At 61.6% G+C, this 57671-nt stretch carries 49 protein-coding genes and 1 riboswitch (2 of these 50 running past the window's edge); of the genes, 31 read left to right on the plus strand and 18 right to left on the minus strand.

Annotated elements, in window-relative coordinates; genetic code table 11:
* Together FHT75_RS25605 and FHT75_RS25610 are read left to right on the plus strand one after the other, a co-directional pair.
* Positions 1-89, plus strand: the end of a protein-coding gene (locus tag FHT75_RS25605; protein ID WP_063473448.1) for a GNAT family N-acetyltransferase. The gene continues 862 nt to the left of window position 1, outside the view; 89 of the gene's 951 nt are visible here — the last part of the coding sequence; the start codon falls outside the window, past its left edge; the stop codon is at positions 87-89.
* A gap of 14 nt (positions 90-103) precedes the next feature.
* Positions 104-568 (plus strand): GNAT family N-acetyltransferase, encoded by a 465-nt coding sequence (locus FHT75_RS25610; protein WP_063473449.1) that lies wholly within the window; start codon positions 104-106, stop codon positions 566-568.
* Here the strand turns inward: FHT75_RS25610 and FHT75_RS25615 are convergent.
* From FHT75_RS25615 to FHT75_RS25625, 3 genes are read right to left on the minus strand one after another with little or no spacing between them, the layout of a single operon-like run.
* Positions 549-1481 carry a dihydrodipicolinate synthase family protein gene (locus FHT75_RS25615; protein WP_047615565.1) on the minus strand — a complete coding sequence of 311 codons (933 nt, stop codon included), beginning with the start codon at positions 1479-1481 and terminating at the stop codon, positions 549-551. The genes FHT75_RS25610 and FHT75_RS25615 overlap by 20 nt on opposite strands.
* A 14-nt stretch (positions 1482-1495) precedes the next feature.
* Positions 1496-2368: an amidohydrolase family protein gene (locus FHT75_RS25620; protein ID WP_183845246.1), complete on the minus strand. Its 873-nt coding sequence runs from the start codon at positions 2366-2368 to the stop codon at positions 1496-1498.
* A complete protein-coding gene (locus tag FHT75_RS25625) occupies positions 2368-4077 on the minus strand; it encodes an IlvD/Edd family dehydratase (RefSeq protein ID WP_063473450.1) in 1710 nt (569 codons plus the stop codon). The genes FHT75_RS25620 and FHT75_RS25625 overlap by 1 nt, the downstream gene beginning before the upstream one ends.
* Positions 4078-4320: 243 nt before the next feature.
* Here FHT75_RS25625 and FHT75_RS25630 point away from each other — a divergent pair, with 243 nt between their 5' ends.
* Positions 4321-5346 (plus strand): Gfo/Idh/MocA family protein, encoded by a 1026-nt coding sequence (locus FHT75_RS25630; RefSeq protein WP_063473451.1) that lies wholly within the window; start codon positions 4321-4323, stop codon positions 5344-5346.
* A 28-nt stretch (positions 5347-5374) separates the two neighbouring features.
* Positions 5375-6046, plus strand: a complete 672-nt coding sequence (locus FHT75_RS25635) for a GntR family transcriptional regulator (RefSeq protein ID WP_028755853.1) — start codon at positions 5375-5377, stop codon at positions 6044-6046.
* A gap of 59 nt (positions 6047-6105) precedes the next feature.
* Here FHT75_RS25635 and FHT75_RS25640 read toward each other — a convergent pair whose 3' ends face one another.
* A complete protein-coding gene (locus tag FHT75_RS25640) occupies positions 6106-7731 on the minus strand; it encodes a GH39 family glycosyl hydrolase (protein WP_063473452.1) in 1626 nt (541 codons plus the stop codon).
* Between the two features lie 349 nt (positions 7732-8080).
* On the opposite strand from FHT75_RS25640, the gene FHT75_RS25645 reads away from it, so the two are divergent.
* From FHT75_RS25645 to FHT75_RS25705, 13 genes are all read left to right on the plus strand, one after another.
* Entirely contained in the window at positions 8081-9982 is a 1902-nt protein-coding gene (locus FHT75_RS25645) for an ABC transporter substrate-binding protein (RefSeq protein WP_063473453.1), read from the plus strand.
* Between the two features lie 67 nt (positions 9983-10049).
* The gene (locus FHT75_RS25650; RefSeq protein ID WP_063473454.1) at positions 10050-11054 is read left to right on the plus strand and encodes an ABC transporter permease; all 1005 of its coding nucleotides are present in this window, start codon (positions 10050-10052) and stop codon (positions 11052-11054) included.
* Between the two features lie 6 nt (positions 11055-11060).
* Complete coding sequence (locus tag FHT75_RS25655; RefSeq protein WP_028755849.1) at positions 11061-11918, plus strand: ABC transporter permease; 858 nt, start codon at positions 11061-11063, stop codon at positions 11916-11918.
* A gap of 4 nt (positions 11919-11922) precedes the next feature.
* Complete coding sequence (locus FHT75_RS25660; protein WP_028755848.1) at positions 11923-12957, plus strand: ABC transporter ATP-binding protein; 1035 nt, start codon at positions 11923-11925, stop codon at positions 12955-12957.
* Positions 12954-13844, plus strand: coding sequence for an ABC transporter ATP-binding protein (locus FHT75_RS25665; RefSeq protein ID WP_047615555.1), 891 nt, complete (start codon positions 12954-12956; stop codon positions 13842-13844). The genes FHT75_RS25660 and FHT75_RS25665 overlap by 4 nt, the downstream gene beginning before the upstream one ends.
* Before the next feature lie 106 nt (positions 13845-13950).
* Positions 13951-16167: a primosomal protein N' gene (locus FHT75_RS25670; RefSeq protein WP_028755846.1), complete on the plus strand. Its 2217-nt coding sequence runs from the start codon at positions 13951-13953 to the stop codon at positions 16165-16167.
* Positions 16168-16245: 78 nt separating this feature from the next.
* Complete coding sequence (locus FHT75_RS25675; protein WP_028755845.1) at positions 16246-16635, plus strand: DUF4345 family protein; 390 nt, start codon at positions 16246-16248, stop codon at positions 16633-16635.
* Between the two features lie 255 nt (positions 16636-16890).
* Entirely contained in the window at positions 16891-17457 is a 567-nt protein-coding gene (locus tag FHT75_RS25680; RefSeq protein WP_028755844.1) for a F0F1 ATP synthase subunit delta, read from the plus strand.
* Positions 17457-18986, plus strand: coding sequence for a F0F1 ATP synthase subunit alpha (gene atpA / locus FHT75_RS25685; protein WP_028755843.1), 1530 nt, complete (start codon positions 17457-17459; stop codon positions 18984-18986). The genes FHT75_RS25680 and atpA overlap by 1 nt, the downstream gene beginning before the upstream one ends.
* Before the next feature lie 28 nt (positions 18987-19014).
* Positions 19015-19899, plus strand: coding sequence for a F0F1 ATP synthase subunit gamma (locus FHT75_RS25690; protein ID WP_063473455.1), 885 nt, complete (start codon positions 19015-19017; stop codon positions 19897-19899).
* 23 nt (positions 19900-19922) lie between these two features.
* Entirely contained in the window at positions 19923-21359 is a 1437-nt protein-coding gene (gene atpD / locus FHT75_RS25695; protein ID WP_028755841.1) for a F0F1 ATP synthase subunit beta, read from the plus strand.
* Complete coding sequence (locus tag FHT75_RS25700) at positions 21359-21598, plus strand: hypothetical protein (protein WP_027682592.1); 240 nt, start codon at positions 21359-21361, stop codon at positions 21596-21598. Before atpD ends, FHT75_RS25700 begins: the two co-directional genes overlap by 1 nt.
* On the plus strand, positions 21598-22005 hold the full coding sequence (locus tag FHT75_RS25705) for a F0F1 ATP synthase subunit epsilon (RefSeq protein WP_028755839.1): 408 nt from the start codon (positions 21598-21600) through the stop codon (positions 22003-22005). Before FHT75_RS25700 ends, FHT75_RS25705 begins: the two co-directional genes overlap by 1 nt.
* Before the next feature lie 148 nt (positions 22006-22153).
* Here the strand turns inward: FHT75_RS25705 and FHT75_RS25710 are convergent, their stop codons facing one another.
* From FHT75_RS25710 to FHT75_RS25740, 7 genes are all read right to left on the minus strand, one after another.
* Positions 22154-22891 carry a sugar transferase gene (locus FHT75_RS25710; RefSeq protein ID WP_028755838.1) on the minus strand — a complete coding sequence of 246 codons (738 nt, stop codon included), beginning with the start codon at positions 22889-22891 and terminating at the stop codon, positions 22154-22156.
* A gap of 167 nt (positions 22892-23058) precedes the next feature.
* The gene (locus FHT75_RS25715) at positions 23059-24279 is read right to left on the minus strand and encodes an acyltransferase family protein (RefSeq protein WP_028755837.1); all 1221 of its coding nucleotides are present in this window, start codon (positions 24277-24279) and stop codon (positions 23059-23061) included.
* A 224-nt stretch (positions 24280-24503) separates the two neighbouring features.
* On the minus strand, positions 24504-25514 hold the full coding sequence (locus FHT75_RS25720) for an ABC transporter substrate-binding protein (protein ID WP_047615541.1): 1011 nt from the start codon (positions 25512-25514) through the stop codon (positions 24504-24506).
* Between the two features lie 80 nt (positions 25515-25594).
* The gene (locus tag FHT75_RS25725) at positions 25595-26395 is read right to left on the minus strand and encodes an ABC transporter ATP-binding protein (protein ID WP_063473456.1); all 801 of its coding nucleotides are present in this window, start codon (positions 26393-26395) and stop codon (positions 25595-25597) included.
* Positions 26392-27198 carry an ABC transporter permease gene (locus FHT75_RS25730; protein ID WP_063473457.1) on the minus strand — a complete coding sequence of 269 codons (807 nt, stop codon included), beginning with the start codon at positions 27196-27198 and terminating at the stop codon, positions 26392-26394. Before FHT75_RS25730 ends, FHT75_RS25725 begins: the two co-directional genes overlap by 4 nt.
* Before the next feature lie 90 nt (positions 27199-27288).
* Positions 27289-27921, minus strand: coding sequence for a YkoF family thiamine/hydroxymethylpyrimidine-binding protein (locus FHT75_RS25735; RefSeq protein ID WP_028755833.1), 633 nt, complete (start codon positions 27919-27921; stop codon positions 27289-27291).
* Positions 27912-28025, minus strand: a riboswitch (TPP riboswitch). (Overlaps the previous gene by 10 nt.)
* 188 nt (positions 28026-28213) lie before the next feature.
* Positions 28214-28789, minus strand: a complete 576-nt coding sequence (locus FHT75_RS25740) for an NADPH-dependent FMN reductase (RefSeq protein ID WP_063473458.1) — start codon at positions 28787-28789, stop codon at positions 28214-28216.
* Positions 28790-28872: 83 nt separating this feature from the next.
* On the opposite strand from FHT75_RS25740, the gene soxR reads away from it, so the two are divergent.
* From soxR to FHT75_RS25790, 10 genes are all read left to right on the plus strand, one after another.
* Positions 28873-29337, plus strand: a complete 465-nt coding sequence (gene soxR / locus FHT75_RS25745) for a redox-sensitive transcriptional activator SoxR (protein ID WP_028755831.1) — start codon at positions 28873-28875, stop codon at positions 29335-29337.
* A 79-nt stretch (positions 29338-29416) separates the two neighbouring features.
* Positions 29417-30241 (plus strand): SDR family NAD(P)-dependent oxidoreductase, encoded by an 825-nt coding sequence (locus FHT75_RS25750; RefSeq protein ID WP_174824499.1) that lies wholly within the window; start codon positions 29417-29419, stop codon positions 30239-30241.
* Between the two features lie 102 nt (positions 30242-30343).
* On the plus strand, positions 30344-30685 hold the full coding sequence (locus FHT75_RS25755) for an ArsR/SmtB family transcription factor (RefSeq protein WP_028756030.1): 342 nt from the start codon (positions 30344-30346) through the stop codon (positions 30683-30685).
* A gap of 70 nt (positions 30686-30755) precedes the next feature.
* The gene (locus FHT75_RS25760; RefSeq protein WP_028756029.1) at positions 30756-31649 is read left to right on the plus strand and encodes a LysR family transcriptional regulator; all 894 of its coding nucleotides are present in this window, start codon (positions 30756-30758) and stop codon (positions 31647-31649) included.
* A 134-nt stretch (positions 31650-31783) separates the two neighbouring features.
* Positions 31784-32263 carry a formate dehydrogenase subunit gamma gene (locus tag FHT75_RS25765; protein WP_028756028.1) on the plus strand — a complete coding sequence of 160 codons (480 nt, stop codon included), beginning with the start codon at positions 31784-31786 and terminating at the stop codon, positions 32261-32263.
* A complete protein-coding gene (locus tag FHT75_RS25770) occupies positions 32260-33816 on the plus strand; it encodes a formate dehydrogenase beta subunit (protein WP_028756027.1) in 1557 nt (518 codons plus the stop codon). Before FHT75_RS25765 ends, FHT75_RS25770 begins: the two co-directional genes overlap by 4 nt.
* Before the next feature lie 57 nt (positions 33817-33873).
* On the plus strand, positions 33874-36753 hold the full coding sequence (gene fdhF, locus FHT75_RS25775) for a formate dehydrogenase subunit alpha (RefSeq protein WP_028756026.1): 2880 nt from the start codon (positions 33874-33876) through the stop codon (positions 36751-36753).
* A gap of 37 nt (positions 36754-36790) precedes the next feature.
* The gene (fdhD, locus tag FHT75_RS25780) at positions 36791-37615 is read left to right on the plus strand and encodes a formate dehydrogenase accessory sulfurtransferase FdhD (RefSeq protein ID WP_028756025.1); all 825 of its coding nucleotides are present in this window, start codon (positions 36791-36793) and stop codon (positions 37613-37615) included.
* Positions 37605-37841: a formate dehydrogenase subunit delta gene (locus FHT75_RS25785; RefSeq protein ID WP_028756024.1), complete on the plus strand. Its 237-nt coding sequence runs from the start codon at positions 37605-37607 to the stop codon at positions 37839-37841. Before fdhD ends, FHT75_RS25785 begins: the two co-directional genes overlap by 11 nt.
* A gap of 214 nt (positions 37842-38055) precedes the next feature.
* Positions 38056-39711 (plus strand): OFA family MFS transporter, encoded by a 1656-nt coding sequence (locus FHT75_RS25790; protein WP_028756023.1) that lies wholly within the window; start codon positions 38056-38058, stop codon positions 39709-39711.
* Between the two features lie 116 nt (positions 39712-39827).
* On the opposite strand, the gene FHT75_RS25795 is transcribed toward FHT75_RS25790, so the two are convergent.
* From FHT75_RS25795 to rocF, 4 genes are all read right to left on the minus strand, one after another.
* Complete coding sequence (locus FHT75_RS25795; RefSeq protein ID WP_028756022.1) at positions 39828-41597, minus strand: methyl-accepting chemotaxis protein; 1770 nt, start codon at positions 41595-41597, stop codon at positions 39828-39830.
* 290 nt (positions 41598-41887) lie between these two features.
* Positions 41888-42364 carry a chemotaxis protein CheW gene (locus FHT75_RS25800; RefSeq protein WP_011427049.1) on the minus strand — a complete coding sequence of 159 codons (477 nt, stop codon included), beginning with the start codon at positions 42362-42364 and terminating at the stop codon, positions 41888-41890.
* A 197-nt stretch (positions 42365-42561) separates the two neighbouring features.
* A complete protein-coding gene (gene rocD, locus FHT75_RS25805; protein ID WP_028756021.1) occupies positions 42562-43761 on the minus strand; it encodes an ornithine--oxo-acid transaminase in 1200 nt (399 codons plus the stop codon).
* Between the two features lie 74 nt (positions 43762-43835).
* Entirely contained in the window at positions 43836-44771 is a 936-nt protein-coding gene (gene rocF, locus FHT75_RS25810; RefSeq protein WP_028756020.1) for an arginase, read from the minus strand.
* A 123-nt stretch (positions 44772-44894) separates the two neighbouring features.
* Between rocF and FHT75_RS25815 the strand changes: the two genes are divergently transcribed.
* Positions 44895-45332 carry an Lrp/AsnC family transcriptional regulator gene (locus FHT75_RS25815; protein WP_174824498.1) on the plus strand — a complete coding sequence of 146 codons (438 nt, stop codon included), beginning with the start codon at positions 44895-44897 and terminating at the stop codon, positions 45330-45332.
* Positions 45333-45403: 71 nt separating this feature from the next.
* Here FHT75_RS25815 and FHT75_RS25820 read toward each other — a convergent pair whose 3' ends face one another.
* The 3 genes from FHT75_RS25820 to FHT75_RS25830 form a co-directional block, all read right to left on the minus strand.
* A complete protein-coding gene (locus FHT75_RS25820) occupies positions 45404-51505 on the minus strand; it encodes a translocation/assembly module TamB domain-containing protein (protein ID WP_183845247.1) in 6102 nt (2033 codons plus the stop codon).
* 66 nt (positions 51506-51571) lie between these two features.
* Positions 51572-53500, minus strand: coding sequence for an autotransporter assembly complex protein TamA (locus tag FHT75_RS25825; protein ID WP_176707316.1), 1929 nt, complete (start codon positions 53498-53500; stop codon positions 51572-51574).
* A 169-nt stretch (positions 53501-53669) separates the two neighbouring features.
* Positions 53670-53927, minus strand: coding sequence for a YMGG-like glycine zipper-containing protein (locus FHT75_RS25830; RefSeq protein ID WP_028756469.1), 258 nt, complete (start codon positions 53925-53927; stop codon positions 53670-53672).
* 326 nt (positions 53928-54253) lie between these two features.
* On the opposite strand from FHT75_RS25830, the gene hemA reads away from it, so the two are divergent.
* The 3 genes from hemA to FHT75_RS25845 all read left to right on the plus strand — a co-directional run.
* A complete protein-coding gene (gene hemA, locus FHT75_RS25835; protein WP_132574534.1) occupies positions 54254-55468 on the plus strand; it encodes a 5-aminolevulinate synthase in 1215 nt (404 codons plus the stop codon).
* 363 nt (positions 55469-55831) lie between these two features.
* A complete protein-coding gene (locus FHT75_RS25840) occupies positions 55832-56809 on the plus strand; it encodes a LacI family DNA-binding transcriptional regulator (protein WP_063476270.1) in 978 nt (325 codons plus the stop codon).
* 54 nt (positions 56810-56863) lie between these two features.
* A protein-coding gene (locus FHT75_RS25845; protein ID WP_063476271.1) for an ABC transporter substrate-binding protein crosses the window boundary here: on the plus strand, positions 56864-57671 show its 5' portion. Its footprint extends 431 nt past the window's final position; only the first 808 of its 1239 coding nucleotides appear in the window; the start codon lies at positions 56864-56866; the stop codon falls past the right edge of the window.

Here is a 57671-nt window from a genome sequence, read left to right on the forward strand (position 1 = left end):
ACATGGCGGTCGATGGTGATGCGACCTTCGCTCCGGTCGGCCTGCCGGATGCGGCAGTGCGCCGCGAGATTCCGGTCCCTGCAGCCTAGATTCGCGCACCACCATGACAATCGATATCCGCATGATCCGCGATCGATTGCCGCAGCAGATCGCAGATCTCGAAAGCGAGGCCCGGCAGGAAGGTTATCGCCATATCACCCGCCTTATCGACGAATGGTCGGCCGGCGATGTCAGGTTCGAGGGTAACGGCGAAAGGCTGCTCGGCGCTTATGTCGATGCGGTGCTTGCCGGCGTCGGGGGCATGACCGTCGAAGCGGCCATGTCGAGGGCGTTGCGGATGCGGCGTTTCTATATCAGTCCCGCAATGCGCGGGCGCGGCATCGGCCGGATGCTTGCCCTGGCACTGCTCGACCATGCGCGGTCGTGCTGCTGCATCGTCACCGTTCATGCGGGAAACGATGGCGCGGCGAAATTCTGGGAGTCGCTCGGATTTCAGGCCAACGGGCAGTGCGGACACACACATCGTTTCGATCTGCATGGGTCGAGCTTCACGCCCCGATCTCGTTGAGGCGGATGGCCTGGCGCGCCAGCAGCCGCTCGACATCGGCAATATCGAGCGCCGACAGCCCGGCGCCCGGCTTGCGCAGGGCGGCGGACCTGATCACGCCGCGCTTGGCGAGCACGTATTTGCGCGAGGCAAGGCCGATGCCCTGCTGCTGTTCATAGCGGGCGAGCGGCAGATAGGCATCGAAGATCGCATGGGCGCGATCGGGATTTCCGGCCGCATAGGCCTCGACGACGCCGACCATCATCTCCGGATAACAAAAGCCGGTCATGGCGCCATCGGCGCCGCGGCCCATCTCTTCGGGCAGGAAAAGCCCGCCATTGCCGCAAAGGATGGATATGCGCCGCATGGCGCCCCTGTCGCTGGCAGCGCGAAGCGCTGATATTTTCGAAAGACCCGGCCAATCCTCGTGCTTGAGCATGACGCAATTCGGCACCTCGTTGACGATGCGCTCGATGACCTTGGGCGCGATCGTCACATTGGTGGTGAGCGGATAATCCTGCAGCACGAAGGGCGTATCGCCAAGGGTTTCGCCGACCGACTGGTAGAAGGCGAAAGCCTGATCGTCAGTCTTGACGGTCCAGGGCGGCGCGACCATGACGCCGGCAGCACCCGCCCCCATGACGGCTTCGGCGAGTTCGCGCATCGGCGCAAGTCCGGGCGCCGAGACGCCGACAACGACGGGAAGGCGCCCGTCAAGGCGCTTCAGCACCCGTTCGACCACGGCCCTCGATTCCTCGGCGGTCAATTTCGGGGCCTCGCCGAGCTGACCAAGCACCGTCAGCCCGGTGACGCCGGCGCCTTCGTAGAAATCGACCATGCTGTCGATGCTGGCGAGATCGAGAGAGCCATCATCGGTGAAGGGGGTTACGGCGATCACATAGACGCCCTTGGCATCTTCGGTCAGTCTGGCCATTCGTGGTCTCCCATTCAGCGGCCGAAGAACAGCACTTCGGCATTTCGAACAAAAATCTTTTCGGCAGCCGTGGGATCGTCGATGGCGGCCTGCATGGCCTCGATCAACTCGGCGTCATCGGGCATGCCATCCCATAATTCGGTGTGCGGCCAATCGCTGCCCCAGAGCAGCCTCTCCCCATGGCTCGCGGCAAGCGTGCGGGTGACCTCGGCGAAGCCTTGGTCGTTCGTCTCCTTCGTCAACCGATAGGGCGCGGTCACTTTGACATAGGCATCAGCCGCGTCCATCAGCCTTTTCAGCGCATCGACATGCCGTGGTCTCGTCTCTGTGGCAAGCGGAATGAAGCCGAGATGATCGACAACGATGGGCAGGCGGATGCCGGATAATGTTGCCGGAAGATCGGGAAGCTGTTCGGGATTGATCTGCAGTTGCAGCGACCAGCCGAAAGGCGCAATCCTTTCCGCCAGTGTCCTGGCGGTAGCCAAGGGAAGGCCGCCCTTGTTGCGTGTGTTGATCCGCACTCCGCGCACGCCGTGCCGGTGGAGCCGCTCGATCTCGGTCTCTCCAGTTTCGGGATCAATGACGACGATGCCGCGCAAACGGCCCGGAAAGGCGGCGAGCGCTTCCAGCAGCACGCTATTGTCGAGGCCATAGACGCTTGGCTGTACCAATACGCCCTTGGCGATGCCAAGGTTTTCTGAGAATTGGATCCAGTCGGCAATCGTCGCGATGTCAGGCGTATAGCTGCGCGGGGTGTTGAGCGGAGCGTCGGCGCGAAAGACGTGGAAATGCGTATCGACCGTGCCTTGCCGCAGTGCCGGCCGCGGCAAGCGCGCCAGTTGCCGGCGGGGCAGGCAAAGCGGGGCCTCTATATCAGCGGTACTCATCATGCGTCGAGCTCGTCGCTTTGCAGGAAATCGAAATCGGCGCCTTCGTCAGCCTGGAGCACGCGTTCCTGATAAAGTTTTGCATAGCCGCGCAACGGGGCAGGGGAGGGTCGGTCGATGATCTCCAGCATGCGGCGATCGAATTCCGCCTCGTCGATATCGATGTCGATGCGCCGGCCCTCGACATCGAGGCGAATGCGATCGCCGGTACGGACGATCGCCAGCGGGCCGCCATCGGCGGCTTCAGGCGCGATGTGGAGGATGATCGTACCGAAAGCCGTGCCGCTCATCCGGGCATCGGAAATCCGCACCATGTCCTTCACGCCCTGCCGGGCGAGTTTGCGGGGAATGGGTAGATAGCCGGCTTCCGGCATGCCGGGCGCGCCTTTCGGCCCGGCATTGCGCAGGACCAGAACATCGTCGGCCTTGACGTCGAGATCGTCGCTGTCGATGCGCAGCGTCATATCCTCGACGGAATCAAAAACGACGGCGCGGCCAATATGTTGGAGAAGATCCTTGGAGGCGGCGGATTGTTTGATGACGGCGCCGCGCGGCGCAAGATTGCCGTGCAGGACGGCGATCGTGCCGATCGGCTTTAACGGTTTCTCGACGGTGCGGATGATCGTCTGGCCCGGCTCGTCGACGACGTTGTCGATAATCTCGCCGATCGTCCTGCCGTAGACCGTCGGGGCGCTGCCATCGATTTCATGACGCACCGCCTTCAACAGCGCCGGGACGCCGCCCGCCTCGTGAAACTGCTCCATATAATGCTGGCCGGACGGCTGCAAGTCGACGAGCAGGGGTATGCTCCGGCCCAGCCGGTCGAGTTCGGCCATGTCGAGGCGACGGCCGAGGCGGCCGGTGATTGCGGCAAGATGCACGACGGCATTGGTCGAGCCGCCCATCGCCTGCAACGCCACGAGGCCGTTGCGGATCGCCTGTGGCGTCAGGATCTCGCGCACCGTCGGGGCGGCCTCATCCACGGCGAGCCGTGCGGCGACACGGCCGGTCTCCTCGGCAAGGCGGACGCGTTCGGATTCGACGGCGGGTGCCGAACCGGCGCGGGGAAGGCAGAGACCCATGACTTCGGTCAGGTTCGCCATTGTGCTCGCCGTGCCCATCACCGTGCAGGTGCCGATCGAGCTGGCCAGCTTGTTATTGACCTCGGTGATCTCGGCCTCGTCGATCTCTCCGGCGCGGAAGCGCCCCCAGAAACGGCGGCAATCCGTGCAGGCACCAAGCCGTTCGCCCCTGTGGTGGCCGACGGCCATCGGACCGGTCGGCAGGAAGATCGCCGGTATCTCGCTGCTGGCAGCCGCCATGATCTGGGCCGGCAAGGTCTTGTCGCAGCCACCAATCAGCACGACGGCATCCATCGGCTGGGCGCGGATCATCTCTTCCGTTTCCATCGCCATCAGATTGCGCAGATACATCGAGGTCGGCGAGGCAAAGCTCTCGTGGATCGAGATGGTCGGAAACACCATGGGCATCGCGCCCGCCAGCATAACGCCGCGTTTGGTGGCCTCGATGAGTTGCGGCACATTGCCGTGACAGGGATTGAAATCGCTGTAAGTATTGGCGATGCCGACGATGGGACGGTCGAGTGCATCGTCAGAATAGCCCATGGCCTTGATGAATGCCTTGCGCAGGAAAAGGGAGAATCCCTGATCGCCATAACTCGTCAGCTTGCGACGAAGACCGTTCGACAAACCTGTTCCTCCCTCGCCAACTTGACCATGGCCAATGTGCTGTCAGCGTAGTGGGATATGGAGGATTGTCAATAAATAAGATGGCGTCACCATATCGTATTTTTGGATATCTTCAGCGATACCCATAAGTTTCCAAGGAAATATCGATCGATCGTCGCCTTATTTTGATGAGTCGATGATTGGCTTTCATGAAGAAGCCGGATAGATTATTGATAAAATGAACTTGAAGCAGAGGGAAGCGCCATGACGGGGACGAGACGACGGCGTATCGGAATGGTCGGCGCCGGCTGGGTCAGCGCCTACCATCTATCGGCATGGAGGCGGCAATTGCATCGCGCCGAGGTCGTGGCGATCGCCGACCCGTCGCGGAGCACGATCGAGGCCCGGCTGGCCGCCTTCGAGGTCGCGCGCAACTATGCGGGCGCTGAGGCGATGCTGGAAGCCGAGCAGCTCGATGCCGTCGATATCTGCGCGCCGCGGGAGTTTCACGCCGAACTGGTCCGGCTGGCGGCGGCAAGGGGGCTCGATATTATCTGCCAGAAGCCGCTCGCCTCTTCCTACGACGAGGCTGTTCACCTGTTGGCAGAGCTTTCCGGCAAGGGCAGGCTGATGATCCACGAGAACTGGCGGTTCCGCGCCTATTATCGGCGGCTGAAGGCATGGCTCGACGAAGGACTTGCAGGCGATGTCCGTCAGGCGCAGTTCGAATTCCTGTCCAGCGGCATGCTAGCGGATGCAGAGGGGCGAAGGCCGGCGCTGGTGCGCCAACCCTTCTTCCGGACGCAGGAGCGGCTGCTGGTCATGGAGGTCATGATTCATCATCTCGATACGCTGAGATATCTTCTGGGCGAGATGGAGGTGGTCGGTGCGCGGCTTGAGAGGAGCAATCGCGATATCGTCGCGGAGGATGTGGCATGCGTCGTCCTGCGCCGGCTGGGCGACGGCGTTCTTGTCACCGTCAACGCCAATCTCGCCGCGCATGGTGCTCCGCCGGTGCCGCGTGATCACTTACGCATCTTCGGAACGCGCGGCACGCTCGAACTCCAAGGCAATCTGCTCTTAGCGCAGGGTGCGGAGCAGCGCCGGGAGAGCTTCGATCTCGACGAGACCTACCAAGGCGCTTATGACGCGACCATTGCGCATTTCCTCGACAGTCTCGATGGAAAGGTCGCGATGGAAACATCGCCGGGCGATAACATGAAGACGCTTGCTCTTGTCGAGGATATCTATCGCTTGAGCCGGTTCGACCCGGAACGCAATCCACGGTAACATGGCGCGCCCGTCAGAGGAGATGACATTGCAGACGCTCAACGAAAGCCGCGAAGACGGCATCGAGCATGATGATCTAAGCATTGCCCGCGCGCTGGAGGAGGACATTATTTTCGGCCGGCTTGCGCCCGGGACCCGTCTGACCGAAGACGCGCTTCTAGCCCGCTTTCACGTCACGCGCCATTTCGCCCGCCAGGCGATCGTGCAGCTCGAGACGATGGGTATCGTGGTTCGGGAGCGCAACAAAGGGGCGACCGTCCGCTCGCTGACTGCTCGCCAGGTTCAGGAAATCTACGATGTCCGTGAGTTGCTGCAACGGCAGGCTGCGCTGTGGATAAAGCTGCCGGCACCTGAAGCGTTGATCGAGGAACTGCTGGCGCTGCACGAGGAGCATGGCCGTCACGTCGAATCCGGTTATCTCAGAGGCGTGCACGAGGCCAACGACAAATTCCACCTGACGCTTTTCGGCGCCTGCGGCAATGCGCATCTCGTGCAATCAATCGAGCTTTATATGCGTCTCAGCCTGCCCGTGCGCGCCAATTCGATGTCGAGCAAGGAGTCGCTGCGCATCTCGCATGAGCATCACCGGCTGATGATCGAGATGCTGCGCGGCACTGACAACTGGGTTCTCGCCCAGCTCTGTGTCGACCATCTGCAGCCCAGCAAGAAACGTTATCTCGCCTATGTCAGCGATCATTGACGCGGCTAGCCGTTTGAAGGGGAGCGCATCGTTCGATTGCGCTCCCTTCGCCTACCGGCTCACCAATCGAGGCGCAGCAGAGACACGCCTTGACGCGGTAGGGAGACCTTGAGGACGATCTTGCCGCCATCAACCTTGACCGATGCCTCGTCGATCTCGGCGAGCTTTCCCGACGCTTCCAGCCTGGCATAACCTTCGCCGGTCGGATTCTGCGGCTTGCCCATCGCCGTCCAGACGCCGAAGGCGTTGGAATGTTCCTCGTCCATTCTGAAATGCCTGAGTGACGCGGACTTGTCGCCCCAGCCGTCGAGATTGACCGAAATGTCTGCGGACGGCCCGGCTTCATCATCGTCGTGATAATGCCAGAGCAGAATGGAAACGCCCTTATCGTCGCGGGTCGCCACGACATTGACATCGGGCTTGCCGCGCACGCCGTGGTTCATGATGTCCTCGATGTCGCGGCGATAATCGCTTTCCGATTCCAGCCACTCGCCGCCGAGTTTGCCGAGCATGCGGAAGCCATTGAGAACGGCCTTGTCGACGCCGTTGGTCGCAAGATCGCGGAAACCGTCGAAATAGGGCTGGTCGTCGAAGAGGAAGGCCCAGGTGACCGCCCCTTCGATATGGATGTTGGCGCGTCTTGCAAGCTCATAGGTGCGGATCATACTCTCGACGATATAGACGCCGTAGAGCGGACCATTGCGATAGCCGTTCTGGGGATGGACGCGTGCAGAACAGGCCGCGCAGCCTTCCGGATCGGATTCGCCGATTACCACGGGCAGGTGCCGGAGTTCCGGAAATTCATTGATGATGGCAAGGTTTGTCTCGATGTCACGGAGCTGTTTGTGCAGGCCCATCCGAACGTGACCCTCATAGATCACCGGATTGCCCTTGGCGTGGAAAGCGAGGAAATCGATTGGCGACTTGTTTTCGACGACATGCTTGAGGAAGGCACGCAGGAAGGTCTGGGCCTTTTCGTTGGCAAAGGCGCCACAGGTATGCGGTCCGCCGACACGGGCATTCGGCAAGGCACGCTTCAGAGCCTTGGCGCTGACATCATACATTTCGCAGAATTGCGGGATGGTGCCGATCCAGTAGTGACCGTCCGGCTCGTTCCAGACTTCCCACGGCCAGCTTGAAACGACGGCCTCGCCATATCTTTCGGCGAGATGGCGCGCCCATGCTTCGATCAGGTCGCTCCATTTCTTCAGGTCCTTCGGTGGAGCCGTCCAGCCGGTGGTGATCGTCGCGTATTTATCGGCCGGCTCCCATTCGTGACGGTAAGGACCGTCGAAATCGGAGAGAGCTTCCGGTGTGAAGCCGATCTGGATCAGCGGAATGTTGCCGGCTTCGACATAGGTGTCGAAGATCCTGTCGATGATCGTCCAGTCGTAGACCGGATTGCCGTCAGCATCCTCGGTATAGGCATTTGTCGAACCCCATTTGAGGGCAGGCAGGCCGTCGCCGCTGGTCAGAAGATTGTGCGCGCGGATGCGGGGCGGTTCGGGGCTGAGTTCTGTGAGTTCCTTGAGCAGCTTCCTGCCGTGTGGGGAGTAAGTGTAATTCGGCTCGTCATAGCCGAACCAGTTCCACAAGGGTTCGTATTTGCCGGTCGGCCGGTTGGCGTGAACGGAGATCGTCACGTCATAAGGGCTGCTCATCGTAGTGTCCTCTTGAACGATCATGCCAAAGCCCCTCCCGAAAGCGGCCGACCTGTCTGGTGATGAAGTACGGCCTCTTGGGAGGGCGCCGCGCTCGCCGCAAAAGCTAAGCCAAATGCTCGCTTTGTCAATAATATAAAAATATGCTTTATCATTGAGCGTCAAAAATGCCTGAAAATGCGCTATTTTTTATAGTCATCAAAATTATCGGTTGCCGTTTCTTGAAAAATTGTCGATAACTGTGGCGTGAGCTCGCCCGCCGTCGAGGAGTGCATGTGTCCCTGCGGCACGCGCAGGCAGGGGTTCGCTGGACGCATCGTCAATTGATTATGGGAAGCGCTCGCCGTGGCGAGTTGAGGAGGAGGAACATCCGATGAAGTTCCGTAGATATGCAGCCATCGCGCTAATGTCTCTTATGGCCCTTCCGGCATTTGCGCAGGATTTCATTGCCGGCATACCGCGCAACGAAACGCTGATTATCCAAGGCACGCCGCAGCAGAATGCCGACTGGTTCAACCTCTGGGCTCCTGGGGGCGGGGCGGCGGCAAACCTCAACGGCCTGCAGCAGCTGACCACCGATACGCTATGGTTCATCAATCCCGAAGGCGGCAAGGACGCCTGGCAGAACGCCCTTGCCAGCGAGCCCCCGAGCTACAACGCCGATTTCACCGAGATGACGGTGAAGCTGCGCAAGGGCATCTTCTGGAGCGACGGTGTCGAATTCACCAGCGACGATGTGGTCTATACCGTGCAGACGCAGATCGATCATCCCGGCATGGCTTGGAGCGCGCCCTTCACCGTCAATGTCGCGAGCATGGAAAATCCGGATCCGCAAACGGTCGTCTTCCATCTGAAGAAACCGAACTCGCGCTTCCACACGCTTTTCACCGTGCGCTGGAATGCCGCCTGGATCATGCCGAAGCATGTCTTCGAGAAGGCTGCAGATCCGCTGTCGTACAACAACAACCCGCCGGTCTCGCTCGGGCCCTATCAGCTGCAAAGCTATGACAAGGGCGGCAACTGGACGATCTGGAGGCTGCGCGACGACTGGCAGCGCACGTCGATCGGCCTGGCTGCGAAACAGCCGCCTGAGGTCAAATATGTCGTCTATCGCGCCGCCGGCAATCCGGAAGCCCGCGTTATCGAACAGCGCAACCACAATCTCGATGTCATCAACGACATGGCGCCCGAGGGCATGTTCTCGATCATGCGTGACAGCAAGAGTACGGCCTCGTGGCTGAAGGGTTTCCCTTTCGCGCATCCGGATCCGACGCTGCCTTCCGTTCTCTTCAATACGAAGAAGGCGCCCTTCGACAATAAGGATGTTCGCTGGGCTCTCGCGCTGCTGATCGATATCCGCGAAGTGGCGCTCGGCTCCTATCGCGGTGCGGCCAATATCGCAGCCCTAGCCACTCCGCCGACGGGTTCTGCCCCTGACGACTATTACGCACCGATGCAAGACTGGCTGACGAATTTCGAGCTCGACACCGGTTCCCGCAAGATCAAGCCTTACGATCCGAACATCTCGGCGCAGATCGCCAATATGGTGCGCAGCCAATGGGCCGATCAGATCCCGACGGATCCGGCCAAACTACAGCGTACATTCGGCTTCGGCTGGTGGAAGAAGGACGTTCAGGCCGCCACCGAACTGCTGCAGAAGGCAGGCTTCAAGAAGAGCGGTCGCCAGTGGGTAAAGCCTGACGGAACGCCCTTTACGATCCGTCTGCAGGTGGAAGGCGATGCCATTCCGACACTGGCCCGCGCCGGCACGGTGATTGCCCAGCAATGGACGCAGGCGGGCATCGCGACCAAGGTCGATGTCGCCGGCCCAACCAACGGTCAACGCCTCAGCACAGGCGATTTCGAGACGGCGATCTACTGGAGCATCGAGACCTGGGGCGGTCATCCCGATCTCTCCTTCTTCCTCGACAGCTATCATTCGGAGTTCATCAAGCCGCTCGGGCAGATCCAGCCGCCGCGCAATCTGCAGCGCTGGCAGGATCCGCGTCTCGACCTGCTCATCGAGAAGAACCGATCGATCGCCTTCGATTCGCCGGATGTCGCCAAGCTCGGTCAGGACTTCCTGAAGCTCGCCGTCGAGGAAATGCCGATGATCCCGCTGATGGCCTACAACAAGTTCGCGCCGCTCGATACGACCTATTGGACCAATTATCCAAGCGCGGACAATCCCTATTCGGCCTCGGGTCCGAACTGGTCGAACATCCGCTACATGGTGGTCGGGCTGAAGGCCAACCCTGATGCGCCGAAGCCTTGATCGGGGCACCATAAGGGAGACAGCCGGCCGCCGGCTGTTTCCGTTCTGCTATTGAAGGGTCGATGTCATGAATGGCTTTCTGATCTATGCGGCAAAACGTTTTCTGCAATTTCTCTTCGTGGTCTTCACCGGCATCACGCTGGCCTTCCTGATCGCGCATTTTTCGCCGGTCGATCCGATCGAGCAGACCGTGTCGCTGCTGACGAGCTTCGGCTCCACCGATCCGCAGGCCGTCGAGATCCTTCGCGAATCGCTGCGTGAACTCTACGGCACCGGCGGGCCGTTGCTGGACCAGTACGTCACCTTCTGGGGCCGCGTCCTGACCGGCGATTTCGGTCCGTCGCTCTCTTCCTTCCCGACCCCCGTCATGACCGTGATCGGCCGGGCTCTTCCCTGGACGGTCGGGCTTCTGACGCTCGCAACGATCATTTCCTGGATCATCGGCAATTTCCTCGGCGCGCTTGCCGGTTATTTCCACAGCAGTAAGTTGCTGAAGGTCGCCGGTGTCGTCATCATGGCGCTACAGCCGATCCCGACCTACATCATCGGCCTCAGCCTGGTGATCCTCTTCGGTTTCATCTGGCCTATCCTGCCGATCAGCGACGGCGCACAGGTCAATCTCCCGCCCGGCTTCAACTGGGCCTTCATCAGCTCGGTGATCGAGCATGGCATCTTGCCGGCCCTGACCCTCGTGCTCGTCGGCATCGGCGGCTGGTTCATCTCGATGCGCTCGCTCGTATCCAACATCGTCACCGACGATCATGTCGTTTACGCTGAACTCGGCGGCGTGCGCTCGCGCAGCATCTTTTCACAATATGTCGCGCGCAACGCCATGCTGCCGCAGGTCACCGGCCTGGCGCTCAGTCTCGGCAACGTCTTCGGCGGCGCCGTCATCGTCGAGTTCGTCTTCAATTATCCCGGGATCGGCAAGCTTTTGATCTCCGGCATTTATTCCGGCGATTATAGCCTCGTGCTCGGCGTCACCACAATCGCCATCATCGCCGTCGCCGCCGCGGTTTTCGTGATCGACATCATCTATCCGCTGATCGATCCGCGCGTGAAACTGGGATAATCCGTGATGTTCAAAGTCCTCAGAGACCTGCTGCGCTACAACAAGGAGTTCCTGCTCGGAACCGTCCTGATCTGCCTCATCCTGGCGTTGATCGTGGCATCGTTCTTCTCGCCCTATGACGAGAACGCCATCTATGTCGTCGCGCCCGACATGCCGCCTTCGGCCGAATTCTGGCTCGGCACCACCTCGCGCGGCCAGGAGGTTTTCTGGCAGATCGCCGCCTCGATGCGCAACACGCTGTTCTTCGGCATCATCGTCGCTTTCGTCAGCCGCATCATCGCCATCGCCGTGGGGCTGATCTCGGGCTATATCGGCGGCCGGACAGACCAGATCATCATGGCGGTCAACGATACGCTCGGCGCCCTGCCGAATATTCCGATCCTGCTGCTTCTGGTTTTCGTGCTTCGCGACCAGATGACGTGGTTCATGCTGGCGATCACCGCAGCGCTGCTTGGATGGACGCATGACAGCCGTCTGATCCGCTCCGTCGCCCTGTCTCTCCGCCACCGGGAATTCACCCGGCACGCGGTCTTCTCGGGCATGCGCACACGGCAGATCCTCATCCGCGAGCATCTGCCCTATGTGATGCCGATCGTCTTCTTCACGACGATGAACAACCTGATCTGGGCGATCGGCCTCGAGGTGACGCTCTCGGTGCTTGGGTTTTCCGACATCAACCGGCCGACGATCGGCGGCATGATCTACTGGGCCAATGCGCATTCCGCAATGGTATCGGGCATATGGTGGTGGGTCGCCTTCCCGATGCTCTTCGTCGTCATCCTGTTCCTCGGCCTGTTCATGCTCGCCATGTCGGTGAACGAATATATCGACCCGCGTTCGCGCCTGGCCCGGATGGGAGCTTGAGGAGATGCAGAATCTGATGAGAAGGCGGCCGTTGACCCTTGCCGAAAACGCCATGGACGCCCTGACGATCGATGGGCTGAAATGCTACTACGTCAATGATTATTTCGGCGTGCGGCGGGAGATCCGCGCCGTCGACGATATCAGCCTGACCATCCGCAAAAACGAGATCTACGGCATTGCCGGCGAATCCTCGAGCGGCAAGACATCGCTGATCAAGACTTTGGCCGGCGCCATCCGCCCGCCGATGCGCGTCGTCGGCGGAACGGTGAAATTCAATTTTGCCGACGGGCCCATCGATGTCTATGCCGAACCGGACAAGATGAAGGCGGCACGCTGGCGCCACCTTTCCTACATCATGCAGGGCTCGATGAACGTGCTGAACCCGGTCAGAAGGGTCAAACACGCCTTCACCGATTTCGCCTCCCGCCATATGAACCTCGATCCCGCTGCCTTCCACGCCCGTGTCGAAGCACATCTTGCCCGGCTGCATCTCGATCCCCATGTGCTCGATGCCTTTCCGCACCAGCTTTCGGGCGGCATGCGCCAGCGTCTGACGATCGCCCTTGCAACTGTCTGCGAGCCGGAATTCATCATCGCCGACGAGCCGACGACGGCGCTCGACGTGCTCGTCCAGCAGGACGTGCTGGCGCTGATCAAGGAAGTGCAGATGCGCATGCAGTCCTCGGTCATCTTCGTGACGCACGATATGTCCGTGCATGCCGCCATCACCGACCGGTTGGCCATCATGTATGCGGGCCGGCTGGCGGAGGAGGGGCCGACGCAGGCGATCTTCGACAATCCCCAGCATCCCTATACCGTCCATCTGATCGGCAGCCTGCCGCGCATCGGCGACGTCTCGACGCGAAAGAGCCTTAAAGGCAAGCCGCCGGCGCTTTCGGATCCGCCTTCAGGATGCCGGTTCCATCCACGCTGTCCGATTGCGATCGACAAATGCGCCCGTGAAGTGCCGGCCATGCTGCCGAGCGCCACAGGCGGGCGGGTCGCATGCTTCCGCGCCGGGGAGTACCAGATCCAATGAGCAGCCATTTCCTCCTCGAACTCGACCATGTGACCAAGCTCTTTCCGATCGGCGGTTTCTTCTCGCGCGAAAAGATGAAGGCGGTGAACGATGTCAGCTTCGCCCTTGCCGCCGACAAGCCCGAGATATTCACGATCGTCGGTGAATCCGGTTCCGGCAAATCGACGCTGGCAAAGATGATCCTCGGTAATGAAAAGGCCGATCGGGGCAGCATCCGCTTCGACGGCGCTGATGTGAAGTCGGTGCATTCCCGCAGGGACCGCGAGGCTTTCATGGCAAAGGTCCAGCCGGTCTTCCAAAATCCGTTCGAGGCCTTCAATCCGCTGACCCGGATCGACGAGTATCTGCTGGCCACCGCCCATCGCTTCAAGGGCGCGAAGAGCCGCGCCGAGAAAGAGGCGCTTGCCGACGTTGCCCTTCAGCGCGTCGGCCTTTCGATGGCGGAGATAAAAGGTCGTTTCTCGCATGAGCTTTCAGGCGGTCAGTTGCAGCGCATTGCCGTCGCCCGCGCCCTGATACCGGAGCCGAAGCTGATCGTCGCCGATGAGCCCGTCTCGATGGTGGACGCATCGCTTCGCATGTCGATCGTCAATCTCTTCCGCGATCTGCGCGACTCTCTCAACGTCTCGATCGTCTACATCACCCATGATCTTGCGACCGCCTATTACATTTCCGATCGCGTGGTGATCATGCGCAAGGGTGTGGTGGTGGAGAGCGGAGATGCCAGGGACGTGCTGGAACATCCGAAACACGCCTATTCGATCGCCTTGAAGAACGCGGTGCTACCGCCCAATCCTCGCGACGCGTCGGCGATCATCCGCCTGCGGCAGCGCAACGGCGAGACAAATGAAGCCTATTCCGGCGATGGCGACCGCTTGGCCAGATGAAGCTGGCGCTCTGAGCTTCGGTCGTCAAATCGTCGCGACGCCCCGGAACCCATCGCTCTGTCTTTGCGGTTCCAATTCCATCGATTTGCGGGCATGGTCTCGCCCGATGAGCACAGATTCGTCCGATCTCTTTGGCGCGCTTTTCGAGGCACCGCCCGCGAACCGAACGGTTCCGGTGCTGGTGCCGATGCCGGCGCCAAAGCCCTATTCCTATTCGGTGCCGGATGGCATGGCGGTCGAGCCCGGCTCGGTCGTGCAGGTGCCGCTCGGCCCGCGGCAGGTGATCGGCGTCGTCTGGGACGGCGGCGAGGACGGCGTCGATCCGAAGAAGCTCCGGCCGATCAGCCATGTCTTCGATTGCCCGCCGCTTTCCAAAGAGATGCGGGATTTCATCGATTGGGTGGCCACCTATACGCTCTCGCCGCCCGGCCTCGTCGCGCGCATGGCGCTGCGGGCGCCGAACGCCTTCGAGCCGGAACCGATGGTGGAGGGGTTGAAGTTCGTCGGCGGCGACCCGGAGCGGATGACGCCGGCGCGCGCCCGGGTGCTCGACACGGCCTCCGACGGCTTTTCCTGGACGCGCAGCGGCCTGGCGCATGCGGCGGGCGTTTCGACGAGCGTCGTCGATGGGCTGATCACGCTCGGCATCTTCGAGACGATATTTTTGCCGCCGCCGCCGGTGGTGGCGATGCCGGATCCGGATTTTGCCGCAGCCCGTCTCGAAGGACCCCAGAAGCAGGCGGCCGAGGAGATCGTTTCCGACGTCCGCAAGGGCGAGTTTTCGGTGTCGCTGATCGACGGGGTGACCGGCTCCGGCAAGACGGAGGTCTATTTCGAGGCGATTGCCGAGACGCTGAAGCGCGGCAAGCAGGTGCTGATCCTGCTGCCGGAGATCGCGCTGACGGCAAGTTTCATGGAGCGCTTCCAGGATCGTTTCGGGGCAAAGCCGGCCGAATGGCATTCCGATCTGGCGCCGCGCATGCGCGAAAAGGTCTGGCGCCAGGCGGTGACCGGCGAAGTGCGCGTGGTGGCGGGCGCCCGTTCGGCGCTCTTCCTGCCCTTCGAGGATCTCGGTCTGATCATCGTCGACGAGGAACACGATCCCGCCTACAAGCAGGAGGATCGCGTCTTCTACAATGCCCGCGACATGGCCGTCGTGCGCGGCCGCATCGGCGATTTTCCCGTCATTCTGGTGTCGGCGACGCCGTCGGTCGAAAGCCAGGTCAACGGGCAGAGCGGCCGCTACAGCACCGTTCACCTGCCGACGCGTTTCGGCGATGCGGCGCTGCCGGACCTGCATCTCATCGATATGCGCCGGCATGCGCCGGAGCGAGGCGGCTTCCTGTCGCCGGTGCTGATCCGGGCGATCGGCAAGACGGTGGAGAAGCGCGAACAGGCACTGCTCTTTCTCAACCGGCGCGGTTATGCGCCGCTGACGCTCTGCCGGGTCTGCGGTCACCGATTCCAGTGCCCGCAATGTTCGAGCTGGCTGGTGGAGCATCGCTTCCGCAAGCAGCTGCAATGCCATCAATGCGGCCATGCCGAGCGCACGCCGGAAGCGTGCCCGGAATGCGGTACGCTCGACCATCTCGTCGCCTGCGGGCCGGGAGTCGAGCGCATCGCCGAGGAGGTGGAGCGGCATTTCCCGGAGGCGCGAACGATCGTTCTTTCCTCGGATATCATGGGCGGGGTGAAGCGGCTGCGGCTGGAGCTGGACGCGATCGCCAAGGGCGAGGCCGATATCGTCATCGGCACCCAGCTCGTCGCCAAGGGGCATAATTTTCCACTGATGACACTGGTCGGCATCGTCGATGCCGATCTCGGCCTTGCCAATGGCGACCCGCGCGCGGCCGAGCGCACCTTCCAGCTTTTGTCGCAGGTGACCGGCCGTGCCGGGCGCACCGGCCTCAAGAGCCATGGGCTGCTGCAGACCTACCAGCCGCAGCATCCGGTCATGCAGGCGATCGTGTCAGGCGATTCCGACGCCTTCTATGAGCGCGAGATCACCGAACGCGAACGCGCCGTATTGCCGCCCTTCGGCCGGCTCGCCTCGATTATCGTTTCGGCCGAAACCCGCCACGACGCCGAAAACCATGCGCGCGGCATGCGCAACGCCGCACCTCAGGTGTCGGGCATCTCGGTCCTCGGCCCGGCCGAAGCGCCGCTCGCGCTGGTGCGCGGCCGCCACCGTTTCCGCCTGCTGGTGCACGGGCGGCGGAACTCCGACATGCAGGGGTTCTTGCGGGTGATGCTGTCGCAATCGCCCAAGGAGCGCGGATCGGTGCAGGTGCAGCTGGATATCGATCCGCAGAGTTTTCTCTAAAACAGAACGTCGCCATTTCCTCCTTTTTCGGCGCATGCCATAAAACACTGATTCATCCGGGTGATTTGGGGCTGACGCATGGAGTTTTATTTTCCGACCGAGCTTGGCGAGCAGCTTGCCTTTTGCTCCGCCGCTTTCACGGCGCTCGCCGGCTTCATCATGATGTTCGCCCCGGGCCAAACTTTCCGTCTCCTCGGTCTGCAGGCACAGGAGGGGCGGCCGGAAGGCTTCGGCGAGGGACGCTCGATGGGCGGCTTTTATCTCGGCTTCGGCCTGTCGGCGATCATGCTCGCCCAGGACTGGATCTACATGGCGCTCGGTGCCTCCTTCGCCATGGCTGCCTTTGCCCGGATCATCTCGATCCTGTCCGATAAGGGGAGTAATATCGTCAACTATTTACTCCTGGTTGTGCAGATCGCTTTGGCCGCGTTACCACTGCTCTACGTTTTCGGCTTCACCCAGACGTAACTCTTGCTGCCGGCAGACGGCTTCCGTGGCCTGCTTTCAGGCCATTGCGCAATTTTGCGGACAGAAATTCATGTGAAAGGCGTATTCGGGCATTACGCGTGTTGCGAGTCCGAACATCCTATGTTAGACGGACCCCGAATTTCGGAAGAAGCAAGAGGCTTCTCTTGTGATTTCTGGGGGAAATCAAAACGAATTCAAGATCATAGGTTCGGCGCCCGCCGAGAGCCGGATTTTGGGTTGAAATCAGGGAAATTTGTGCCAGTGGCAGACACGTCCCAGCTTACTTCTGGCGTTGCCGAGCGCTATGCCTCGTCGCTTTTCGAACTGGCGCTCGAGCAGGGCGCCGTGGACAGCGTAACCGCAGATCTTGACCGTTTCCAGGCGATGCTGGATGAGAGCGCCGATCTTAAGCGCTTCGTCGTAAGCCCGGTTTTCTCCGCCGACGACCAGCTGAAGGCGATCGTCGCCATCAGCGAGAAGGCTGGCATCAGCGGTTTCTTCGCCAATTTCCTGAAGGTCGTGGCGCGCAATCGCCGCCTGTTCGCCCTGCCGGGCATGATCAAGGCCTTCCGCATCATCGCCGCGAACCATCGCGGTGAAATCTCCGCCGAGGTCACCTCGGCGCATGCGCTTTCACAAGCGCAGGAAACCGAATTGAAGGTGGCACTCAAGAGCGTTACCGGCAAAGACGTGACGATTGCCGTCACGGTTGATCCGTCAATTCTTGGTGGTCTGATCGTGAAGGTCGGGTCCCGTCAGATTGATACGTCTCTTCGTACCAAACTCTCTACCCTTAAGCTCGCATTGAAAGAGGTTGGCTGATGGATATCCGCGCCGCGGAAATTTCCGCAATTCTCAAAGACCAGATTAAAAATTTCGGCAAAGAGGCAGAAGTCTCGGAAGTCGGCCAGGTTCTCTCCGTCGGTGACGGTATCGCTCGTGTCTATGGTCTGGACAATGTCCAGGCCGGTGAAATGGTCGAGTTCCCGGGCGGCATCCGCGGCATGGCGCTGAACCTTGAAGCCGACAATGTCGGTGTCGTCATCTTCGGCGCCGACCGCGACATCAAGGAAGGTGACACCGTCAAGCGGACTGGCGCCATCGTCGACGTTCCGATCGGCCCTGAGCTGCTCGGCCGCGTGGTCGACGCGCTCGGTAATCCGATCGATGGCAAGGGCCCGATCAACGCGACGCGCCGTTCGCGCGTCGACATCAAGGCTCCCGGCATCATTCCGCGCAAGTCGGTTCACGAGCCGATGTCGACCGGCCTCAAGGCCATCGACGCGCTGATCCCGGTCGGCCGCGGCCAGCGCGAGCTTGTTATCGGCGACCGCCAGACCGGCAAGACCGCGATCCTTCTCGATGCCTTCCTCAACCAGAAGGCTATTCACGACAACGGTCCGGAAGGCGAGAAGCTTTATTGCGTCTACGTCGCTGTCGGCCAGAAGCGTTCGACCGTCGCGCAGTTCGTCAAGGTGCTCGAAGAGCGCGGCGCGCTCAAGTACTCGATCATCGTCGCCGCCACCGCGTCCGATCCGGCGCCGATGCAGTTCCTGGCTCCGTTTGCCGGTTGCGCCATGGGCGAATACTTCCGTGACAACGGCATGCATGCGCTGATCGGTTACGACGACCTGTCCAAGCAGGCCGTATCCTACCGCCAGATGTCGCTGCTGCTGCGCCGCCCGCCGGGCCGCGAAGCATATCCGGGCGACGTTTTCTACCTGCACTCGCGCCTGCTCGAGCGCGCTGCGAAGATGAACGACGACAAGGGCGCCGGTTCGCTGACCGCTCTGCCGGTTATCGAAACGCAGGGCAACGACGTATCGGCCTTCATTCCGACCAACGTGATCTCGATCACCGACGGTCAGATCTTCCTTGAAACCGACCTGTTCTACCAGGGTATCCGCCCGGCCGTGAACGTCGGTCTGTCGGTTTCCCGCGTCGGCTCTGCGGCACAGATCAAGGCGATGAAGCAGGTTGCCGGCTCGATCAAGGGCGAACTCGCCCAGTATCGCGAAATGGCCGCCTTCGCCCAGTTCGGTTCGGACCTCGACGCTGCGACGCAGCGCCTGCTGAACCGCGGCGCACGCCTGACCGAACTCCTGAAGCAGCCGCAGTTCTCGCCGCTGAAGACGGAAGAGCAGGTCGCCGTGATCTTTGCAGGCGTCAACGGCTATCTCGACAAGCTGCCGGTCGCTTCGGTCGGCAAGTTCGAGCAGGGCTTCCTCTCATATCTGCGTTCGGAAGGCTCCGCCATCCTCGACGCGATCCGCACGGAAAAGGCAATCAGCGACGATACCAGGGGCAAGCTTACCGCTGCTCTCGATAGCTTCGCAAAGTCTTTCTCGTAATCGGGCCCTAAGTTAGGACGGATAACGGATGCCTTCACTTAAGGATCTGAAAAACCGGATCGCCTCCGTCAAGGCGACGCAGAAGATCACCAAGGCGATGAAAATGGTCGCCGCGGCGAAGCTTCGGCGCGCGCAGGAGGCGGCCGAGGCCGCTCGGCCATATTCGGAGCGCATGGGTGCAGTTCTGGCGAATATCGCCAAGGCTGTCACCGACGCCGATGGCGCGCCGGCGCTGATGACCGGCACCGGCAAGGACCAGGTTCATCTGCTGGTGGTGTGCACGGCCGAACGCGGTCTTTGCGGCGGTTTCAACTCGCAGATTGCGCGCTTCGCGCGCGAACATGTGCGCAAGCTGGTTTCCGAGGGCAAGACGGTGAAAATCTTCACCGTCGGCAAGAAGGGTTACGACATCCTTCGCCGCGAATTCGCTTCGCTGATCATCGAGCGCAAGGAATTGCGGGACGTCAAGCGGGTCGGCTTCGAGAATGCGGATCAGATCGGTAAACGCCTTATCGAGATGTATGCTGCCGGCGAATTCGACGTCTGCACGCTGTTTTATTCCGAGTTCAAATCGGTGATCAGCCAGATTCCGACGGCGCAGCAGCTCATCCCGGCTTCAACGGGAGCTGTGCAGGCCGAAGATGCCGCCCATGCAGGCGCTGTCTACGAATACGAGCCGGATCCGGCATCGATCCTTGAAGATCTGATCCCGCGCAACATCTCCGTCCAGGTCTTCCGCGCGCTTCTTGAGAACGTCGCGGGTGAAATGGGCGCCAAGATGAGCGCGATGGACAATGCGACGCGTAATGCCGGTGAGATGATCAATAAGCTGACGCTGAGCTACAACCGCCAGCGTCAGGCGCAGATCACCAAGGAACTCATTGAAATCATTTCGGGCGCGGAAGCGCTCTGAGGCTAGGAAAAGAGGGTCAGAAAATGGCTGAGGCAGCTACCCCCAAGATCGGCTCTGTCGGCAGAGTCACCCAGGTTATCGGCGCCGTCGTCGACGTTGCTTTCGAAGGCGAACTGCCGAAGATCCTGAATGCGCTGGAAACCAGCAACAATGGCAACCGCCTGGTTCTCGAAGTTGCGCAACACCTTGGCGAAAACGTCGTCCGTACCATCGCGATGGATTCGAGCGACGGTCTCGTGCGCGGCCAGGAAGTCGCCGATACCGGCGCTCCGATCATGGTTCCGGTTGGCAACGAGACGCTCGGCCGCATCATGAACGTCATCGGCGAGCCGGTCGACGAAGCCGGTCCGCTGGTCACCGCTCACAAGCGCGCCATCCACCAGGATGCGCCGTCCTATGTCGAGCAGTCGACGGAATCGCAGATTCTCGTCACCGGCATCAAGGTCGTTGACCTTCTCGCTCCCTATGCACGCGGCGGCAAGATCGGCCTGTTCGGCGGCGCTGGCGTCGGCAAGACCGTTTTGATCATGGAACTGATCAACAACGTCGCCAAGGCGCATGGTGGTTATTCGGTTTTTGCGGGCGTCGGTGAACGTACCCGCGAAGGCAACGACCTCTATCACGAAATGATCGAATCGAACGTCAACAAGCATGGCGGCGGCGAAGGTTCGAAGGCTGCGCTGGTTTACGGCCAGATGAACGAACCGCCGGGCGCCCGCGCCCGTGTCGCCCTGACCGGCCTGACGGTCGCTGAACATTTCCGCGACCAGGGCCAGGACGTTCTGTTCTTCGTCGACAACATCTTCCGCTTCACGCAGGCAGGTTCCGAAGTGTCGGCTCTGCTCGGCCGCATTCCGTCGGCCGTCGGCTATCAGCCGACGCTCGCAACCGACATGGGCCAGATGCAGGAGCGCATCACCACGACGACGACCGGCTCGATTACCTCGGTCCAGGCCATTTACGTCCCGGCCGACGACTTGACCGACCCGGCTCCGGCAACCTCGTTCGCGCACCTTGACGCAACGACGGTTCTGTCGCGCTCGATCGCCGAAAAGGGCATCTATCCGGCCGTCGATCCGCTCGACTCCACCTCGCGCATGCTCGACCCTCTGGTCGTCGGCGAAGAGCATTACGAAGTCGCCCGCAAGGTCCAGTCGACGCTGCAGCGTTACAAGGCCTTGCAGGACATCATCGCGATCCTTGGCATGGATGAACTGTCCGAAGAGGACAAGATCGCGGTTGCCCGGGCCCGCAAGATCGAGCGTTTCCTGTCGCAGCCGTTCTTCGTCGCCGAAGTCTTCACCGGCTCGCCGGGCAAGCTCGTTGCTCTCGAAGATACGATCAAGGGCTTCAAGGGCCTCGTTAACGGCGAATATGATCACCTGCCGGAATCTGCCTTCTATATGGTCGGATCGATGGAAGAAGCGGTCGAAAAGGCCAAGAAGCTCACAGCTGCTTAATGAGCGACGCGCTGGACGAGATATTCTGCTGCGACTCCCTGAAAGGGGTCGTGGCGGATCTTCCGGAACCAGCCGCGCCGACTATCTATCGCGCCGATAACGGCGTGCTGATGATGGTGGTGGGTCTGGTCCAGAGCGAGGAAGGCCTCGGTTATCTCGACCAAGCGATAATGCACTGCCCGTTCTGCGGGACCAAATTGCAAGATGCGAAAGCCATAGCCGAGAAGGTAAGTCACTGATGGCTGACAATTTCAACTTTGAGCTCGTTTCGCCGGAGCGTCTGCTGTTGTCGGAGATGGTGACCGAGGTGGTCATTCCCGCGACTGAAGGCGAGATGACGGTCATGGCGAATCATGCGCCGACGATGACGACGATCAAGCCGGGTGTCGTGAGCGTGCGTTCGGCCTCCGGCAAGAAGCAGGACTATGTGGTGTTCGGCGGTTTTGCCGATATCCTGCCGACCGGTTGCACATTGCTTGCCGAATCCGCGGTTCCGGTCGAGGAACTCCACAAGGACGAGCTGACCCGCCGCATCGAGGCTGCCCGCCAGGAGCTCGAGCATGCCGAGCTGCACGAGCACAAGTCGAAGCTCGAGCATTTCATCATGGAACTGACGCATCTGAGCGGCATCGTCCAACAGGATTGATCGCCATCGACTGCGACGATCAAGGGCGGCTGCAACAGCCGCCCTTTTTTGTGCCTGTTCAGCTGTCGCGATAGCGCGGGCGGCTTGAAATGAAGAAGCGGCCCGATGGGGCCGCTTTGCCGATGTGTACCGAGTGGCCGGCTTCGGCTCAGAAGCCGGTGCCGCCGCGTAGCTCGATGGCAATCGTCTTGAACAATATCTTCAAGTCGAGCAGCAGGCTGAAATTCCTGACATAATAGATATCGCAGGCAATGCGGGCGCGGGCTTCCAGCCGTCGCGCCGTCGGGCCGCGCCAGCCGCGCGTCTGCGCAAGACCGGTGATGCCGGGACGCATGATGTGGCGGTGATGATAGTCCGGCACCAGTTCTTCGTAGAGCCGGCCGGCTGCCCGCATGTTGATGGCATGGCAGCGCGGGCCGACCAGCGACATGTCGCCCCTGATGACATTGAAGAGCTGCGGCAGCTCGTCGATATTGGTCTTGCGGAGCACCGCGCCGATGCCGGTCACTCGGCTGTCACCCTTGACGGTCTGTTGAACGCCGCTGGGATCACAAGCTTCCGCGCGCATCGATCGGAATTTGAAGATCGTGATCTTCCGGCCGTTCAGCCCCCAGCGGATTTGGCGGAAAAACACCGGACCGCCATCATCGAGTTTGATGAAAAGAGCGATTGCCAGAAAAATCGGCGCCAGCACGACGAGGGCGCTGAGTGAGGCGACGATGTCGATCAACCGCTTCACGCTCAGTCGCACAGCCATTTTTCTTTCGACAGGGGAAAAGCTATCCGGCTGGCGAATATTGGAGTTCGCGATAACCAGGGTCTTGGTTTTGTCCTGACGCTGAGACGGATCGAAGCGTGAATTCGTCTTCGAAGTAAAAGCATTCATTACGCAAGGTCCACAAGTTTAGATGCGATACTGAACAGCAAGGAGACAGATACATGGTCACGTATCGTTTGTCATCGGTATAAATAAGAATTCCGTAACCCTAAAGACACCAAAAATGGGAGTATTTCGCGTTAACCTTAATGCCTGTAGTTGCGCTATCCGGAAACTTATACTTTGAAAGGAGTAGCCCGATTGGATTGGCGAGCTGTCAGCCGGTTTCCGAAATCGATCGCCGGTTTCTCCAGCAGATGGTAGCTGAGGCTTGCTACCAGAAGGATAAGCGCTGCCGCCAGTCCGCAAGACTGCAGCCAGCCGGTCACAACATTTTCCGAGGAAGCGCCGAACGAGCCCGGGTCGAGCTTCTGGATCAATAGCAGGATAATCTCCTGCCAGATATAGATGCCGAAGGAGATCTTCGCGACGTAGCGGACAGGCGCGTTGTCGAGCAGCCTGCCCAACCGTTGCGAATGGCTGAGCGAAACGAGGGCCGCCCCGACCGCCAGCGGGAAGACCGGAAAGCCATAGGGGATTTCGAGCCAGCCGTAACCCTCGGCGGAGCCGCCGGGCGATATCACGAGGCGGTAGCCGGCAATGGCGAGGGCGAGAAGCGCTGCGGCATCGAACCAGGAAGAGCGTCTTCGTGGGAGCATGGTCTCGAGGCCGGCGGCGAGCGCACCGAGCGCGAAGACGGCGAAGAAGCCGATCGGATTATATCTCGGCATCCATTCCTTCGCCCCACCCTGCAGGCCGTACTGCCAACCGCGTCCGATGTCGCCGAGCGGAAACAGGGTGAGGATCAGCAGATGGGCCAGGAGTACGCCTGTGATGACGCATAGCCAGGCGAAGCGCGCAAGCAGCGGGCGTTGTCTCAGGATGGGCAAACGAAACAGCAGGAGAAAGCAGACCGGCAGGAGCACATAGCTGGTGACCTCGAAGGGAATGGACCAGAGCGGCCCGTCGGCTTCGACAGGAAAGAAGGTGCGCCAGTGCCACTGGCTCATGAACAGCAGCCCGGAGACATAGCGGAGTGCAAGCTCCGGTGTCAGCGGCAGGGCAAGCAGCGTCAGGCTGAGGGCGAAGCTGATGGTGGCGGCAACCCAGAAGCCCGGAGCGATGCGCGCTGCCCTGCGGATCGTGTAATGCCGCAGGCTCGGCAGGTTGCTGCCCGCGTCGAGCGCGCGCCAGAAGGGATGGGCAAGAAGAAAGCCGCTGAGCACAAAGAACACGGCAACGCCGAAATTGCCGAAGCGGAGGACATGTGCGGTCGGTCCGAGTTCGTCGGGGATTCTGCGCATATCCAGCCGCAGCGCGAAGTGGTGGGCAAGCACCAGCAGACAGGCCGTCGCGCGCAGAAAGTCCGCTCCGGCCAGTCTCTCCTGTTGTCGCATCCTATCCCCCGCCTTGCCTAGCGCATCGGCCCGAAAATCGGAATCGATTTTCGGAAAGCACGATGCCTAAATTCTAAGTGTTAGAGCGTCCTTTGCGCATCCGAAAGGACGCGCGGCGCTCTAAAGCATGATGCCGAAAAGTGTGAGCGGTTTTCGCACGACATCATGCTCCGGGTCTCGGACTTTGCAGCGGAAAGCCGCGACGGGCAAGGCAGGCGTTGGGCTCAGTCGAGAAGTTCGTTGGTATAATAGGTGGAAAAGTCCGGCTTCTCCTTGAGTGCGGCGCCATTGGCGTCGACCAGAATCCCATTCTCGAGCAGGAAGCCGCCGAGGGCTTCGGCCTTTGCCGGATCGAGCTTACCGATCACGCCGGCCTCGGATTTCAGGAAGTGCCCCTCGATCAATGCCTTCTGAGACGCCTTTACCAGTTCCGTATTCATCAGTGCGCCATTGCTTCCAGAGATCAGCAGATCGCAGGCTTCGTCGGGATGGTCGACGGAATAGGCATAACCCTGGCGCGTGGCCTGGATGAAGGCGCGGGCGTGTTCCCGGTTTGCCGAGAGATAGGCGTCGCTGGAGACGATGACCGTCGTCTGCTCGTCCGGAATGCCATAATCGGAATAGTGGAAGCGGCCGATCTTCCGGTTCTCCAGTTCGGCGGCTATGCCTTCCCAGGTGTAGATCTCCAGCGTGAAATCGATCGAGCCATTGTCCAGCGCCTCGTAAGCGGAGGTGCCGAGGGTGACGGTCTTGACGTCGCCCTTGCCGCCGTCATTGCGGATCATTGCGGAGATCAGCGCGCTCTCCCAGGTGCCGCCAAAGCCGCCATAGGTCTTGCCGTCGAGGTCTTTCGGGCTCTTGATGTCGTCGCGTCCGCCCTTGAAGATCAGGCGTGCGGTTTCTGTCTGGACGACGCCGTAGACCATCTTCACGTCACCGCCGCCGGCGCGCTGCGTGAGGGTCTCGATCTCACTGCTGATGCCGAAATCGGCAACGCCGTTCGACACCAGTGTTCCGGCGCTGGTATCGGTGAAGGGAAGGATCTCGACATCGAGTCCGGCATCGGCGTAGAAGCCCTTCGCCTTGGCGACATAGATGCCGATATGGTTGGTGTTGGGCGTCCAGTCGAGCGCGATGCGAACCTTTGCGGGCGCCGATTGGGCGAAGGCGGTGCGGCCGGCAAGGCTTGCCGCGATGGCGGCGAAAATCGTCTGGCGGCGGGTGAGAAGCAGCATGGTGACCTCCTCAGGTCTCTAGAGCATGATGCCGAAAAGTGTCGGCGGTTTCGGACGACATCATGCTCTAACTCTATAAATTAGAACAGCGATTCAGATTTTGGGCCGACCGGCCTAAAATCATCCTGTTCTTGCGGATGAAGCAGGGTTTGCAGGATTTCGGTTTCGATCGCCTGGGCCGCCGGCGAGCCGAGGTCGGCGATGCTTCTCGGACGGGGCAGGGGAACGCGGAATTCGCGGATGATACGCGCCGGACGGGCCGAAAGCACGTAGATCCGGTCGGAGAGGAACACGGCCTCGCGAACGTCATGGGTGATCAGCAGCGCCGTCCAGCGGTGCTCGGTCCACATGCCCTGCAGCCATTCCTGGATCTGCGTGCGCGTCAGCGCGTCGAGCGCGCCGAAGGGCTCGTCGAGCAGCAGCATGTCCTGCGTCTGGACGACGGTGCGCAGCAGTGCGGCGCGCTGGCGCATGCCGCCGGATAGTTCGGAAGGATAGTGGTGTTCGAAGCCGGAAAGGCCGAAGCTCTCGAACAAAGGCGCGACGGCGGCGCGGGCCGCGCGGCGGCTCATGCCTTTCACCTCGAGGCCGAGTGCCGCATTGTCGATGATCCGGCGCCAGGGCATCAGCGCATCGCGCTGCGGCATGAAGGCGAAGGAATGCGGTGCCTGTTCCAGCGGCACGCCGTTGAAAAGCATGGTGCCGGAATCGGGTCGAAGCGCCTGTGTCAGCAGCCGCAGCACCGTCGATTTTCCGGAGCCGGACGGTCCGACGATCGAAACGAACTCGCCGTCTGCGACGGCGAGCGAAATGTCGCCCAGCACCTTCATGCCGTCGAAGGACTTCGAGATACTACCGAGTTCAACCATTGTATCGCTCATCGGCGCCGCTCCCCGGTTGGCTGCCAGGGCATGACGAGGCGCTGGATCAACAGCGTCAGCCCGAAGAGGCCGAGCGTGAGCACGGCGCTGACGACGACGGCGGCGAGCACGAGATCGGGACGGAAATTGTTCTTGGCGTTGAGGATATAGATGCCGAGGCCGCGGGCGGCGCCGGCATATTCGGCAAAAATCGCGCCAACGACGGCATAGGTGATCGAGATTCTGAGGCCGGCGAAGAAATAGGGCAGCGAGGAGGGAAGCCGGGCCAGGCAGAAAATCCGCCAGCGACTCGCCTTCATCGAATTCAGCAATTCGGCGATGTCGCGGTCGGTCGATTCATAGCCCTGCAGCAGGGCGACGAGCAGCGGAAAGAAGGTGACGAGCGCCACCAGCAACACTTTCGGCAGCAGGCCGAAGCCGAACCAGAGGACGACGAGGGGCGCGATCGCCACCAGCGGCAGGGTCTGGCTGGCGATGAAGATCGGCAGCAATGCCCGGCGCATGAAGGGCACGAAATCCATGAGGATCGAGGCTACGAAGGCGAAAGCCAGCGACAGCGCGAAACCTCCAAGCGTCGCGCCGAGCGTCGGCCAGGTGTTTGATATCAGCGCCTCGCGGTTCAGCCAGCCCTGGATGACGATGCGCGACGGCGCCGGCAGGATGGAGGGCTTGATCCCGGAAAGATCGACATAGAGTTCCCATGCCGCCAAAAAGGCGCAGCCGGCGAGCAGGGCAGGTATGCCCCGGTAGAGAGCGGCGCGGAGCGCGGCAAGGCGCGAACCCAGTGGTGGTAGCGGTGTCATCGGCGTTCGATTTCAGGCTTTCGTCGGGCACTGCATAATTCCTTAAATCGGAATCGATTTAAGGATAAAATTATGCAGCAATTTAAAGTGTTACAGCGTCCTTTGCGCGTCTGAAAAGACGCGCGGCGCTGTATTGGCTGACACCGTGATATCGAGGGTCACATGCCCCTCGGGGTCACCGAAGCGATAGAAGGCCTCACGAATGGTTGCGAAGACGGCGCCGGCATCGCCAGAAAGCCTGGTGCAGAAATTCTTGGCGCGGTCGAAAGTGCCGGAGCGTTTGAGAAAGTCGATGCAGCCATAGATCTCGTCCATATGGGTGCCGGTTCCCATGACGTAGAGCGAGAATTGGGCAGCGGTCGGCTGTCCGGTCTCGGCGGTGATTTCAACGGCGGCAAGGGCGGCCGCTATACGGTCAGCAAGCGGCTCTGCCTGGCCGGAGGAGGGGTTGACGCCGCAGATGGCCTCGTCGGGCTCACCGGGGCAGCCGCGTGAGACGGCGGCGGACAGCACGCAATGTTCGCCGGTCTTTGCGGCGGTGACGAAAAGATCGTGCATGGCGGCGAAAAGAATGTCAGGCGGGCCGACCAGCAGCGTAGAGATGTCATCGGTCTCGATGCGCAGCCGGTCGCGATAGGGATCGAGCGCCTTGACGGCATCGAGAATGATGCCGACGAAATCGCCGGACATCGGATAGAGTGACACTTGTGCGCCTGAAAACATCTGAACCTCGCTCCGCTGGCATTACCCAGATCAGCTTTGAAGGGTCCAGAGGCTTGCACCTCACATCTCAGCCCCGGCAATACGGAGCTCCCCCGTTAATGGCGCGGAAACTATCACCGGGGTTTTCTCCCCGCAACTGCAAAGTTGCGAACCCGTCCATGCGGTCGGGATGAGCCTGCCATGCCCGGTATCGCCTGATATGCCTTACTGTTGAGAACACCCGGACGGAGGTCCTGCCCGGGTGTCCCTCGAGGTTCCGTACCTGCCGGGAACGGAACCGGAGCTTGCTGCCTCAGGCGGCGATGTCGGCATAGGGGCAATCGCTGCGGGCAGTGACGAGCGCCCGTGTCCACCATTCCAGCCTCGCCATCATCCGGTCGAGCAGACGCATCGCGTCGGTGGGATTGTCGAGCCGTCCCTCGGTGTCGAAGCGGTTCCAAGGTGCTGTAAAGCTCACCGAATCGCGGATCGTGACCGCGTGGAGTTCGGCAAAGACGAGGCGCAGCTGTTCGACGGCGCGCAGGCCGCCCGATATGCCGCCATAGGAAACGAAGGCGACAGGTTTGCCCTGCCAGGGCTCGAAGAAGAAATCGATGATCGACTTCAGCGAGGCCGTGAAGCTGTGATTGTATTCCGGGGTGACGATGATGAAGGCGTCGGCCATGCCAAGCCGCCCGGCGAGCCTGTCGATTTCGGGGTGTGCCACGTCACGGCTTACCGGCAGCGCGAAATCGAGCGGGTCGATGATGTCGATATCAAATTGCGGGAAGCGGACGAGCTCCTGCGTCAGCCATTTGACCACCCGGTCGCAGATGCGGCCCTCTCTCGTGCTGCCATAGATGACCGCCAGCCTGGTGGGTGTTTTCATGCGTTGCTCCTTGTCGCGATTGGACTTTACGATTATCGAAGCACGGGTTATAAAACCTTAACTAATATTGAGGTCAAGAGCCGATGGATACGATTCCTGCAACGCCGCTCGGCAGACTTCTGACGGTTGGCGAAGTGGCGGAGCGCAGCGGCCTTGCCGTCTCGGCGCTGCATTTCTACGAGACCAAGGGGCTGATCTCGAGCATCCGGTCCCGCGGCAACCAGCGGCGATACGGCCGTGACGTGCTGCGCCGGCTTGGCATCATCAAGGTGGCGCAGCGTGTCGGCATTCCGCTTTCGGAAATCCAGGCGGCGTTCGAGTCGCTGCCGCAAGGACGCACGCCCACCGTCGCCGACTGGCAGGTGCTGTCGGCGCGCTGGAAGGATGATCTCGACGCGCGAATCAGGCGGCTGAGCCTGCTGCGCGACCGTCTGACCGGCTGCATCGGCTGCGGCTGCCTGTCGATCGAAAGCTGTCCGTTGCGCAATCCCTGCGATCGGCTCGGCAAAGAGGGGTCGGGTGCGCGGCTTCTGGAGACCGAAAGCTAGAGCCCTTCCCCAGAGGGAGACTTGGCTGCGTCTCCCGGGAAAGATCGGTACCTGCCTTTCTTTCGGTCGGCGCGCTCATATGTTAAGGGCGAGTGACGCAACCGGCGGCACTGTCCGCGAGGAGGACGGCTTCGTGTTTCATCCCAGACTGTTCGAAAATCGCAATGTCGTCGTGACCGGCGCCGGCCGCGGCATCGGCCTCGAAGTGGCCCGGCAGTTCCTGGACTGCGGCGCAAAAGTGATCGTCCATACCGGGCGCAAGCCGGGACGCGAGCTGCCGGATTTCCTGCTGACGGCTGAATCCGAAAGACGGGCGCTGCTGCTGCACGCCGATTTCTCGGCGGCCGGTGGGGCGGCGCAATTTGCCGAAGACGTTCTCGCCTTCTTCGACAGGGTGCATGTGCTGGTGAACAATGCCGGCACCATGCTTGGCCGGTTTCCCGCGGCCACGCTCACCGACGCAGAATATGAGGCGATCGTGCGGCTCAACCAGACATCGGTGGTGGCGCTGACACGTGCACTGTTGCCGGCATTAAAGGCGGCTGAAGGCGCCGCTGTCGTCAACACGGTTTCGATTTCGGCGCTGACCGGCGGCAGCCCCGGTTCCTCGATCTATTCGGCCTCGAAAGCCTTCGTTGCGACCTATTCCAAGGCGCTTGCCCGTGAGCTCGCACCGGATGGAATCCGGGTCAATTGCGTGTCACCGGGAACGATCGAGACGGATTTCCATGAGCGCTATTCCTCCCGCGAAAAGCTGGAGCAGACAAGAAAATCCATCCCCCTGCAAAGGCTCGGCACGGCGGAGGATTGCGCTCCCGCCTATCTGTTCCTGGCGGCTCCCTCCCTCTCGGGCTACATCACCGGCCAGGTGATCGAGATCAATGGCGGTCAGCTTATCTGCTGATTTGCTTGGACCTTTTTTGGCATTTCGTCATTTTGGCCAATTCGCTTGTGCGAATATGCTATTGTACTGATCTACCTCATCGCCTCCCTTCCGAGATACCGCATGCCGTTGCCCAAACCCAAGCCGGGGATGACCGGCCAGGAATTGCACACACTCGCTGCAAAAGCCCATGAAGCGAGCGACCTGCTGAAAGCGCTGGCGCACCAGACCCGACTTCTCATCCTCTGCATATTGGCGAATGAGGAGCGGACGGTCAGTGAAATCGAACATATTCTGGGCATACAGCAGGCAATGGTCTCGCAGCAGCTGGCGCGCTTGAGGCTCGAAGGCCTGGTCAATACGCGCCGTCAGGGCAGGCTGGTCTATTACAGCATCGGCAATGTCAGCGTGCTCGCCTTCCTCGAATCGCTGTTCGAGCTTTTTCCGATTGCAGAAAACTGTTAGCGACCGCCCTTGCGGAGCACGGCTGCTATGTCGAAGATAGGTCCGGACGCGAAATGGCGCGGGAGGCCGGATGATCGACAAGCTGGAATTTTTCATCGCGCTTGCCAATGAAAAGCATTTCGGCCGCGCCGCGGAGGAGTGCGGCATCTCGCAGCCAACGCTTTCGGCGGCCATCCGGCAGCTCGAGGATCAACTCGGCGTCATGCTGGTACAGCGCGGTTCAAGGTTCCAGGGGCTAACGCCGGAGGGGCAGCGCGTGCTCGAATGGGCCCGGCGCATCGTCGGCGACGCCCGCACCATGCGCGAGGAGATGCGTGCCGCACGCCGCGGCCTTTCCGGCCATATTCGTCTTGCCGCCATTCCGACCGCGCTCGCCATGCTTTCGCGCATCACCACGCCCTTCCAGGAACGGCATCCCGGCGTGACCTTCTCGATCGTCTCGCGCAATTCGCTGCAGGTGCTGAGCATGCTCGAGAATCTCGAAATCGATGCCGGCATCACCTATCTCGAAAACGAGCCGCTCGGCCGCGTCACGACCGTTCCCCTCTATGCCGAGCGTTATCATCTGATCACGGCAGCCGGCAGCCCACTGTCGGATCGCGACAACGTGACCTGGCGAGAGGTCGGCGATCTTCGGCTTTGTCTATTGACCGCCGACATGCAGAACCGCCGCATCATCAACCGGCACTTGACGGAAGCCGGCGCCACCGTGCATCCGACACTCGAATCCAACTCGATGATCGTGCTGTTCTCGCATGTCAGGACCGGACGCTGGGCCAGCATCATGCCGCGCAACGTCGCCAAATCCTTTGGATTTCCAGTGGAAATCCGCATGATCCCGATCGTCGAGCCGGAGGCGCATCATCTGGTCGGCCTCGTTGCCCCTTATCGCGAGCCTTTCACGCCGCTTGTCTCGGCCCTGCTGCACGAGGCGAGAGTGCTCGTACAAGACGAGGAACTCTGATAGAAAAAAACTATCGTGCAACGTGATAGCTTTATTGATCGCCGGCTGCTTCCCTGAGATGCTGCTTGCGGAATGGCACTCGGCCGGGGGAGCCTGCCATTCCGCAACGAGCGAGCCGCCGGGAGGGCTGCCTTATGACCATTCATATCGCCGAAGGCGATATTGCAGCGCGCACACGTGCCATCGTCGCCGATCTTCGCTTTCTCGAAGGGCCGCTGCTTCCCATTCTGCACGAGGTCCAGCAAGAATTCGGCTATGTGCCGCAGGAGGCCATGCCCGTCATCGCGGAGGAACTGAACCTCTCCCGCGCCGAGGTGCATGGCGTGGTGACCTTCTATCACGATTATCGCGACCATCCCGCCGGCCGGCATGTGCTGAAGCTCTGTCGCGCCGAAGCCTGTCAGTCGATGGGCGGCGATGGCTTGGCTGAGCGCGTCAAGACGCTGCTCGGTATCGATTTTCATCAGACGACGCTCGATGGCGGCGTGACGCTGGAGCCGGTCTACTGTCTCGGGCTCTGCGCCTGCGCGCCGGCGGCGATGCTCGACGGCGAGGTCTATGGCCGGATCGACGATCAGATGGCGGCGGAACTCGTTGCGGAGGCACGCCGATGACGGTCAGGATATATGTTCCGCGCGATGCCGCAGCGCTGGCGCTCGGGGCCGAAAAGGTGGCAAAGGCGATTGCCCAGGAGATCGCCGCCCGCGGCCTCGATGCCGAGATCGTGCGCAACGGCTCGCGCGGAATGTTCTGGCTGGAGCCGCTAGTTGAGGTCGAGCTTGACGGCAAGCGCATCGGCTACGGCCCGGTAAAGGCCGGGGATGTGGCTGTTCTGTTCGATGCCGGGATGATGAACGGCGGCGAGCATCGGCTCTGTCTCGGGGAGGTTGAAGACCTCCCGTTCCTCAAGGAACAAACCCGCCTGACCTTTGCCCGCTGCGGCATTACCGATCCGCTTTCGCTTGCGGATTACGAGGCGCATGGCGGCCTTGCCGGTCTTCGACGCGCCGTTTCGATGACATCAGCCGATATCGTCAAGGAAGTCACCGATTCCGGCCTGCGTGGACGCGGCGGTGCCGGTTTTCCCACCGGCATCAAGTGGAAGACCGTTCTCGATGCTGCCGGCGACCGCAAATATATCGTCTGCAATGCCGATGAGGGCGACAGCGGCACCTTTGCCGACCGGATGATCATGGAGGGCGATCCCTTCGTGCTGATCGAGGGCATGGCGATATCAGGGCTCGCCACCGGCGCGACCAAGGGCTTCGTCTATACGCGTTCGGAATATCCGCACGCGATCGCGGTAATGACCGAAGCCGTCGGCATCGCCCGGCAGGCCGGCATTCTCGGATCATCGGTGCTCGGCTCCGGCCGTGCCTTCGATATCGAGGTGCGCACCGGCGCCGGCGCCTATGTCTGCGGCGAGGAGACGGCCCTGCTCAACAGTCTCGAAGGCAAGCGCGGCATCGTGCGTGCCAAGCCGCCGCTGCCGGCGCATAAGGGGCTGTTTAACTGTCCGACCGTCATCAACAACGTGATCTCTCTGGCTTCGGTGCCGGTCATCCTGGAAAAGGGTGCCGCCTTCTACCGCGATTTCGGCATGGGCCGTTCACGCGGCACCATCCCGCTGCAGGTTGCCGGCAATGTCAGATATGGTGGTCTCTTTGAGACGGCCTTCGGCCTTTCGCTCGGAGATATCGTCGACAGGATCGGCGGCGGGACGGCGACGGGACGGCCGGTCAAGGCCGTGCAGGTCGGCGGGCCGCTCGGTGCCTATTTCCCGCGGGCGCTGTTCGACACGCCTTTCGATTACGAAGCCTTCGCCGCCAGGGACGGGCTCATCGGCCATGCCGGCATCGTCGTCTTCGACGACACGGCCGACATGCTGAAGCAGGCGCGTTTCGCCATGGAATTCTGCGCCGTCGAAAGCTGCGGTAAGTGCACGCCCTGCCGCATCGGCTCGACACGCGGCGTGGAGACGGCCGACAAGATCGCTCAGGGCATCGAGCCGGAGAAGAACCGGGTGCTGCTTGCCGATCTCTGCAACACGATGAAGTTCGGCTCGCTCTGCGCGCTGGGCGGTTTCACGCCTTATCCGGTGATGAGCGCCATGACGCATTTCCCGAAGGATTTTTCGCCGGCACCTCTGGTGGAGGCGGCGGAATGACGAATTGTTCATGGAACGCCTGCGCTGACCTCACCATCTCAAGCAAGGAGACCGACCATGTCTCTCATCCATGAAATCGACTACGGCACTCCGGCTTCGACATCAGAGACCATGGTGACGCTCACCATTGATGGACAGCGGATCAGCGTGCCGGAGGGCACCTCCATCATGCGCGCCTCGATGGAGGCCGGCATCAAGGTGCCGAAGCTCTGCGCCACCGATATGGTCGATGCTTTCGGCTCCTGCCGGCTCTGCCTCGTCGAGATCGAGGGCCGCAACGGCACGCCCTCCTCATGCACGACGCCGGTGGCGGCAAACATGGTGGTGCACACGCAGACGGGGCGGCTGAAGGATATTCGCCGCGGCGTGATGGAACTCTATATTTCCGACCATCCGCTCGACTGTCTCACCTGCGCGGCCAACGGCGATTGCGAATTGCAGGACATGGCGGGCGCCGTCGGCCTGCGCGACGTGCGCTACGGCTACGAGGGCGATAATCACGTCAAGGCGCGCAACAACGGCGGCATCAATCTGAAATGGATGCCGAAAGACGAGTCCAATCCCTATTTCACCTATGACCCCTCCAAATGCATCGTCTGTTCGCGCTGTGTGCGCGCCTGCGAGGAAGTGCAGGGCACCTTCGCGCTGACGATCGAAGGACGCGGTTTCGGTTCGCGCGTTTCCCCCGGCATGCACGAGCATTTCATCGAATCCGAATGCGTCTCCTGCGGCGCCTGCGTCCAGGCCTGCCCGACGGCGACGCTGACGGAGAAGTCGGTGATAGAGATCGGCCAGCCGGAACATTCGGCGGTCACCACCTGCGCCTATTGCGGCGTCGGCTGTTCCTTCAAGGCGGAGATGCGCGGTGAGGAACTGGTGCGCATGGTGCCGTGGAAAGACGGCCAGGCCAATCGCGGCCATTCCTGCGTCAAGGGACGTTTCGCTTACGGCTATTCCACCCATAAGGACCGCATCCTCAACCCGATGATCCGCGAAAAGGTCAGCGATCCCTGGCGGGAGGTGAGCTGGGACGAGGCCTTCGCGCATGTGGCGCTGGAGTTCCGCCGCATCCAGTATCAATACGGCCGCGAGGCGATCGGCGGCATCACCTCCTCACGCTGCACCAATGAGGAAACCTATCTGGTGCAGAAGCTGATCCGCGCCGGTTTCGGCAACAACAATGTCGATACCTGCGCCCGCGTCTGCCATTCGCCGACCGGCTACGGTCTCGGCCAGACATTCGGCACGTCGGCAGGCACGCAGAATTTCGACAGTGTCGAGCATTCGGATGTCGTCGTCGTCATCGGCGCCAATCCGACGGACGGGCATCCTGTGTTCGGCTCACGGTTGAAGAAGCGGCTGCGCAAGGGCGCCAAACTCATTGTCATCGATCCGCGCCGCACCGATATCGTCCGGTCGCCGCATGTCGAGGCCTCCTATCACCTGCCGCTGAAGCCCGGCACCAATGTCGCAGTCATGACGGCGCTGGCTCATGTGATCGTCACCGAAGGACTCTATGACGAGAGCTTCATCCGCGAGCGCTGCGACTGGTCGGAGTTTGAGGACTGGGCTGCCTTCGTTGCCGAACCGCACCACAGTCCCGAAGAGACCGAGATCTTCACCGGAGTGCCGGCGGCGGATCTGCGTGGTGCGGCAAGGCTCTATGCCAAGGGCGGCAACGGCGCGATCTATTATGGCCTCGGCGTCACCGAACACAGCCAGGGTTCGACCACGGTCATTGCGATCGCCAACCTGGCGATGGCGACCGGCAATATCGGCCGCCCTGGTGTCGGCGTGAACCCGTTGCGCGGCCAGAACAACGTGCAGGGCTCCTGCGACATGGGCTCCTTCCCGCACGAATTGCCGGGCTACCGGCACATTTCCGACGATGCGACGCGCGATATCTTCGAAAAACTCTGGGGCGTGAAGCTCAACAACGAGCCCGGCCTGCGCATTCCGAACATGCTGGATGCGGCAGTCGACGGTTCCTTCAAGGGCATCTATATCCAGGGCGAGGACATTCTCCAGTCCGATCCCGATACCAAACACGTCGCCGCCGGGCTTGCGGCGATGGAATGCGTCGTCGTCCAGGATCTGTTCCTCAACGAGACCGCCAATTACGCCCATGTCTTCCTGCCGGGCTCGACCTTCCTCGAAAAGGACGGCACCTTCACCAATGCGGAGCGGCGTATCAACCGCGTGCGCAAGGTCATGTCGCCGCGCAACGGCTATGGCGACTGGGAAGTGACTCAGAAGCTTGCCCAGGCGATGGGGCTCGACTGGAATTACACCCATCCATCGGAAATCATGGACGAGATCGCCGCGACGACGCCGAGTTTCGCAATGGTCTCCTACGACTATCTCGATAAAATGGGCTCGGTGCAGTGGCCCTGCAACGAAAAGAATCCGCTCGGCTCGCCGATCATGCATGTCAACGGCTTCGTGCGCGGCAAGGGCAAGTTCATCCGCACCGAATATGTGGCGACCGACGAGCGCACCGGCCCGCGCTTCCCGCTGCTCCTGACGACCGGCCGCATCCTAAGCCAGTACAATGTCGGGGCGCAGACGCGGCGGACCGAGAATGTCGTCTGGCATGCGGAAGACCGGCTGGAAATCCATCCGCACGATGCCGAGCAGCGCGGCGTTCGCGACGGCGACTGGGTGAAGCTCGGCAGCCGCTCCGGCGACACGACGCTCCGGGCGTTGATCACCGATCGCGTCGCGCCCGGTGTGGTCTATACGACCTTCCATCATCCCAATACGCAGGTGAACGTCATCACCACCGATTTCTCCGACTGGGCGACCAACTGCCCGGAATACAAGGTGACGGCGGTGCAGGTCTCGCCTTCCAACGGGCCAAGTGAATGGCAGCTCGAATATGACGAGCAGGCGCGGCAATCGCGCCGCATCGCCGGCAATCTCGAGGCAGCGGAGTGACGATGCGGGGGTGGCCCTGTCAGGAGGAACGCGCGTCATGACCTTCACCGTCACTGCCCGTGCTCTCGAAACCGCCCGCCGCAACGGCATCGTGCAGACCGGTTCGCGCATCGTCCCGGAAGAAGTGCCGATCGCCTTTTCCTATGGCGGCAGTTCGCATGCGGTGATGATGGCAACGCCGGCGGATCTCGAGGATTTCGCCGTCGGGTTCAGCCTGACCGAGGGGATCATTGCCGGGCCGGCGGAGATATCGGCCATCGAAGTCGTCGAGGGTGAGCAGGGCATCGATGTGCAGGTAAGCCTTGTCGATGACGTCGCCGATCTGCTGCGGGCACGCCGCCGCAGCATGGCGGGGCCGGTCGGTTGCGGGCTCTGCGGCATCGAATCGATCGAACAGGCAGTGCGGCCGGTGCCTGATGTCTCGCCATCACTGCTGGCGCTGTCGCATGCGGATATCGTCCGCGCCGTTTCGCTTCTGAACGAGGCACAGCCGCTGCATCGTGAGACGCGGGCGGTGCATGGCGCCGGCTTTTATCGTCAAGGCGGGGGACTGATTGCCGTGCGCGAAGATGTCGGCCGGCACAATGCACTGGACAAGCTCTGCGGCGCCGTCATCCGCGCCGGCGAAAAAGGCGGGGACGGCGCGGTCGTCGTCACCAGCCGGCTTTCTGTCGAAATGGTGCAGAAGGCGGCGATCCTCGGCAGCCCGGTGCTCATCGCCATTTCGGCGCCGACGGCTCTGGCCATCCGCACGGCCGAAGCGGCCGGCATGACGCTCGTCGCGCTGGTGCGCGGCGAGGATTTCGAGATTTTCACCCACCCGCACCGTATCTCGCCTGGAAGCATTGCCGATGTCGCATGATACCAAGACCAAGCTCGTCTATATGGCAAATCAAATCGCTACCTTCTTCAAGAGCCAGCCGGAAAGCGAAGCCGCGCAGGGGGTCGCCACCCATATCAATAAATTCTGGGATCCGCGCATGCGGCGGCAATTGTTCGAAATTCTGGAGAATGAGGAGAACGGCCTGGATGCGCTGGTGCTGCAGGCCGCGCCTCTGATCCGAAAGCCGGAGCCTGCGACACACTAAAGCGCGTTCCTCGCGCTTTAGGTCTTTATTTCAAACCTTTTGTTTTTACGCAATTTCGGACGGAAAACCGTTTCCCACTTTTCCTGGAATTGCTCTCGGTCCGATTAGCCAGGATCGGTCCATGCGGGAGGGAAGGCAGGAGCAACCTGCCTGCGCATGTGCCGGTGATAACAAGTCTGAATCAAGCCAGGTCTGAATCAAGGAGGAGTTGTTCATGACTGCAGCCGAAACACGTACAGACGGGGTGGCGGGCTCGGGCCTGCTCGATCGTGAAAGGATCGTTGCACGGCCTGGGTTCAATCGGTGGCTGGTGCCGCCGGCAGCACTCGCCATCCACCTCTGCATCGGCATGGCCTATGGTTTCAGCGTGTTCTGGCTGCCACTTTCCAAGTCGCTCGGGATCACCGCCTCGACGGCCTGCCCGGATCTGACACTCGCCTCGGCGCTGTTCACCACCACCTGCGACTGGCGTGTTGCCGACCTCGGCTGGATCTATACGCTATTCTTCGTCCTCCTTGGCTCGTCCGCCGCCATCTGGGGCGGCTGGCTCGAGCGCGCCGGCCCGCGCAAGGCGGGCGTCGTTTCCGCCTGCTGCTGGTGCGGCGGTATCATTCTTGCCGCTATCGGCGTCATCACCCATCAGCTCTGGATGATGTGGCTTGGCGCCGGCGTCATCGGCGGCATCGGTCTCGGTCTCGGCTACATCTCGCCGGTCTCGACGCTGATCAAATGGTTTCCCGACCGGCGCGGCATGGCGACCGGCATGGCGATCATGGGCTTCGGCGGTGGCGCGATGATCGGCGCGCCGCTTGCCAACCTGCTGATGAATGCCTTCAAGACCGACAGTTCGGTCGGTGTCTGGCAAACCTTCATCGTCATGGCGGCGATTTATTTCGTCTTCATGATGGGCGGCGCCTTCGGCTATCGCATCCCGCCGGCCGGGTGGCGTCCTGACGGCTGGACGCCGCCTGCGGCCAAGAGCACGATGATCACCACCAAACATGTGCACCTGCGCGATGCCCACAAGACCAAACAGTTCTGGCTGATCTGGGCCGTGCTCTGCCTCAACGTTTCGGCCGGTATCGGTGTTCTCGGCATGGCTTCGCCGATGCTGCAGGAAATCTTCGCCGGCTCGCTGATCGGCCTGCCGGATGTCGGTTTCGCCCAGCTGGACGCCGGCCAGAAGGCATCGATCGCCACGATCGCCGCCGGTTTTGCCGGCCTGCTGTCGCTCTTCAATATCGGCGGACGGTTCTTCTGGGCGTCGCTGTCCGACAAGATCGGCCGCAAGAATACCTATTATTGCTTCTTCATCCTCGGCATTGTGCTCTATGCACTGGCGCCGACCTTTGCGGGCATGGGCAACAAGGCGCTGTTCGTTCTCGCCTTCGGCATCATCTTGTCGATGTATGGCGGCGGCTTCGCGACGATCCCTGCCTATCTCGCCGATATTTTCGGTACGCAGTTCGTCGGCGCCATCCACGGCCGGCTGCTGACGGCCTGGGCAACGGCCGGCATCGTCGGTCCCGTCGTCGTCAACTATATCCGCGAAGCGCAGATCGCCGCCGGCGTGGCACCCGGTCCAACCCTCTATACCGGCACCATGTATATCCTCGCCGGCATGCTGGCGCTCGGCCTCATCGCCAATTCGCTGATCAGGCCGCTTTCGGACAAATGGTTCATGTCGGACGACGAGGTTGCTGCGCTGCAGGCGAAGTCTGCGGCGGTCAATGCCGGCCCGACCGGTTCCTTTGGCATCGGCACAGGCGGGTTGGACGCCAAGGCGATGCTTGCCTGGGCCGTCGTCGGCATTCCGCTGCTCTGGGGTGTCTGGGTGACGCTGAGGGCGACGTTCGCGCTGTTCGGATGAGCCGTCACGGCGCGTCGCACGGGCTTCATGCGACGCGCTTCATCTTCGTCTACCGCCTCAGTCTGATCAGAGTGCCGCCTGGTGGCGGCACGATAGGATGGCTGCGGCGGCTGGGATCAGAATTCTTCCCAGCTCTGGGCGGTCGCAGCGGCGCCGTGCGCCTTTGCGACGCGTGAAATAAGGTGCAGCGCCGGTGAACCCGCTTGCCTCGCCTCATGTCTCACCTCCGGCCGGCCGGCGGCCTGGGTCTGGCCCGGCAGACGGAATCGTGTCAGCAGGACGCGCAGCGTTTCGGCTTCCTTGGCAAGGCTATGGCTGGCGGCGGTGCTCTCTTCGACCATGGCGGCATTCTGCTGCGTTGCCTGATCGAGCGTATTGACCGCGTGGTTGATTTCCTTGAGGCCGGTTGCCTGCTCCCTGGAGGCCTCGACGATGGCGACGACGTTGCCGTCGATATCGCCGACCTGTGCGACGATCTCCTCCAGCGCCTTGCCTGTCTGGCCGACGAGGCCGACGCCGTTCCTGACATGCTCGCCCGACGTGTTGATCAGCGCCTTGATCTCCTTGGCGGCTTTGGCGGAGCGCTGAGCGAGCTCCCGGACTTCCTGGGCCACCACGGCGAAGCCCTTGCCGGCTTCGCCGGCGCGGGCCGCCTCGACGCCGGCATTCAATGCCAGGAGGTTGGTCTGGAAGGCTATCTCGTCGATGACGCCGATGATGTTGGTGATCTCGTGCGAGGACTGTTCGATCTGGCCCATGGCGGCAACGGCATTGCGGACCACGGTGCCGGATTGCTCGGCGCCCTGTTTGGTCATGGCGACGAGGCGGCCGGCCTCATCGGCGCGGCGGCTGGAATCGTTGACCGTGGTGGTGATTTCCTCCAGCGCGGCGGCGGTTTCTTCGATCGATGCGGCTTGCTGTTCCGTCCGTTTGGAGAAGGAATCGGCCGATGCGCCGATCTCGCGTGAGCCGATGGCGATCGCACCGGCATTCTCGCCGATTGTCTTCATCGTCTCGGCAAGGACTTTGATCGTCGTGTTGAAATCGTGGCGCAATTGCTCCATCGAGGGGACGAAGGGCGTGTCGACCGTCCTTGTCAGATCACCTTCGGATAGGTGACGCAGCGCGCCGCCGAGCGAAGAAATCGCGCTCATGCGTTGGGTGACGTCGGTGGCGAACTTCACCACCTTGTAGACCTTGCCGTCGGCATCGACGATCGGGTTATAAGCTGCCTGGATCCAGATTTCGCGACCGCCCTTGCCGAAACGGACGAATTCGTTGGCGATGAATTCGCCATTGGCCAGACGCCGCCAGAAGCTTTTGTAATCCTCTGTGCCGACATAGGCCGGATCGCAGAATATGCTGTGATGCTTGCCGCTGATCTCGGCCAGGGAATAGCCCATGGCGTTGCAGAAATTCTCGTTCGCGGTCAGGATCTCGCCCATCGGGCTGAATTCGATCACCGCCTGCGAACGCGAGATCGCCTGCAGCTTGCCGGAATCCTCGACCGCCTGCTTCTTGGCGGCAGTGATGTCGGCTGCAAATTTCACCACCTTGAATGGCTTTCCGCCCTTGAAAACAGGATTGTAGGAAGCCTGGATCCATATCTCGCGGTTGCCCTTGGCAAGACGCTTGTAGGCGCCGGCATCATATTCGCCGCGCCCGAGCCGCGCCCAGAAGGCGCGATAGTCAGGAGTTGCCGTATAGGCCGGCTCGCAGAACATGCTGTGATGCTTGCCGACGATCTCGCTCAGGCGATAACCAAGCGCATTGCAGAAATTCTCGTTCGCCGTGAGGATATTTCCATTGAGATCGAATTCGATGATCGCCTGCGATTTGGAAATGGCATTGAGAATATATTTCGAGTCGGAAGATAGACCAAACATCCTTGCCCCTCTGAAATGCGCGTTCTGCTGCTTCGGCTGATAAGACGAAGCGTGTCGGACGAAGAATGCCGGTGATGGAATGACAGCCGTATCGTCTGTCATTCCTCCGAGATTTGCGGAAAACGTATCATCCTTGTGTGTCGTATGATGATAGGACGTGGTTAATATCTCGTATAAAAGAAATAACTAATATTGAGCCGTGCGGAAGAGCCTTGCGGTACATAATAAAAAAACCGCCCGGATAGGCGGTTTTTCAAATGCGAATTGTCTAGAACGAATGCCTAGGCCGATCAGGCCGCCAGATCATCGGTCTCGTTTTCCTTGAACATCTTGGAGAGGTTCAGGAAGCAGATCATGCCATTTTCTGAAGCGATGATGCCTTCGCAATAGGCGCGGTCGAAGGAGGCGGTCACCTCAGGCACCGGCTGGACCTGGCTGGACGAGATGGTGAGAATGTCCGAGACGCGGTCGACGAGCATGCCGATGACCATGCTGTGAACTTCGGCGACGACAATGGCGCTGCGCTCGTTGGCGACGGTGCTCTTCATGCCGAGCTTGTAGGCAAGATCGATGATCGGGATCACCGAGCCGCGCAGGTTCATGACGCCGATGACATCGGCCGGGGCGTGCGGGATCGGCGTCGACGGCGCCCAGCCGCGGATTTCGCGGATGGTCGTGGTCTTGACGCAGAATTCCTGATCATGCAGGCGGAAGGCAATGATCTCGAGCGTATCGCCGCTGAAGCTAGTGGAATTGATCGTGGCCATTAGAATTCTTCCCAACTGTCGTAAGCCAAAGCAGAAGCGGGTGCGCCACCATTGGCGCTGACGAGCCTTGCCTTCACACCACGCGATGGCTTTGCGCTCGGCGAAGCATCGTTACGGTTACGACGACATTAGCGAAAGAGTGTTGCCCAAATCTAAATCGGGAGGGGGGTTGCGAAGGTTTTCAGCCCCGATTTACCTCAGCCTATGGTCTTTTCGATCTGCGAGACTGCCCAATCCACCTGCTCCCTTGTTATGACCAATGGCGGAGCGAGACGAATCGTATGGTCGTGGGTATCCTTGGCGAGCAGGCCGCGCTCCTTCAGCGCATGGCAATATTGCCTCGCGCCGCCGGCTTCGGGTTCCAGTTCGATGGCCATCATCAGACCGCGGCCGCGCACGTCCCTGACGATGTTCGAGCGGATCGACCTGAGGCCATCGAGGAAATAATCGCCCATGACCGCAGCGTTCTCGATCATGCCCTCTTCCGTCAGCACCTTCAGTGCGGTGCGTGCCACCGCGCAGGCGAGCGGATTGCCGCCGAAGGTCGAGCCGTGCTGGCCGGGCTTCAGCACGCCGAGGACTTCGGAATTCGAAAGCACTGCTGACACGGGGTAGAAGCCGCCGGAGAGCGCCTTGCCGATCAGCGTCACGTCGGCCTCGATGCCTTCGTGTTCCTCAGCCAGCAGCTTGCCGGTGCGGCCGAGGCCGGTCTGGATCTCGTCGAGAATGAGGGTGACGTTGTTATCAGTGCAGAGTTCACGAATGCGGGTGAAATAACCCGCCGGCGGGATGATGACGCCGGCTTCCCCCTGGATCGGCTCGATCAGGGCGGCCACCGTATTGGCATTGATTGCCGCGGCAAAAGCCTCGGCATCGCCGAAGGGAATGGTGCGGAAGCCCGGCGTGTAGGGGCCGAAGCCGATGCGGGCATCGGGATCTGTGGAGAAGCTGATGATGCTCAGCGTCCGGCCGTGGAAATTATCGGCGCAGACGATGATCTCCGCCTTGCCCTCCGGCACGCCCTTGACCTCGTATCCCCATTTGCGCACCGCCTTGATGGCGGTCTCCACGGCTTCGGCGCCGGAATTCATCGGCAGGATCTTGTGTGAGCCGGTGAGAGCGGCGAGTTCTTCGTAGAGATAGGCGAGCTGGTCGTTGCGGAAGGCGCGGGAGGTGAGCGTCAGTCTGCCCGCCTGCTCGACCATGGCGGCAAGGATCTTCGGATGACAATGGCCCTGGTTGACGGCGGAATAGGCCGAGAGGCAATCGAGATAACGGTTGCCGTCGGTATCCCAGACATAAACGCCTTCGCCACGCGTCAATACCACGTCGAGCGGCTTGTAATTGTTGGCGCCGAGCCGCTGTTCGGTGGCGATCAGTTTTTCCGAAGTGGTCATGGCCGTTCTCCCTTAGTCTTTGGTTTCCGCATGTCGTGATCGCAAAACTGCTGCACAGTTTTGCGCGACATGCTCTATGCCGCGCGTGTCGGACGATCGAAGATGCGGCGGCCGAAGAGGCTTGCCGTCAGCTCCACCAGGATGCGGGCGCTCTTGCCGCGATCGTCGAGAAACGGATTGAGTTCGACGAGATCGAGCGACGAGACGAGGCCGCTATCCGAAAGCATTTCCATCACCAGATGCGCCTCGCGAAAGGTCGCGCCGCCCGGGACCGTCGTGCCGACGCCAGGGGCAATCTCGGGATCGAGGAAATCGAGGTCGAGGCTGACATGCAGCAGGCCGTTCGCCTTGGTCACGACGTCCAGGATCTCACGCATGATGGCGCCGATGCCCTGCTCGTCGATCGCGCGCATGTCGAAGACGTTGACGCCATGTTCGTGGATTTCTTCGCGCTCACGCGCATCGACCGAACGAATGCCGACCTGGAAGACATTCTTCGGATCGACGAACGGACGGTCCTTCGGCAGGATCTCGGCGAATTCGGCCTCGCCGCAGAAGAAGGCGACGGGCATGCCGTGAATATTGCCGGAGGGCGAGGTGGCCGGAGAATTGAAGTCGGCATGGGCATCGAGCCAGAGGACGAAGAGCGGGCGGCCCTTGCTGGCGGCATAACGGGCCATGCCGGAGACGCTGCCCATGGAAAGGCTGTGGTCGCCGCCGAGAATGAGCGGGAAACGGCCGGCGGCGGCGACGTCATGGACGCTGCTTTCGAGCGCGCGGGTGAAGGCGCCGACGATCCTCAGATTGTGGGCTTTCGGATGGTTCGGCAGATCCATCGCCGGCACGATCCTGAGATCGCCGATATCGGCGACGTCATGGCCAAGCTCGATCAACGTCTGATCGACGCCGGCAATGCGCAAGGCGGCAGGCCCCATGGCAGCGCCTCTGCGGCCGGAGCCTTCTTCCAGCGGCGCGCCGATGAGGGTGACGGATCGCGATTGGGCATTCATGTCTGGGGCTCCGTGTTCAGGCCTGTTTCGACCGATAGTGAGATAAAGGGCTGACGGCAAAAAGATGGAAAATTGTCAGAAATGGATTATGATTGCGCAGAATGATAAACCTATTTTGACAAAGTGATCAGCGTGGATGATCTCGACACCGAACTTCTCAGTGCCCTTCGCCACAATGCCCGGATTTCCGTCTCCTCGCTTGCAGCGATGACGGGTGCATCGCGGGCAACGGTCGCTGCCCGGATCGACCGGCTGGTCGCCAGCGGCACCATCGTCGGCTTCACCATCCGCACCGGTCACGAGACGCGGTCCGCCGGCGTGCGCGCCATCGTCATGATCGAGGTGCTCGGCAAGCTCGCCGACAGGGTGGCCGATCAGCTGCGGGGCCTGCCACAGGTGCGCGCACTTCACAGCACCAACGGCAAATGGGATTTCGTCGCCGAACTCGAGGATCGGGATCTTCCCTCCTTCGACGAGACGCTGCGCCGCATCCGACTGATCAACGGCATCAATTCGACCGAGACCAACATTCTTCTCAAGACGAGCAAGACCGGTTTCTAAGGTGGCTTAGAGCTCGTGCATGCCGTCATTCCAAAACTGCCGCGCAGCAGCTTCAGGCGAGATGCGATGCATCAGTATTCCCGTTCATAGACGATGCCAGCTTCGCCTTCACCATTGCCGCCTGCTCCGCCGCGCAGCTTGACGCCGCGGCCGACATCGAGGTTGATCACCGCCTTGGCGCCGGCCGAACCACCCTGCTGCAATTCGAAATAGGTGCGGTCGTTGAGATAGCGGCCGACGCTGACGCTCGTCTGGCCCTTGGAATCGGTGCTGACGTCAAAGTCGTCAACGCCGAGTTGGTTGCGCAGGCCTTCGAAAAGCGAGGTGGAGCGGTTGCCGGCCAACTGGCTGACGGCGTCGGCGAGCTGGGCGATCTGCACGGGTGAGAGCTTCGACATCGACTGGCCGAAAATCAGCTGCGCGAGGACCTCGTCCTGCGGCAGCTGGGGCGAGGAAGAAAAGGTGATGGCGGGGTCGGTGGCGAGGCCGGCGACGTCGACGGTCAGCGTCGTGGTACCGGAGGTCGAGGTCGCTTCCATCTCGAGCGCCGGCGTCAGGTCGCCGGCAAAGGTGATCCGGCTCTTGTCGGAGAAATCCAGGCGGCGGTTGAGAATGGTCAGGCGGCCGCGGCGCATGGTGAAACCGCCGGTGACGACCGGTGCCGCCGCCGTCCCGCGAATGGTCACGCGGCCGCCGAGCTCGGCATCGATGCCGCGGCCGCGCACGAAGATATGCGATGGCGCGTCGATTTCGAGATCCAGTGTCATCACGGAGGATTTCTCACCGGGTTTGCGCTCGCCGTCATAACGCAGCTGCGCCAGCACCGCCAGCGGCGCGTTCTTATGCCGGATGTCGATTTCTCTGAGCGAGGTCGGCAATTTTTCCGGGACGGTGATCGAGGTCTTGTCCAGCCGAAGCTTGCCGCTCAGCGTCGCGTTTGCAATCGGCCCGCGTAGGCCGAGCGTGCCATTGACGGTCGAGACGACAAGGGTTCCATCGACATAGACCGCCTTATCGAGCTTAATCGAAATGTCGGCGGGAAAGCCGCCGGCCGGCTGGATGCCGATCGTGCCGCTGGCCGAAATCGTGCCGCCGCTGCCAAGGCTGCCGTTGAGGCGCGATATCACGGCCTGGCTGCCATTGAAGGTCACCGTTGCCGCAAGGTTGTTGACGGCCAGATTGCGCCGGACGTCGACGAGCTTTGCGCCATTGGTCGAGACAGTGCCGTTGATGACGGGTGCTGCGGCCGTTCCGCCGATCTGGAGATTGACGGTGGCGACGCCGTCAGCGACGAGACCCTGCTGCGCAAGCGGGGCGCCGAGCACGGCGAAAGGAAGATTGCCGTTGAAGCGCATGTCGATGGGGCGATTGCCTGTGATCGCAACACTGCCGCCGCCCTTCAGCGACATGCCGGCGTCACCTGCAAGGCTGGTCTCGACCGTCAGCTTGTTTCCGGCAAGTTTGCCGGATGCGTCGATGTTGAAGGGCGAAAGGCCGGCGCCCTTTGTCTGGCTCGTCGCTGCGTTCTTCCAGTCGACCTTGAAGTCGACGGAGGGCGAAGACAACGCACCGGTGGCCTTGACGGTCGCCGAGACCGCGCCCTCGGCTGCAAGGCCGGGAACAAAGCCGTTGGCGATGCCAGCCGGCAGATTGCTGGTGTTTGCCGTGACGTCGAGCGAGCGGATCGATGTGCCTTCGATGGCGAGATTGCCGGTGGCTTTCAGCGCAATGCCGCCGCTGCCGGTGAGGGCGGCATTGAAATCCAGCCTGTCACCGGCGTATTTTCCCGTCGCCGCCAGCGCAAGGCGGGAAATGCCGGCAGCCTTGGTGTGGCTGGTCGCGGCATCTTTCCACTCGAGCTTGAAATCGACGATCGGATTTGTCGGCGTTCCCGACGTCACGGCATTTGCCGAGAGCGTGCCTTCGGCACCAAGATCGGGAACGAAGGCATTTGCGATACTTGCCGGCAGCGCCGGGATATCGGCATTGATCGAAAGGTCCCTGATGGCCGTTCCCGCGATGGTGACGCCGCCCTTTGCCTTGGCCAGCACGCCGTCCTTGCCGGCGAGGTTGGCGTCGAAATCGACCCGGTCATTGGCGAATTTGCCGGATGCCGCAGCACTCAGTCCCGACAGGCCGCTGCTCCTGGTTTGGGCGGTGGCGGCATTCTTCCAGTCGAGCTTGAAATCGACGGCCGGTTTCGGCAGTGCTCCGGAGGCGGATGCCGTTCCCGAGACCGTGCCTTCGGCGGCTAGACCGGGGACGAAGCCGTTGGCGAGACCTGCAGGCAGGTTGGCAAGATCGGCCTTGACGTCGATGTTACGAACTGATGTGCCCGATATCGCGATATTGCCGGCGGCCTTGAGCGAGAGGCCGTCCTTGCCGGCGAGATTGGCATCGAAATCGAGGCGATCGTCGGCGAAGCGTCCGGATGTGGACAGCGCGAGGCCAGAGAGATGAGCGCTTCGGGTCTGACTGGTCGCAGCATCCGTCCAGTCGAGCTTGAAGTCGGCCTTCGGTGCGGCGGGTGTCCCGGCGGCGGACACAGTGCCGGAGATCGTTCCGCCGGCGGCCAGATCGGGAACGAAGGCATTTGCGAGACTGGCCGGAAGCTTGGCGACCTCGGCATCGACCTTGATGCTGTCGATCGCCGTACCGGCGAGTGCGACATTACCCATGGCCGTCAGTGAGAGGCCTTGATCGCCGCGGGCTGCCGCGTTGAAATCCAGCTTGTTTTCGGCAAATTTTCCCGACGCGGTCACGCCGAGCGCTGCAAGGCCGGCACGTTTCGTGTGGCTCGTCGCCGCGTCTTTCCAGTTGAGATCGAAATCGGCACTCGGGGCGGAAAGCGGGCCGCTGGCCGAGACCTTTCCCGAGATCGCCCCTTCGGCGGCGAGATCGGGGACGAAACCGTTTGCGATATTCGCCGGGACATTCGTCAGCGTGGCGTCGACTTTGACGTTGCCGATCGTCGTGCCGGCGATGGCGACATTGCCTGATGTTTTCAGCGAGAGGCTGTTGGCGCCTGATATCGCCGTGTCGAAATCGAGCTTGCTGTCGGCGTATTTTCCGGATGCCTTGACGGTCAGATCCGCAAGGCCGGCGCGCTTCGTCTGGCTCGTCGCAGCACTTTTCCAATCGAGATCGACATTGGCGGTTGGAGCAGCGAGGGAGCCCGACGCCGTCAATTTTCCTGTGATCGTGCCTTCGGCGGCGAGATCGGGAACGAAACCATTGGCGATGCGGGCAGGCAGGTTGAGGATATCGGCGTCGACCTCAAGCACCGGTGCCTTCGGGTCGGCGAGCGAGACATTGCCGGCGGCCTTGAGCGAGAGGCCGTCACCACTGCCGACCGTCGTGTCGAAATCGAGCTTGTTGTCGGCGAATTTGCCGCCGGCGGCAATACCGAGCGGCGCCAGGCCAGCGCCCTTGGTCTGGCCCGTCGTCGCATCCTTCCAGTCGAGCTTGAAGTCGGCGACGGGTGCTGCCGGCGTTCCCGTCACGGCAATCCTTCCGGAGATCGTGCCGCCGGCTGAGAGATTGGGCACGAAACCGTTGGCGAGCGCTGCCGGCAGTTGGTGGATGTCGGCATCGAGCTTCAGCGTTTCGCCGGCGGAGCCGGTGACGGTGACCGAGCCGGTTCCGGTCTTCAACGTCAGTCCGTTCAGGCTGGCGGCCCCGCTGGCGATTGTAACCTGCGTTGGTGCGGCAAGCTCGATCGGGATATTGCGGGGGCTTGCCGAGAACCGATCGAGGTTCAGGTGCATCGTGCCGCCCGCCGCCTCGATATTGCCGGTCGCCAGTACGGGATTGCCGTCATAGGCGGTATTGAGATCGAAATCTGTATGGTCTTGCTGCTTGGTGAACCCAAGCGAAAGGCCGGCAAGCTTGTTCGTTCCGGCACTCACCTCCTCGGCCTTGACCGTACCGCTTGCGGCCAGGGCGCTGAGATCGCTGACCGTGACATCGATCTCAGGCTTGACGATCGCAAGCGTATCACGGCGGATCGAGCCGCCTGTTGCGAGCAGCTTGAGCGCAATCCTGCCGCCATCGCTGCTGACGCCGAGCGAGCCTTTAAGGTCGCCTTCGGCCTTCTGCCCGCCGAGTGCGGCGAGCAGGCCGAGATTGGGAAAATCGAAGGTCAGGGCGCCTGTCGGCTCCAGCGCGGGCGAGAATTCCACATTGCCGGTCAACCGGTTGCCGCCGATATCGGCGGTCAGTGCCGGAATGCTCGTCTTGCCGTCCTTCGAACTGATGTCGCCGTTGATGCTGATCGGCTGGCCGTCGATCGTGCCGGTGGCGGCGATCTTGCCTTGCGGCGCCTTGGGATCGGCGAGGCCCGACAGGTCGATATTGAGGTTGCCGAGCCTGCGGTCGGCCATGTCAAGGCTGGTGGCCTTGAGATTGGCCGTCACCGAGACTGCCGGGAGCTCACCTCCTATTCTCAACGCATAACCCACCCCGCCGCTGGCGCCGGGGATGAGCTTGCCGACGTCAGGCAGCCGGCCGGAGAGATCGGCATTCAACATCTGGCCATCAAGCGCGACGTTGCCGGCCGCTTCCAGCGTTCCGGACTTGAGGACGAGATTGGACAGCGCGAATTTCGACGGGATGGTGCCGACCACCTGGCTTTCGAGCGAGATCGGTCCGTCGAACCTGGCTGTTGCCGCAGCCGGCAGGGCCGCCGGTTCGACGGTGAGCTTGAGGTTGCCGGTCAGCGCCTGGTCTGCCAGCCGATAGGAGCCGTTGAGGCTGCCGTTGATATTGGCGCTTTCGACGGTGGTGCCGTTGAAGCCGATGCCGGAGGGCGTGATCTGCAGCGGCGAGGCGATCGTGACCGGTCCTTGGACAGCGCGATTGAGGTTCGGCTCGGCAAAGCTCATGTCACCGGCAACGAGGCGCAGCTGGATGCTGCCAGAACGCGCGGCGAGATTGAAGGCGTCGCTCTTGGCTGTCAGTTTGACGTTGCCGATATCGGCCTGGGGCAGGGTTGCGGTGTCGAGCGAGCCGCTGACGTTGAGCCGGGCCGCCTGCGCATCGCCTGTCAGCGCGAGGTTGAGACCTGATATCAGGAAGCGCGCTTCGCCTTCGGCGAGCGGCCAGCGGAAATCGACAGGCCCCGAGGTGCCGAGCAGATTGGCGTTCAGGCTGTTGTTGCCGGCCGGATCGAGGGTGCCCGAGGCAGCGATGACGACGCTGCCGGTGGCGATATTGCCGGTCTGGATATCGATCTTGCCGTGGTTGTCGAAGGTGGTGGCAAGATCAATATTGGTCTGGCCGGCAAAAAGCGGCCGGAATGCCGATGGCAGCAGCGAGCTTAGGTCGCCGCCGCCCTTGAGGTCGAGGTGATGCAGTCCGTCTGCCGAGATCTGATGCCGGGCCTCGATTGCGGCGCGTTGCTGCCCGTCGAGGGCGGCCTGCACTTTGCCTTTCCAATCGGATATCGGCCCCTGGCCGTCGAGATCGATGTTGACCGCCGGGCTGTCCGGCAGGCCGAGAAAGCCCGCCAGCAGCCCGCCCTTCGGCTCGGAAAGCTGTGCCTTTAGCCGCAGCCGGTTTTCGGCCGGCGCATAGGCGATGTCGGCGGCAAGCCGCGCATCGGGGACCGCGTGACGGCTGACATTGACGATAGCCTCGCCGCCATCGCCGTTCGCCGAAAGGCTGCCTTCGGCGGCGAGCGCAAAGGCGCGCCCGGCAATGGGTGCGGCGAGTTTGATATTGGGCAGTGCGACGCGGTCGATATCGATCTTGATCGGCAGGCTGAATCCGCCGGAGGCTTCAGTTCGGGGCCGCGAGGGCAGGGTGCGCACCGGCTTGCGCAGCACGTCGATCGCTTCGATCTCGAAGCGTTTGGCGTGGAAGGTTCCGGTCAGCAGCGCCAGCGGATTCCAGTCGATTGCGATGCCATGAATTTCCGCAAAGACGCCCCGGGTGTCGGAGAGGGAGATCTCGGCAGCGCGAAGCCCGCCGGTCAGAAGACCTTGCGGTTCACGCACTTCGATCGTCATGTCGCGGTTGGAAAGCGTCGAGGCTATCCTTTCGGTGACGATGCGGGCGCCAAAACTGGTGAAGCCGAAGATCGCAAGGGCTGCGACAGCGAGAATCAAAGTGGCGCCCAGCGCATAGCCGGTGAGCCGCAGGATCCAGTTGACGATTTTTGCCAGCGTTTGCATCGGCGCGGACACTACCCCGTTTTCATGACGGCTCGCAGATCGGAAAACACGAGCGGATCGGCAATTCTAGAAGGATTGGCCGATGCCGGCGTAGATTCCGTAATCTGTGCCATCTTCGTACTTGTTCAGCGGCATGGCAAAATCAAGCCGCAGCGGGCCGAAAGGCGTTGCATATCGTATTCCGGCGCCGGCGCCGGCGCGGATATCGGAAAAACCCGGAAAGGTGCTGTCCGATACAGTACCGACATCGATGAAGGGCACGATGCCGATCGTATCGGTGATCTTGATGCGGGCCTCCAGCGAACCGGTCACATAGGAGCGGCCGCCGGTGGCATCGCCATTGTCGTTATAGGGCGAGATTTCCTGATAGCTGTATCCACGGACCGAGCCGCCGCCGCCGGCAAAGAAGCGCTGCGTGGCGGGAATGTCGCCGATGCTGTCGCCACCGATCAGGACGCCGGCGGCTACCTTGCCGGCCAGCACCAAGCCGTCGTCCTGGCCGAACGGCAGATAACCGGAGATCGAGCCTTGGAATGCCGCATAGGGCGTGGCGTTGAAGATTTCGTAGCCGGGCTTTGCCGAGAAGGTCGCGCGATAGCCCTCCGTCGGGTTGAACTTGTCGTCGCGTGCGTCGCGATCATATTGGATCGGCAGGGTGAAGGTCAGATAGTCGTTCTCGCCGAATGCGTCGTCGTCGCGCTCCCAGCTGAGCTCGCCGCTCGCCGAGACAGTGTCCTGGTCGGTCAACTCGTAGGACAGGCCGAGCGAGGCGGTGACGAGCGTCGCATTATAGGCATCCGGATTTTCGGTCTTGGCGACGATGCCGGCCTTCAGGGTGGCGGCGGGGAAGAAGGCGCCGGGTTTGGTGAAGAGGATGCCGGCGGAATAGTCGAGGCTGCCGACATCCGTCGTTTCGCCAAGCCGAGAGACCGCTCCCTCGATCCTCAGCGTTTCGGCTTCGCCGAACAGGTTGCGGTGGCCCCAATAGCCCTGAATGCCGAAGCCGTCGGTGGTGGAATATTGCGCGCCGACGCCGAAATAGCGCCTCTTGCCTTCGGAAACCTCGATCGTCATCGGCAGGGTGCCATCCGGCGCCAGCGCATCTCCTTCGTGGATGGTGACGCTCGAAAAGACGCCGAGGGCGCGAAGGCGCTCGCCGGCTTTCTTCAACGCTTCCGGGGAATAGGCTTCGCCCTTGTTCAGCCGGGAATAACGCTGGATGAAAGCTGGCTTGACGGTCTTCTCGCCGGTGACGCCGACATCGCCGATCGGGGCGACCGGACCACCTTCGGCGGCAAGGACGATATCGACGGTATCGCTTTTGTGGTCGGCGACCACCTTGCGTTCGGTCAGTTTGGCGAAGGGACGGCCTTCGCTCTTCAACTGTTCGACGATCTTGTCGCCGGCTCTGATGATGGCGAGCGAGCCGGCCTCGGCGCCCGGGGCGAGATCGTAATCGGCGGGATTATGGTTTGCGGCATCGCCGCCGAACTGGACCTCCCTGACCTTGAAAACCGGGCCGGGAGCAATGTCGACGGTGACGGGGATCGGCCCGGACCGGTCGAATGTCGGATTGGGCGGCAGGTCGTCGATGTTTCTGCCGTCGATGGTGATCGTTACCAGGCCGCCATAGCGGGCCTTTTCATACAAGGTGGCGATCAGCCGCTCACGGTCGTCGCGCGCCTTGACGACGATGCCGAGATCGCCGGACACCGGCAGTTTCTGGTCACTGAGGAGGCGGGAACTGTTTTCCAGCGCTTCTTTCAGGTCGGGATCGACGGTATCGGCTCTGAGGTCGACGTGGTAGCGCACCGGATCGGGCACCTGTTCACCTTCGTCTTCTTCCTTGCCGAAAATGGTGATGCCGAAAAGCTTGAAGGCATAAGCGTCGCCGATCAGGACCGGTGAGAACGCAGCTGCCGCTGCGACCACCATCATGGTGCCTGTTCGCCGATACGCAGTACCTGTTTTCGGGCCTGTCCCTCTGATCCGCATCCGCCGCTTTTGGTTATGCCTACAATGAAGCTTCGTTGCCCAGCCGTGAACAGCTTAGCGGCAAAATCGCGCGGCGTGTACCATTTTAAATTGCCAACGCGCTAATTTAGCACAAAAAATCCCGGACATGTGTCCGGGATTTTCCGAATTTGACGCTTTCCAAGCGCTCTCAGCGCGGGCAGCTATCGATGTAGCGGCGGCCGTAGCGGTCGCGATAGTAGCACTGGCCGGGCTGTTCGGCGACGCTGCCGATCAGGGCGCCGGACACGCCGCCGATGGCGGCGCCGACTGCCGCACCACGGACATCGCCGGTGACGACGCCGCCGATCACGGCACCGGATGCAGCGCCGATGCCGGCGCCCTGCTGTGTCGGTGTGCAGCTTGCGATCGACAGGCCGATCAATGCGAGTATGACAGCTTTCTTCATCTTTTCTCTCCGAGGTTGTTGCCCAACGGGCAAAGGCCGTCCCTTCTATTTTTTCGTCACGCTAGACCGAAAACTATGTCGGAAGAAAGGGTTGTCCATCCGATGTGCTGATTTTTTTGCGATGCGGCCGTCGTCACCTTTCGCATGGTTGGTAAACTCCGCTGCATTCTGCCGCATCAATTCCATTGATCTCGGCTCGCATATTTTTTATCTGGAATCATTCAAAAATCTGGGCCTTTTGCCGCAGTTGATGTTAAAGCAAAGGGTAAGCATTGACGCGCGGACGTCCGGTCATCAAGAACGTCCGCGTGATACTGGAGCATATGATGGATTTCGAAGCGTTTTTCAAAAACGAGCTGGACGGGCTTCATGCCGAGGGCCGTTACCGCGTTTTTGCCGATCTCGAACGTCACCGCGGCAACTTTCCGCGCGCGACCCGCCATACGGCCGATGGCGAGAAGGAAGTCACGGTCTGGTGCTCCAACGACTATCTCGGCATGGGCCAGAACCCGAAGGTGATCGAGGCGATGAAGAACGCCATCGACCACTGTGGCGCGGGTGCGGGAGGCACCCGGAATATTTCTGGCACCAACCACCATCACGTCATGCTCGAGCGTGAGCTTGCCGATCTGCACGGCAAGGAAGCGGCGCTGATCTTCACGTCGGGCTATGTGTCCAACTGGGCAGCGCTTGGCACGCTCGGTGCGAAGATCCCCGGCCTGATCATCTTCTCCGATGCGCTGAACCATGCCTCGATGATCGAGGGCATCCGCTACGCCAAATGCGACAAGGTGATCTGGAAGCACAATGACGTCGCCGACCTCGAAGCCAAGCTTGCGGCCGCCGATCCGAAGGCGCCGAAGCTGATCGCCTTCGAGAGCGTCTATTCGATGGACGGCGACATCGCCCCGATCAGGGAGATCTGCGACCTCGCCGACAAATATGGGGCGATGACCTATCTCGACGAAGTGCACGGGGTCGGCATGTACGGCCCGCGCGGCGGCGGCATTGCCGAGCGCGAAGGGCTGATGGACCGGCTGACCGTCATCGAGGGCACGCTCGGCAAGGCGTTCGGGGTGATGGGCGGTTATATCGCCGCGTCGACGGCCCTTTGCGATTTCATCCGCTCGTTCGCCTCCGGCTTCATCTTCACCACGGCGCTGCCGCCGGCGCTCGCCGCCGGCGCCGTCGCCTCGATCCAGCATCTGAAGGTCAGCCAGTTCGAGCGCGCCCGCCATCAGGACCGGGTCCGCAAGCTGAGAGCGCTGCTCGACCAGCGCGGCATTCCGCATATGCCCAATCCGAGCCATATCGTGCCGGTGCTGGTCGGCGATGCGGCCAAGTGCAAGTGGATCTCCGATCTGCTGCTCGACAATTGCGGCGTCTACGTCCAGCCGATCAACTACCCCACGGTGCCGAAGAAGACCGAGCGGCTGCGCATCACGCCGACGCCGCTGCATTCCGATGCCGATATCGCCCATCTGGTCGAGGCGCTGCATTCGCTCTGGTCGCGCTGTGCACTCGCAAGGCACGTAGCCTGATCTTTCGATGATCGTTCGGCCGTAACGCGGCGCCTCCATTGGAGGCGCTGACAGCGGCCTCTTTCGGCGATCATCAGGCGCAGCAACAAACCTGTCTTCGCAAGGACAGGGCGATCCAGCTCCATCGCATTTCCTCTAACCCTTACATCATCCGGCAATCCGGCCCCGCCGATGCGCGCCCGGTCTTGCTCGCGCCATCCCTATTATTCCGCCACTGCACTTGCTGACTGGACGCTCGGCGGGAATGGGAAAACCTTTTCTCACTTGACATGCGAGTTGGTAAAAGCTTTTCTCAGCTCACTTCAGAAGGAGGAAGGTCTGAACATATTGGGAGGAAAAGGGGGCAGGATTACCATCCACGAGGTGGCGGCGGCTGCCGCGGTGAGCATCTCGACGGCGTCGAAAGCGCTCAACGATACCGGCCGGATGGGGTCGGAAACGCGTGAACGGGTGAAGCGGATCGCAGCGGAAATCGGCTACCGGCCGAATGCGCTGGCAAGAGGTCTTCTCAGCAAGCGCAGTTTCACCGTCGGGCTGCTGACGAACGATACCTACGGCCGTTTCACGCTGCCTGTCATGGCGGGTATTTCGGACGCGCTCGTCGATCACGGCGTTTCGGTCTTCCTGTGCGCCATCGAAGACGATCCGGCCCTTGCGCAGATCCATGTCGATGCGATGTTGGACAAACAGGTCGACGGCATCATCGCGACGGGGAAGCGCCTGGATCGGCGCCTGCCCGTCGATCTGTCGAATTTGCATGTGCCTGTTGTCTACGCCTTCACGGAGGGGACGCAGAACAGCGTTACCTTCCGGTCGGACGACGAGCAGGGTGCGCGGCTGGCGGTGGAATGGCTCGTGAAGATCGGGCGGCGGCGGATTGCCCATATCACCGGGCCGGAGGACTTCTTCTCGGTGCGGGAACGCGCCGGCGCCTATCACGAGGTGGCCGGTCACCGCGAACCGGTGCTCTACGGCGTCTGGTCGGAAAGCTGGGGCCATGACGCGGTCGAACAGCTGTGGAAGAGGCCGGGAGAAAAACCGGATGCGCTCTTCTGCGGCAATGACCAGATCGCCCGCGGCGCTGTGGATGCGTTGCGCGAGCGCGGCGTCAAGGTGCCGCAGGACGTCTCGGTCATCGGCTTCGACAATTGGGAGATTGTCGCGGCCCAGACGCGGCCGCCGCTGACGACGGTGGACATGGAATTGAAGGAACTCGGACGGCAGGCCGGATTGACGGTGCTGGCGCTCGCGGAAGGACGGCCTGTCGAGCCGGGCGTGAGGAAATTGCCCTGCCGGCTGATCGTCCGGCAGTCATGCGGGAGCAAAGCTTCCACGGAATGAGAACAAGGGAATGAGCAAAGGCGCAGGGAGATGCGCCATATCGGGAGGAGTGTCATGATCAAGCGTTTATTGGTGGCGACCAGCATCGCTACCCTATGTCTGGTATCGGCCGCGTCGGCTGCCGAAAATGTCGAGATGTGGGTTCGCTCGGGGATCGGCGATGCCTTCAAGAAGGTCGTCGAAGCCTATAATTCCGGTCACGAGAACAAGGTCGTGATGACCGAGGTGCCGTTCTCCGAGTTGGTGCAGAAATATGCGACGGCGATCGCCGGCGGACAGGCGCCGGACGCCCTGTCGATGGATCTGATTTATAACCCTGCCTTTGCCGCGGCCGGCCAGCTGGAAGACCTGACGGACTGGGCGAAGTCGCTTCCCTATTTCAATTCGCTTTCGCCGTCGCATGTTCGCCTCGGCACCTATCAGGATCGGATCTACGGCCTGCCGCTTTCGGTCGAAACCTCGGTCTTTGCCTGGAACAAGGACCTCTACAAGAAGGCCGGTCTCGACCCGGAGAAAGCACCGGTGAATTGGGACGAAATCACCGCCAATGCCGAGAAGATCCGGGCGCTGGGTGACGATACCTACGGCTTCTATTTCTCCGGCGGCGGCTGCGGCGGCTGCATGATCTTCACCTTCACGCCGCTGGTCTGGGGCGCCGGCGTCGATATCCTGTCGGCCGACAGCAAGACGGCGACGCTGGATACGCCTCAGATGCGCAAGGCGGTCGATATCTACCGCAACATGGTCAAGAAGGACCTCGTGCCGGCGGGTGCTGCCAGCGACAACGGCGCCAACTTCCTGACCTTCACCAACGGCAAGATCGGACAGCAAAGCCTCGGCGCCTTTGCCATCGGCACGCTGG

The sequence above is a fragment of the Rhizobium sp. BK112 genome, assembly GCF_014193215.1.
Lineage (GTDB): Bacteria > Pseudomonadota > Alphaproteobacteria > Rhizobiales > Rhizobiaceae > Rhizobium > Rhizobium anhuiense.

Bases quoted from the DNA above. Each gene is read 5' to 3' on its own strand.
- FHT75_RS25755 (WP_028756030.1), top strand. From the start codon at position 30,344: ATGCCGTTGCCCAAACCCAAGCCGGGGATGACCGGCCAGGAATTGCAC.
- atpA (WP_028755843.1), top strand. From the start codon at position 17,457: ATGGATATCCGCGCCGCGGAAATTTCCGCAATTCTCAAAGACCAGATT.
- FHT75_RS25655 (WP_028755849.1), top strand. From the start codon at position 11,061: ATGTTCAAAGTCCTCAGAGACCTGCTGCGCTACAACAAGGAGTTCCTG.
- FHT75_RS25830 (WP_028756469.1), bottom strand. From the start codon at position 53,927: ATGAAGAAAGCTGTCATACTCGCATTGATCGGCCTGTCGATCGCAAGC.
- rocD (WP_028756021.1), bottom strand. From the start codon at position 43,761: ATGACCACTTCGGAAAAACTGATCGCCACCGAACAGCGGCTCGGCGCC.
- FHT75_RS25735 (WP_028755833.1), bottom strand. From the start codon at position 27,921: ATGTTTTCAGGCGCACAAGTGTCACTCTATCCGATGTCCGGCGATTTC.
- FHT75_RS25750 (WP_174824499.1), top strand. From the start codon at position 29,417: ATGTTAAGGGCGAGTGACGCAACCGGCGGCACTGTCCGCGAGGAGGAC.
- FHT75_RS25795 (WP_028756022.1), bottom strand. From the start codon at position 41,597: ATGTTTGGTCTATCTTCCGACTCGAAATATATTCTCAATGCCATTTCC.
- FHT75_RS25615 (WP_047615565.1), bottom strand. From the start codon at position 1,481: ATGGCCAGACTGACCGAAGATGCCAAGGGCGTCTATGTGATCGCCGTA.
- FHT75_RS25710 (WP_028755838.1), bottom strand. From the start codon at position 22,891: ATGAATGCTTTTACTTCGAAGACGAATTCACGCTTCGATCCGTCTCAG.
- FHT75_RS25690 (WP_063473455.1), top strand. From the start codon at position 19,015: ATGCCTTCACTTAAGGATCTGAAAAACCGGATCGCCTCCGTCAAGGCG.
- FHT75_RS25800 (WP_011427049.1), bottom strand. From the start codon at position 42,364: ATGGCCACGATCAATTCCACTAGCTTCAGCGGCGATACGCTCGAGATC.
- FHT75_RS25820 (WP_183845247.1), bottom strand. From the start codon at position 51,505: ATGCAAACGCTGGCAAAAATCGTCAACTGGATCCTGCGGCTCACCGGC.
- rocF (WP_028756020.1), bottom strand. From the start codon at position 44,771: ATGAATGCCCAATCGCGATCCGTCACCCTCATCGGCGCGCCGCTGGAA.
- FHT75_RS25665 (WP_047615555.1), top strand. From the start codon at position 12,954: ATGAGCAGCCATTTCCTCCTCGAACTCGACCATGTGACCAAGCTCTTT.
- FHT75_RS25715 (WP_028755837.1), bottom strand. From the start codon at position 24,279: ATGCGACAACAGGAGAGACTGGCCGGAGCGGACTTTCTGCGCGCGACG.
- FHT75_RS25760 (WP_028756029.1), top strand. From the start codon at position 30,756: ATGATCGACAAGCTGGAATTTTTCATCGCGCTTGCCAATGAAAAGCAT.
- FHT75_RS25700 (WP_027682592.1), top strand. From the start codon at position 21,359: ATGAGCGACGCGCTGGACGAGATATTCTGCTGCGACTCCCTGAAAGGG.
- FHT75_RS25770 (WP_028756027.1), top strand. From the start codon at position 32,260: ATGACGGTCAGGATATATGTTCCGCGCGATGCCGCAGCGCTGGCGCTC.
- FHT75_RS25645 (WP_063473453.1), top strand. From the start codon at position 8,081: ATGAAGTTCCGTAGATATGCAGCCATCGCGCTAATGTCTCTTATGGCC.
- FHT75_RS25730 (WP_063473457.1), bottom strand. From the start codon at position 27,198: ATGACACCGCTACCACCACTGGGTTCGCGCCTTGCCGCGCTCCGCGCC.
- FHT75_RS25610 (WP_063473449.1), top strand. From the start codon at position 104: ATGACAATCGATATCCGCATGATCCGCGATCGATTGCCGCAGCAGATC.
- FHT75_RS25705 (WP_028755839.1), top strand. From the start codon at position 21,598: ATGGCTGACAATTTCAACTTTGAGCTCGTTTCGCCGGAGCGTCTGCTG.
- FHT75_RS25765 (WP_028756028.1), top strand. From the start codon at position 31,784: ATGACCATTCATATCGCCGAAGGCGATATTGCAGCGCGCACACGTGCC.
- FHT75_RS25670 (WP_028755846.1), top strand. From the start codon at position 13,951: ATGAGCACAGATTCGTCCGATCTCTTTGGCGCGCTTTTCGAGGCACCG.
- FHT75_RS25675 (WP_028755845.1), top strand. From the start codon at position 16,246: ATGGAGTTTTATTTTCCGACCGAGCTTGGCGAGCAGCTTGCCTTTTGC.
- FHT75_RS25650 (WP_063473454.1), top strand. From the start codon at position 10,050: ATGAATGGCTTTCTGATCTATGCGGCAAAACGTTTTCTGCAATTTCTC.
- fdhF (WP_028756026.1), top strand. From the start codon at position 33,874: ATGTCTCTCATCCATGAAATCGACTACGGCACTCCGGCTTCGACATCA.
- FHT75_RS25785 (WP_028756024.1), top strand. From the start codon at position 37,605: ATGTCGCATGATACCAAGACCAAGCTCGTCTATATGGCAAATCAAATC.
- FHT75_RS25660 (WP_028755848.1), top strand. From the start codon at position 11,923: ATGCAGAATCTGATGAGAAGGCGGCCGTTGACCCTTGCCGAAAACGCC.
- atpD (WP_028755841.1), top strand. From the start codon at position 19,923: ATGGCTGAGGCAGCTACCCCCAAGATCGGCTCTGTCGGCAGAGTCACC.
- FHT75_RS25790 (WP_028756023.1), top strand. From the start codon at position 38,056: ATGACTGCAGCCGAAACACGTACAGACGGGGTGGCGGGCTCGGGCCTG.
- FHT75_RS25640 (WP_063473452.1), bottom strand. From the start codon at position 7,731: ATGATCGTTCAAGAGGACACTACGATGAGCAGCCCTTATGACGTGACG.
- FHT75_RS25725 (WP_063473456.1), bottom strand. From the start codon at position 26,395: ATGAGCGATACAATGGTTGAACTCGGTAGTATCTCGAAGTCCTTCGAC.
- FHT75_RS25720 (WP_047615541.1), bottom strand. From the start codon at position 25,514: ATGCTGCTTCTCACCCGCCGCCAGACGATTTTCGCCGCCATCGCGGCA.
- soxR (WP_028755831.1), top strand. From the start codon at position 28,873: ATGGATACGATTCCTGCAACGCCGCTCGGCAGACTTCTGACGGTTGGC.
- hemA (WP_132574534.1), top strand. From the start codon at position 54,254: ATGGATTTCGAAGCGTTTTTCAAAAACGAGCTGGACGGGCTTCATGCC.
- FHT75_RS25740 (WP_063473458.1), bottom strand. From the start codon at position 28,789: ATGAAAACACCCACCAGGCTGGCGGTCATCTATGGCAGCACGAGAGAG.
- FHT75_RS25630 (WP_063473451.1), top strand. From the start codon at position 4,321: ATGACGGGGACGAGACGACGGCGTATCGGAATGGTCGGCGCCGGCTGG.
- FHT75_RS25825 (WP_176707316.1), bottom strand. From the start codon at position 53,500: ATGCGGATCAGAGGGACAGGCCCGAAAACAGGTACTGCGTATCGGCGA.
- fdhD (WP_028756025.1), top strand. From the start codon at position 36,791: ATGACCTTCACCGTCACTGCCCGTGCTCTCGAAACCGCCCGCCGCAAC.
- FHT75_RS25620 (WP_183845246.1), bottom strand. From the start codon at position 2,368: ATGAGTACCGCTGATATAGAGGCCCCGCTTTGCCTGCCCCGCCGGCAA.